We start from the raw sequence: 57671 nt of genomic DNA, 5'->3' as shown, positions 1-57671 counted from the left end.
AACCCAGCAGGTATTGGAAAAGGTGGGAGCTGATTTGGTTATCCTGCCTGAAGTGGAGGCTGGTATTTCATTGGCTAAGACCATTCTCTTTAACCATTCGATTGAGGTTTTCCAGCTGGATGACGATGTAGTGGTGGCTGAGTTTGAGCTGCCTGCTAGCTGGGTCGGGAAAACAGTTCGTGATGTAGACGCTCGTAGGCTTTATCATCTCAATATCATCGGCTATCGTCTGACAAAAAATCAGCCTTTGGAAAGCCAGTTTACTCCAGACTTTGTCTGGCCAGAAGGAGTCAGCATTATGGCTGTGACTGATAACCAGCATTTGGACGATTTACGTGAAATAGTGAAGTAGCAGCTGGGAGTCCAATCGGGACCAACTGTCGGTAGTTCTTAGGAACTCGGCACCTTACCATCATTTCATAAAAAATAGATACATAAGAGCTCTTTTAGGGCTCTTTTTTGAAACCAGTTGTAAAATTTGTTATACTATCACTAGAAAAGGAGTGATTTTATGAGCTTAACCAGCCAGATCATTACAGCAGATTTTCCAGATTTGGATAAGGTAGAAGCCTTGAATAACGAAGCTTTCCCAGAAGAGGAAAGGATACCGCTCAGTGAGTTTTTACGATATGAGGATCAGGAAGATGCTAATTTTTTCGCCTTTTATCATGAAAAAGAGTTTGTAGGTTTTGCCTTTGCCATCTCCAACGCGCAAGCCTTTTATGTTAGTTTCTTTGCGATTATGCCCCACCTGCGCAGCCATGGCTATGGTGGTGAAATTATTGAAAAGCTGGTCAATTTCTATCAGCGAACCATGCTTTTAGAAATCGAGCGCCTTGATGAGCCCTGTGACAATCTTGAGCAGCGTCAAGCTCGCTGGGATTTCTATCAAAGCAAGGGCTTCCGCTCAGCCAATGCCTTTCTGGAATATGAGGATCTTAGCTTTGAAATCCTTTATCGAGGGGAGTCTTTTGATGAAGAAGCCTATCGGGACATTTTCCACCGACTTCAGGAGGAGAATTATTTCGACTTTGAAATCAAATATAGACGTTTCAGCGATTATTAAAATGAAGTTTTATAGTGGTCAAAGGCTATTTGGAGCAACAAAAGATTGCTTTGTTTTTACTAAAAGGAGGTTAGAATGAGACTCTGGCATCAAGCATTGATTCCCAAGCTTCCCCGTCCGCAACTGTTTGGGCAGCATCGGGAATGCTGCGCCCTTCGTGGTAATGGCTGGGGCAAGAAACATGCGACCGTTGACTATGTTTTTACTCACTCTCCTTACTTGCTTTACCGCTACCATGAGCTGATTATGGAGGAGATGAGCAAGCGAGGTTATCGTGTGTCCCCAGAGTGGCTGGAGCGGGACTATCGTGGCAAGACTTGTCCAGCCTATGTGCATCTGGAAGAAATGGCTGTGTCAAGCCCTATTTACCCCGAGCATGACGCGGCTTACTATGAGGAATGCCTGCAAAATCTCAGAGAAAAAGGTATTGACTTATAGGCTATTCCGCGGTCTGATCCAGCTGCCTGCCTTGAGAAAAAGCCAGCAAAATGATACAATAAAACGAATAGTAAAAAGATTAACTGGAGTAAAAATGAATTATTTTAATGTTGGTAAAATCGTCAATACCCAAGGTCTGCAAGGTGAGATGCGAGTTTTATCGGTGACAGATTTTGCGGAAGAGCGTTTTAAAAAAGGCAATAAACTGGCACTTTTCGATAAGAAGGATCAGTTTGTTATGAATGTGGAGATAGCCAGCCATCGCAAGGCCAAGAACTTTGATATCATCAAGTTCAAGGGCATGTATCATATCAATGACATCGAGAAATTTCGTGACTTTAGTCTGAAAGTAGCCGAAGAAGACTTGGCTGATTTGGAAGATGGTGAATTTTACTACCATGAAATTATCGGCCTTGAAGTCTATGAAAATGATGTTCTGCTAGGTACGATTAAGGAGATTCTCCAGCCAGGCGCCAATGATGTTTGGGTGGTCAAACGTAAAGGTAAGCGTGATTTGCTACTGCCTTACATTCCGCCGGTGGTGCTGGGAATTGACATCGAGCAAGGTCGGGTTGATGTAGAGATACCGGAAGGACTGGACGATGAAGATTGATATTTTGACCCTCTTTCCGGAGATGTTTGCGCCCTTGGAGCACTCGATTGTGGGCAAGGCGCGAGAAAAAGGTCTCTTGGAAATCAATTATCACAATTTCCGAGAAAATGCGGAAAAATCTCGGCATGTGGATGACGAGCCTTATGGTGGCGGTCAGGGCATGCTGCTGCGGGCTCAGCCTATTTTTGATGCCTATGATGCTATTGAAAAGAAGCAGCCGCGCGTGATTTTGCTGGATCCTGCCGGACGTACCTTCGATCAAGCTTATGCTGAGGAATTGGCCAAGGAAGAGGAACTCACCTTCATCTGCGGTCACTACGAAGGTTATGATGAGCGGATCAAGACCTTGGTGACGGACGAGATTTCGCTGGGTGACTATGTCCTGACCGGAGGAGAATTGGCGGCTATGACCATGATTGATGCGACAGTTCGCCTGATTCCAGAGGTTATTGGCAAGGAAGTCAGTCACACGGATGACAGCTTTTCATCTGGACTCTTGGAGTATCCTCAGTACACTCGTCCTTATGACTATCGGGGCATGGTCGTTCCAGAAGTGCTCATGAGTGGGCACCACGAGAATATCCGCAAGTGGCGTCTTTATGAAAGTCTGAAAAAAACCTATGAGCGCCGTCCAGACTTGCTGGAAAACTATGAATGTACAGCCGAAGAAGCCAAAATGTTGGAAGAAATTCGAGCCAATAGTAGGGCTAGTGAGAACTAGTCCTTTCTATAAAGGAGCAAAATCTATATATCGATTTCTCAAAGCCACGTTTGTGGCTTTTTTTTATTTGGATAAAGAGCTGGAAAATTTTTGAAAAAATTCAAACTTCCTTCTTGACAGAAAAAATAAAAAGGAGTATTATCTTAACTAGTTAATAAACCAGTTAACAAAAGAAACTATTTTTGAAAGCAATTCTTGGGAAAGAATGTTTTGAAAATAGTTCTTTCTTTGAATGATTGCTAAACTGGTTAAGGAGTTGGAATGAAAATCAAAAAAGTTTTGATGGCCTTAAGTCTAGTCTTCCTGGGGCTTGGCCTTGCTGCTTGTAGTAAAAAGGAAGCAAGCGGTGCTGCTAGCAAACGCGGGCTCAATATTGTCACGAGTTTTTACCCGATTTATTCGATGGTCAAAGAAGTCTCGGGAGACTTAAATGATGTTCGGATGATTCAGTCGGGTGCAGGGATTCATGAATTTGAGCCGTCAGCCAGCGATGTAGCGGCTATTTATGAAGCAGATGTCTTTGTGTATCATTCTCGGACTTTGGAGTCTTGGGCTGGTAGTCTGGATCCTAGTTTACAAAAGTCCAAAGTAGCGGTCGTAGAAGCCAGCAATGGGATGCAGTTGGACAAGGTGGCCGGTCTAGAAGAAGTGTCCGCTGAGGAAGGAATAGATGAAAAGACTCTCTATGATCCACATACTTGGCTAGATCCTGAAAAAGTAGCAGAAGAGGCGCAGCTCATTGCTCAAGAATTGTCCAAGCTAGATAGTAAAAATGCGGAAACCTATCAAAAAAATGCTCAAAAATTTGCAGAGAAGGCAAAGGCCCTGAGCAAAAAATATCAAGGAGTCTTTAGCGAGCTAGATGAAAAAACTTTCGTGACCCAGCATACAGCCTTTTCTTATCTAGCCAAGCGTTTCGGTCTTAAGCAACTGGGGATTTCAGGCATTTCGCCAGACCAAGAGCCTAGTCCAAGGCAGTTGACGGAGATACAAGATTTTATCAAGACCTATAAAGTCAAGACGATTTTTGTCGAGAGCAATGCTTCTTCTAAGTTGGCTGAAACCTTGAAGAAGGCGACAGGAGTCAACCTAAAGGTGCTAAATCCTCTGGAAGCAGATCCTAAAAATGATAAGACCTATCTTGAAAATTTAGAAGATAATTTAGAAATTTTAGCCAAAGAATTAAAACATTGAGGTGATGTATGAAAAAGAAATATATTATTAGTTCAGTTGCGGCACTAGCTACACTTGGTGTGTGCGGGTATGCGATCATGCAGTATCAAGCAGATAAGCCACAAGAACAAGCAACAAATCGAGTGGCTTATGTAGAAAAGAAATCTACAAATAAGCAGGACAATAAATCTCAAAAAGCCGAGAAATTGATACCTGAGCAGATTCAGGCCAAAGAAGGCGTTACTGCTGAACAGATCGTTGTCAAGATTACGGATCAAGGCTATGTGACTTCACATGGTGATCACTATCATTACTATAATGGCAAGGTTCCCTTTGATGCAATTCTGAGTGAAGAATTGATCATGCGGGATCCAAATTATCAATTGCAGGAATCAGATATTATCAACCAAGTGAAAGATGGCTATATTATCAAGGTTGCAGGCAAATATTATCTATATCTGACCAATGCCAAAGAAACCAGTAATGTTCGTTCAGTTGATGAAATCGCACGGCAAAGACAGATTCATCCTAGCAAGGAAGAAGGCGAAGGCGGTTCAGAAGCTAAATCGAGTCAAACTGTTAGCAGAAAAACACAAGACTTCAGTCGTCCAAGTGCCGCTTATGCTGCAGGAAAGAGAACCTATCAAGCAGAAGGCACTGCATCGAGTCGGAGCAATGGCGCCTATACAACAGATGACGGCTATGTTTTCAGTCCATCTGATGTGATTTCGGATACAGGAGATGGCTTCCTTGTGCCACATGGCGGTCATATGCATTATATTCCTAAAAGTGATCTGTCGCCAGGTGAGTTAGCAGCTGCCCAAGCCTACTGGGATTCCTTGCAGCGAGGCAAGCAAGCAGCTACTCCAGCTGAAAATCCTAATACAGGAGGAGAAGCTTCTGCTCCTATAGCTAAAGCATCAGAAAATCAACATGCAGGAACCGCGACTAAGCCAGCACATCAAGCTGACAAGGGACAGACTGCTAAGCCAGCTCAACCGTCCAAACCTGCCCAAGCAGACGCTGGGCACGGAGCCAAACCAGCTGAAAAAGCAGAAGATGGACCATCAAGTTATCAAACCTTACTTGAGAAACTCTACCATACACCAAAAGAAAAACGCTATGTTGAAAAAGATGGTCTTGTCTTTGATCCAAGCAAAATCGTTAGACGGACCGCAGAAGGAGTGGCCATTCCACATGGAAATCACTACCACTTTATCCCTTACAGCAAACTGTCTGCCCTAGAAGAAGAAATAGCTCGGAACATTCCTGTTGCTGGTCAGAAGACTTATCCTAAGGCTGCTGCAAGTACACCAAGCCAGCCTAGCCAACCAGAAAATCCAAGTCAGCCAGCCAAACCAGCTGATAAAGATGAGCATGACCATGGTTTCCATGCTGAACATGTCATCTCAAAAGATGAGGAAGGTTACGTTGTCCAACACGGCGGCCATGCACATTATTTCTTCAAAAAGGATTTGACCAAAGATCAGATTGCAGCTGCAGAAGCCAACCTGGCTAAGCACAAAGATTCAAGCCAATCCAGTCAAGTCAGCACAGAATATGACCGTTTTTCTCGTGACGCCAGTGACGAAGAGAAAATCGCTTATATTTCCAAGACTTATGGCGTACCGCGTGAAGCAATTAAGATTTCAAAAGGCTTCTTTGTCTTTAATAATCCAGATCAAGACTACGATCCGACACATATCCATCCATACGCTGTTCGAAAAGAGCACGTTCGGATTCCTCTAGAAACTGGAAATCCAGAGCTGGACTTCCTAAACGAGCTTTATACAACAGCTCTGCGTTCAGGTCTGTCTCCATACAGCATTCAGGTGGAAAATGGTCAGTTTGTCATTCCGCATGGCGATCACAACCACTACATCCGTGTCCAATCCAAAGGATTGAATCTAGGTTTGAAGAACAAAATCCCAGCCTTACAATCAGCTTATCAAGAAGGAGGCTATGATGAAAAGGCTGTTCTTGAAAAGGTAGATGCCCTCTTGGCAGCTAGCCGAACCATTTATGCTAAAGACTTGCTCATGCAGCGTCGAATCGAGCTAGCTCTCGGTAATTTTGTAGAAACCATGAAGCAATTGCCAAGCAACTCAACAGAGGGCTATCTGGCAAGCCTGGATCAATTTGATAAGCACTACATTCGTGTTGATGAAAAAGCGAAAACGGAAGAGCTGACCGAAGTTGATAAAAAATATCAAGAATTGGTTGACAAGATCAAACGTTTGGAAACGGATAGCTACAATGTGAATAAAACCAGCTTGCTCGGTGAATTGCAGACAGCTAAGGTAGAAAAAAATGAAGCTAAGATGGCTGAGATTGAGCAACTATTGGAAAGTCTGCAAGATTATCAAGACCGAACAGGAGTGACCTCCGTTGAGTATCTCAAAGCTTTCTATCTTGCGGTTGATGATGCTCGTTTGCAGCCAGAACTTCGTAAGAAAGTTGCTGATTTGACGCTCAAGCTTTATAAATCTCAGGCCTTTATCGAAGCGGTCGATCTGAAAGCTCTTTTCTTGGAACTCTATCAAACCAAGCTAGAAGTTGATAAGGCTCTGGCAAGTGGTGAGGCTGCTTCAGCCAAGGATAAAACGGTTCTGGATACCGAAAAGCTGGACGATCACAGTTATAAGACGGCTATCTATGGTTTCTTGAAAGAATTGTACGGAGAATTTGCACCACAGCCTACAGAGGAAATCTCAGAAGAAACTCTCCAAGCTCTCTTCCAAAAAGGTCAAGAACTTTTGGAAAAAGTAACGGATTCGACTCTGCAAGAAAATTATCAAAAGCAACTCGCAGCACTTGGAACTGATTTGCAAGAAGCCCGCAAAGATAGAGAAACAATCTTAGCAGAAACGAAAACGCTCTTGACTCAAATCGTTGAAACATTAAAAGAACAGCAGACATCTGCAGCGCTCAAGGATAAAGAGACCTATCTGAAAATTTACAATTTGCTGATGTCCGCCCACAAGATGCTTGAGGAACAACAGGGGACAGATGAGCAATTTGCTAAGGTAGATGCTCTATTGGATAAATTATCCGATCCGAGTGTGGATAAAGCAGCCTTGCTAGCCGAAGCAGAAGCGTTCTTTAATCAGCTTCAAGCAAACAAGCCAGCTCCGACTAAAGCTAAAACTGAGACGGAGGCCAGTCCAGTTGAGGAGACTAAAGAAGAAAAACCTAGCGAGGCTTCTAAAGAGACTGTGGAGGATCCAAGCTCACCAGCCACTCCTGAAGTAGAAAAATCAAATTCAGCAGCTCCTTCAGAAAAAGAGGCCGAAAGTCAAGTGACATCAGAAGCAAATAAGCAGTAAAGAAATTTTTTCTAAATAAATGGAAATGAGGAGCGGAAGAGGCGAAAAATGCTTTAAATCCGCTCTATTTCTATATTCTCAGGATGGAGCGTTCGATTTTTGTCATAAAATTGTAATAGAATTTCTATTTAAATGATATGGTTTTGACTGGTTTAACCAGTCATTTTATGTTAGTATTATAGCATAGGACTGATTGTAAAATGATACATGTGCTATTAGAAGGAGATGTCTATGGACAAGAAAATTGGTAAATCCGTTGTAGCAACTGGCATTGCAGCGACAACGATTATTTCTGGTGCGCTTAGCCATCAGGTCAAAGCGGATGAACTCGTTGAGTCAACGGCTACTAAACCAAAGGCAACAGCAGTTACCGAGAAACCAATTACGACAGCGGATGTAGCAGAAGCGAAGGAAAAAGCAGATGCTGCCAAGAAAAATGTAAATCAGCAACAAGAGCAAACTAAGAAAGCTGAAGCAGACTTTGAAGGAGCCAAAACTGCAGTTTCAGAGGCTCAAGAGAAAGTGGCTACAGCTACTGAGAATGAAAAAGCAGCAACTGAAGAAAACATTTCTCAAGCAGAGACCAGTGTTAAAAAAGCTGAAGAAGAAGTAACAGCAAAATCAGAAACTGTCAAAGAAGCAGAAACTGCAGTTCAGGAAGCAAGTCAAGCAGTTAAAGACCAAGAAAATACAATTGCTGGTCAACAATCATTGGTGGATGTGGCAGAATCTGAGTTAAACAAAGCCAAAGAACCAGTTCACGCGGAAACTGCGGCTGTAGAAACTGCTAAAAGTCAAGAAAATCAAGCTCAGACAGCTGTGGAGCATGCTAAAAATGAACTAGTAAAAGCGGAACAGGCAACAAGTGTTGCACCACAAAATCAAGCAGAAATTCAAAACAAAATCAATCAAACTCAGGCTAACTTAGAGCAGACCAAGCAATTGATTACTGCAACAAACACAGAGTTGGTGCATGAACAGAAAAATGCAAGTACGGGGTCAGTTGATTTTCGGAATACGACCTATTCGCAATTTTTAGAGAATCTTCGAGATAATTCGAATAACGAAGCTGTAAGAAATGCTGCAGCTGATGCTTTAGCCCTTTACAAGCGTGGTCAGAATGAATTCAAGATCACTGTCGGTTCAGATCCATCTAGCCCAGCTAGCTTGGAAAATAACTTGCAGGCTTTGGAATTGGTTAAGGCTATCAATGCCTACCGTCGTAATGCAGGACTGCCAGAACTTTTGGTGGATCCATATGCCAATGTTGCCAGTCAGATTCAGACCTTGTACTTTGAAAAGGCTAACTGGCACATGGGCAAACTGATTGGCAATGAAAACGTAGCTATTAGCTTTGATCCTCAAGGTGCGGTTAATTTCTGGCATAGTGAAAAAGCCTTGTATCAGAAGATTGCTGCTCAATACGGTCTGCCAACTGATGAAAGACAACTGGATGCTAATGCCATTTATATGAAAGTGGGTGCGGAAGTCTTTGCGCAAATCGGTCACTATGTCCAAATGATGGATAACAAGGCCAATGCTATTTCTGCTGCCTATGATACTCATCCAAATCAATGGGGCACTCCACACGGAACTTCAGAAGTCGGATTCCACAATGTTCGTAATTTCAACCAAAGAGTCAATAATGGTACACTGCTAACAGTTGAAGCGATGGAGAAACTTCTCCGTGGCGGCGGCAGTCGTGGGGCTGCTTCAAGTGCCAATGTGACAGCGTTGAAGAATCGTTTGGCAGAGTTACAAGCGCAGAAAGTTAGTCAAGAGTCTAGCCTGAATCTTTTAAATAATCAGCTGACAGATTTGTCTAATGAGCAGAAAAATCGTGTGGCTACTGTTATCAAAGCTAAGCAGAATCTTGAAGCTGCTGAGAATGGTCTAGCCCTGACTCAACAAAACTTGTCAGATAAAAAGGCTGCTTTGAGATCAGCGACAGCGAGAATCGCTTCTGCCCTCTCTCCATACCAAGCTAAATTGCAGAAAGCCCAAGCAACCTTGGAAGAGGCTAAAAACCAGCTTGCAGCCTTGAAGACGGCTGAAGAAAACAAGAATGCAGCCTTGGAAGCAGCTAAAGCTGAATTGGTCGCTGCTCAAAATCGTGTGGTGGCAGCTAAGAAGAAAGTTGTAGATCTGAAAACAGCTCCGCAGCAATTGGAAAAAGCTAAGCAAGATTTGGCAAGAGCAGAGGCTGACCTGAAAGCTAAACAGGCCCTCGCTGAGACCGAAAATAAAAAATTAGCTGATTTGCAAACAGCCTATAATGAGTTGCTAGCAAATTATAATTACTTGCAAAGTCTTCTTCCAAAAGAAGAGCGTCAAGCTCTAGAGCCAGTTGTTTCAACGACTTATCAGGCAAGTGGTGTTCATAGTGTTGCAGCAACAAGTGCAGCAAATCCAAGAACTTTGACTCCGAATGAAAATCCAATTTCTCAAGATGAGAAGGATGCGCAGGTTGAACCGACAGCAAACGTAGCTGCTCAAGATCAGCCTAAGACTGATAATAATACTAGTGCTACACCAACGCCAGCAGCTCCTAAAGCTTCAGCTAACAAAGCAATCGTCCTTCCTAATACAGGAACGGAAGCTGATCAATTAGCTTTCCTTGGAATGACTCTCGGTGCAGCTCTGCTCACGGGTGCAATCAACCATCGCCGCAGAAAAACTTTATAGTATATAATAGTGAAGTGAGTGTTACAGCTCGCTTCATTTTTTATTGGTGAATTAGTTTGATTGAAAAAATTGTGGAAGAAAATTTTTTGAGACTCAAATAATTCTTAATTTAGCTAGAAAACATTCCTTTTATCTGCTTTTCAGGGGATATCATGTTATAATAGCAGAGGATTTTATACAAAGAGAGGAACTTATGACTAAAAAAGCTATTCTAATGATGACCTTTGGATCGCCAGAGGGTTATACTTTTGAGGATATTGCAGAATTTTTCACGAATATCCGTCGTGGTGTGCGACCTACTGATCAGGAGATTCAGCACCTTCATGATAATTATCAGCGTATTGGTGGCAGCCCCCTGCAACGCATCACGCGGACAGAGGTTGAGCTGGTGAAGGAAGCTTTAAAAGGAGAGTATGCTGTCTATTTTGCTAATAAATTTTCTCGCCCCTTTATTCCAGATGTTATTAAGCAGATGGAGGATGACGGGATTGAGGAATGTATCTGCTTGATTTTAGAACCGCATTATTCTTTTTACTCTGTCATGGGGTATGAAAAATTTATTACGAGCCAGACAATTAAATTCCATATTATCAAAGAATGGTATCAGGCTGAGGATTTGCTTCGCTTTTGGGAGGAAGAAATCAGGAAAATCTTGCAAACGCAAGTCAAAGATGAAAGTTTTAAGGTCATCTTTTCAGCTCATAGTGTACCAGTTTTGGCGCTTGATTTTGAAGATCCATATATTGATCAGATTATTGAAAACTCACAGTTGATTGCACATCGGCTGGGTTTGGCTCCATCTGAATATACCAATACCTGGCAGAGCGAAAGCGATATTGGCTTGCCGTGGATCAAGCCAGATGTCCTAGAATATCTCCGAGATCAGACGACTCATCCACAACATTATATCTTTGTCCCAATTAGTTTCATCAGCGAACATATCGAGGTACTGTTCGATAATGACGTGGAGTGTCAGGAATTGTGCCAAGAACTCGGTGTGGCTTATCATCGCCCACCAATGCCTAACACAGACTCCCGTCTGATTGCTGCATTATTAGCAACTATTCGTCAGCATGAAACAGAAGAGCTTCGATACATGCACCCAGAAGAAACAACCTTTGACGAATTGGCTCCTTCAGAAGAAAGTAATCAAATCTTAAGTGAAACGGAAGAACTTCAGATGCCTGAATTTGTCAAAAAGTTGATAGAGAAAAAGGGCAGAGAAAATGTCAAAATGCCTTATTTCATAAAGAAAATGTTAGAAAAAAGGGCGCAAGAATCAAAGTAAGCCTAAGATCTACCAACCTAGAAATAAACATTTGCAACGAGGAATGATCATGAATTGTTAGGGAAGTGCATGTTCTAGGAAAATGAGAAGTTTCTATTGAAAAGATAGGATTTTGGAGAAATATGTCTACAAACAAGCTAATCCAATCCAAGCTGGAACTGTTGCCGACCAGTCCCGGCTGTTACATTCACAAGGATAAAAACGGTACTATTATCTATGTCGGAAAAGCCAAAAATCTGCGTAATCGGGTTCGCTCTTATTTCCGTGGCAGCCACGATACCAAGACGGAGGCCCTGGTTTCCGAGATTGAGGATTTTGAGTTTATTGTAACCGAGTCCAACATTGAGGCTTTGCTCCTAGAAATCAATCTAATCAAGGAAAATAAGCCCAAGTACAATATCATGCTCAAGGACGATAAGTCCTATCCTTTTATTAAGATTACCAACGAAGTCTATCCGCGTCTGATTATCACGCGCCAAGTCAAAAAGGATGGTGGTCTTTATTTTGGGCCTTATCCAGACGTCGGTGCAGCCAATGAAATCAAGCGCCTGCTCGATCGAATTTTCACTTTCAAAAAATGTACCAATCCACCTGCAAAAGTCTGCTTTTATTATCATTTGGGGCAATGCGAAGCCCATACGATTTGCAAGCGGGATAGCCAGTATTTCAAGAATATGGCTCAGGAAGTGTCGGATTTTCTCAAGGGACAGGACGATAAGATTATCGATGAGCTCCGTGATAAGATGAATAAAACAGCTACAGCTATGGAATTTGAGCGGGCAGCCGAATACCGTGATCTGATTCAGGCTATTGGAACCTTGCGTACCAAGCAGCGGGTCATGGCTAAAGATTTGCAGAATCGGGATGTTTTTGGTTACTATGTGGACAAGGGCTGGATGTGCGTCCAAGTCTTCTTTGTCCGCCAGGGCAAACTTATCGAGCGTGATGTCAATCTTTTCCCTTATTACAATGATCCCGACGAAGATTTCCTGACCTATATTGGCCAGTTTTACCAAGAAAAGTCCCACCTCAAGCCCAATGAAATTTTAATTCCAGCAAACATTGACGAAGAAGCTGTTCGGGCCGTTGTGGATACCAAAGTAGTCAAGCCTCAGCGAGGCGAAAAGAAACAGTTGGTCAATCTGGCTATTAAGAATGCTCGGGTCAGTCTCCAGCAGAAATTTGACCTTTTGGAGAAATCCGTTGAGAAAACGCAGGGCGCTATCGAAAATCTAGGGAAGCTCCTTAACATTCCGACGCCCGTTCGGATTGAGTCTTTCGATAACTCAAACATCATGGGGACCAGTCCCGTATCGGCTATGGTGGTCTTTGTCAATGGCAAGCCTAGCAAGAAGGACTATCGCAAATACAAGATCAAGACCGTGGTAGGGCCGGACGACTACGCCAGTATGCGAGAGGTTATCAAGCGCCGCTATAGTCGGGTCATTCGTGACGGGCTGACGCCACCAGATCTGATTGTCATTGACGGTGGGCAGGGTCAGGTCAATATTGCTAAAGAAGTTATCCAGAACCAGTTGGGGCTGGATATTCCCATCGCGGGACTGCAAAAAAATGACAAGCACCAAACCCATGAATTGCTCTTTGGCGATCCTCTGCAAGTCGTAGAACTGTCCCGTAATTCTCAGGAATTTTTCCTCCTCCAACGCATCCAAGATGAGGTCCACCGTTTTGCCATTACCTTCCACCGTCAGCTTCGGTCTAAGAATTCCTTCTCATCGCAGCTAGATGGCATTGAAGGCTTGGGGCCAAAACGCAAGCAAAATCTCATGAAGCATTTCAAATCACTGACCAAGATTAAAGAAGCTAGTGTCGATGAAATCGTCGAAGTGGGCGTACCGCGAGCGGTGGCAGAAGCTGTGCAGGCAAAACTCAATCAAACAGAGCCATCCCGACCTTTGTTAGAAGTGGCGGAGCCTTTGGTAGGGTTGGATAGTTAATATATAAAGCAAGACCGTGTAAACGGTCTTTTGTGGCATAATTGGAAAGAAGTGAACCAAAATGGAGAGTCAATTATGATTTCTATAGAAAAGTCAAATCAGTCTGAAGTTGAAAAAATTTGCTTTCCTGCGTAAAGATTTTACAAATAAGAATGTAATGATGACACAATTTGAAGATAAATTTATGGATGTTCAGGCTAGTATGATTTCATTAGCATTGGAATAGAAAATAAGGATGCACAACTTCATGAAAAACCTCTGCAAGCTCTTTCAATTTGTGGTAAAATAAGAGTAACAGAAATTAGAAAAGGAAACCAATTATGAAATTTCTTGAATTAAACAAAAAGCGTCATGCGACGAAGCATTTCAATGACAAACCGGTGGATCCTAAGGATGTCCGTACAGCTATTGAAATTGCGACCTTGGCACCAAGTGCTCATAATAGTCAGCCTTGGAAGTTTGTAGTAGTGCGTGAGCGAAATGAAGCTTTAGCGGGTATTACCTTTGGCTCCAACCAAGAGCAAATCAAGGAAGCTCCAGTGACAATTGCCCTCTTTACAGATACGGATTTGGCTAAGCGGGCACGCAAGATCGCGCGTGTCGCTGGGGTAAAAAATTTTTCTGATGAGCAGCTGCAATTTTACATGCAAAATTTACCAGCTGAGTTTGCTCGTTATAATGACCAACAAAAGAGTGATTACTTGGCCCTTAATGCGGGTTTGGTCGCTATGAACCTCGTTTTGGCCTTGACTGACCAAGGTATTGGCTCAAATATCATCCTAGGATTTGACAAATCAAAAGTCAACCAAGTTTTGGAGATTGATGAGCGTTTCCGTCCAGAACTCTTAATTACTGTTGGTTATACAGACGACAAGCTAGAGCCTAGCTATCGTTTACCAGTTGACGAGATTATCGAAAAGCGTTAATAAAGTAAAAAATAGAAATCGCGATTTAATTTTTAAAACATACTTTAAATCGAAGTGTTTTATAGAGGTGAGAAAATGACAATTGATTTTAAAGCAGAAGTTGAAAAACGTAGAGAAGCTCTGTTGGCGGACTTGTTCAGCCTTTTAGAAATTAATTCAGAGCGGGATGATTCTAAGGCAGATAAGGAGCATCCTTTTGGACCTGGTCCTGTAAAGGCCTTGCATAAGTTCTTGGAAATTGCTGAACGTGATGGTTACCCGACTCAAAATGTGGACAATTATGCTGGTCACTTTACTTTTGGTCAAGGAGAAGAAGAACTGGGTATCTTTGCCCATATGGATGTGGTACCTGCTGGAAGTGGTTGGGATACAGACCCTTATACACCGACGATTAAGGATGGCCGTCTCTATGCCCGTGGTTCTAGTGATGACAAGGGACCGACTATGGCATGTTACTACGGTTTGAAAATCATCAAGGAATTGGGCTTGCCTGTATCTAAGCGCGTGCGCTTTGTGGTCGGGACAGATGAAGAGTCTGGCTGGAAAGACATGGAGTATTACTTTGCTCATGTAGGCCTGCCTGAGCCTGATTTCGGCTTCTCACCAGACGCTGAATTTCCGATTATCAATGGTGAAAAAGGAAATATCACAGAGTACTTGCATTTTGCTGGTGAAAATGCTGGCGCAGCACGCCTGCATAGCTTTACTGGCGGTTTGCGGGAAAACATGGTTCCTGAGTCTGGTACAGCTGTCTTGTCAGGTCATTTGCCAAATCTAGTTGATAAATTGGAGCAGTTTGCTAAGGAAAATGGGCTAGACTTTACTTATGAAGAACTAGCTGGTGGCCAAGTCACTGTGACCATTATCGGTAAGTCTGCGCACGGTGCCTCTCCTCAGTCTGGTATCAATGGTACAACCTATTTGGCCAAATTCCTAACGCAGTTTGACTTTGCTGGCCCAGCTAAGGATTATCTAGATGTAGCTGGAAATATTCTCCTAAATGACCATGAGGGTAAGAACTTGAAGATTGCTCATGTGGATGAGAAGATGGGAGCTCTGTCAATGAATGCGGGCGTTTTCCGCTTTGACGAAAATAAGGCCGATAATACAATTGCCCTCAATATTCGCTATCCTAAGGGAACCAGTCCAGAAGCTATTCAGAATGTGTTAGAGCAGTTGCCAGTTACCAAAGTGACCCTGTCTGAGCATGGACATACTCCTCACTATGTACCGATGGAAGATCCGTTGGTGCAGACCTTGCTGGCTGTTTATGAAAAACAAACGGGACTGAAAGGTCATGAGCAAGTTATCGGTGGTGGTACCTTTGGACGCCTCTTGAAACGTGGAGTTGCTTATGGTGCGATGTTCCCAGACTATATCGATACCATGCACCAGGCCAATGAATTTATCGATGTTGAAGATCTATTCCGTGCAGCTGCAATCTATGCGGAAGCCATCTACGAATTGATCAAATAAGATAAAAACTCATTTGGCTCTGCCAGATGAGTTTCTTTATAAGGAGCTGCCATGCAGACAGTAGAAAAGATTAGCAAGGCCATTATGGCCGATCCAGAAAATCAAGAATTTACAAAGCAGGGAATCAAACCACTCTTTGCAGCGCCTAAGAATGCTCGGATTAACATTGTCGGTCAAGCGCCGGGTCTGAAAACCCAGCAAGCGGGGCTTTACTGGAAGGACAAGAGTGGTGACCGGCTGAGAGAATGGCTGGGTGTTGATGAAGAGACTTTTTATCATTCTGGCTACTTTGCGGTTCTGCCCATGGATTTCTATTTCCCGGGGCATGGCAAGTCTGGGGACTTACCGCCTCGCAAGGGGTTTGCAGACAAATGGCACCAGCCGATTTTAGAGCTGTTGCCAAATATTGAGCTGACTATTTTGATTGGCCAGTATGCGCAGAAATATTATCTGCAGCAAAAAGGAAATGTCAAACTGACCGAGACGGTTCGGCATTATCAAGACTACCTGCCAGACTTTTTCCCACTGGTCCATCCATCGCCCCGCAACCAAATCTGGATGGCGAAAAATCCTTGGTTTGCAGAGGAGGTTGTGCCAGATTTGCAAGCATTGGTACAAAAGGTTATTCATCAATAAAGGAGGAAAACTATGGATGCTTATCAACAAGTAGCTAACAAGTTGCAAGAGTTGGGGATTACCTTTGATGTGGTGGAGCACCCACCTGCATTTACGACAGAGCAGGCTGACTCCTATATCGAAGGAATCGAAGGAGTCCGGACTAAGTCCATGTTTTTGACCAATAAGAAGAAAACTCAATATTATCTGCTGATTATGGATGACCAAAAGAGTCTAGATATGGACTTGTTTAAAGACTTGGTCTCAGCCAATCGTATTCGTATGGCTTCAGCTGATTCTCTCTTTGAAAAAATGGAATTGCCACCAGGAACGGTATCGCCCTTCGGGCTTCTGAATAATCCAGAGCGAGACATTCAGGTCTATTTTGACAAGGACATTGTAACAGAGGATATCATGACTTTCCATCCCAATACCAATGAAAAGACGATTTTTGTCGCCACCCAAGATCTTTTTAAGTTCTTGACTCATCTGGGCTATGATTATCAAATTTTGGAACTTTGATTTCTGGAAAAACTGTGAGGCTTCTTGCCTTGCAGTTTTTTTGGTTCCAAAAATCATAGAAAGGCCAAGAATTTTTTAAAATAGTAAGAGGAGGCTGGCAATGAAAAAAGCCTGAGTGATATTCAGGCTTTATTGGACAGATTGGATAAGGGGCACTCTTCCAAATGTTCCTAGTTGGATGATTGAGTGCTGGACTCTGTTGTTGTATGCTGGTCTTGGCTTGTCGAACTGCTATCAGTGGAAGGAGTTGTATGGCTCGTATTCGTTTCTGCGCTTGAAGAGCTTGAGGATGTTTCGGTCTCAGTAGCAGCAGAAGTTTCTGTTGGAGTCGAGCTAACAGATGTAGACTCTTTTTCTACCTCTTTGATGATGGTAGTAGTCGTAGTCGAGTTGCCTGTATCAGTTTTTGATTTTGAGTCATTGTTGTTCATAAGGTTCATGATGGTAAAGCAAGCAATGACGATTGAAAGAAGACTGGCAATTGTAGCAATAGTCTTTTGGAGGGCGGAAAAGCCAGTTTTAATATGCTGACTAGCTGGTTTTCGATTTGAAGTGCTGTTATTTTTTTCTTTGCGAGAATAGTTTTCCATGTAAAAGTCGCTCCTTTTCGTTCTTAATTTATTATACGTCTTTTATTTAGAAAAGTCTTCCAAAAATTTGAAAATTTCAAATGAAAACGTACACAAAAGATAAATAACAACAGCTCTAAAAGGCGGAGAGATAAGCCTCTTAGAGCTGTTGGTTTTATCAAAATGTTAGAGCTGTTTTGGTGTCGTTTCAGAGTCAAGGGCAGCTTGAGCCACGGCTAGCCGAGCAGCTGGGACTCGATAAGGGGAGCAAGAGACATAAGTGACTCCTATTTCTTGTAAGAAAGGAATGGAAGCCGGATCACCGCCAACTTCACCACAAACTCCGATGGATAGGTTTGGCTCTACTTGGCGAGCTTTTTCAATCGCCAATTTCATCAATTGGCCGACACCTTCTTGGTCAAGGCTTTGAAAGGGGTCCTGGGTGAGCAACTTTTTCTCTTTATAATCATTGAGGAATTTTCCGATATCATCCCTTGAAAAGCCAAAAGTCATCTGGGTCAAGTCATTGGTTCCAAAGCTGAAGAAGTCCGCTTCCTGAGCCAGCTGATCGGCAATGAAGCAGGCTCTCGGTAGTTCGATCATGGTACCAATGTCATATGGGAATGGCGGGCATTGATACTTTTTGAAAATCCATTCGATATGCTTGATGAGCAACTCTTTTAGATAGATAAGCTCTGATTTCGTAGCAATTAATGGAATCATAATTTCAGGACGGACTGGATGTCCTTCTTGCTGCAGTCGAATGGCGCTGCTAAAGATAGCTTCTATTTGCATCTTATAGATATCTGGCAAGGTAATTCCCAAGCGACAGCCACGATGGCCAAGCATAGGATTTGTTTCTTGCAATTGCGTGATTTTTCTTTCTAGTTGACTAGTTTTTTTATTGAGCTTTTCAGCCAGCAGGGCAATTTCTAGATGGTCTTTCGGGAGGAACTCGTGCATAGGGGGATCCAATAGACGGACAATCATGGGTTTTTTACCAACAGTTTGGAACATCTGATAGAAGTCTTCGGCTTGGTAATCGAGGAGATGGGCAAGTGCCTCCCGTCTTTCTATCTCATTTTCGGCCAGAATTAATTTCCTCATTTGCAGGATTCTTTCCTCACCGAAAAACATATGCTCGGTTCGTGCTAGTCCAATGCCTTGTGCTCCAAAGCTAATAGCGGTTTGCAAATCGTGGATTGTTTCAGCATTGGCGCGGACGGAGAGTTTCGCAACTTCATCAGCCCAAGTCAGCAAGAGCTGCAAATCCTGATCATTTTCTACTGAAACAGTCGGAATTTGCCCCAGATAAAGAAAACCAGTCCGACCATCTACGGATAGAATATCTCCTTCATTGAGCAAGATATCTCCGCACTGGATGGTCTTGCTGTCCTCTTGGACAAGCAGATCTCCACATCCTGCGACACAGCAGGTTCCCATCCCTCGAGCGACCACTGCCGCATGTGAGGTCATCCCACCTTGGCTGGTGACGATTGCTTGGCTAACAATCATTCCTTCTATGTCTTCGGGAGAAGTTTCTTGCCGGACCAGCACAACTTTTTCGCCAGCTTCATGTAGTTCTTTGGCTCGCTTGGCAGTAAAGACAATTTTTCCTGTTGCAGCACCGGGACTGGCTGGCAATCCCTGCGCTAAAATTGTCGCTTGCTGGAGCTTATTTTCATCAAAGACTGGGTGAATCAGCTGATTAATATGAGCAGGGCTAATCCGCCGAATGGCCTCGCACTTGTCTATCTTGCCTTCTTTCACTAATTGTAGAGCTATTTTCAAAGCAGCCTTGACCGTTCGCTTACCATTACGGGTTTGCAGGATATAGAGCTTGCCCTTTTCGATTGTAAATTCGATATCCTGCATATCTTTGTAGTGATCTTCAAGGATGTGGGCATATTCTTGAAAAGCAGCATAGGCTACTGGCATCTTTTCTTTCAGATTTTGAATGGGCTTGGGCGTGCGGATACCAGCCACGACATCTTCTCCTTGGGCATTTAAAAGAAATTCGCCAAAGAGGCTCTTTTGACCAGTTGCTGGATTTCGAGTGAAGACGACTCCAGTTCCGCTTTCTTGATCAAAGTTGCCAAAGACCATGACTTGAATATTAACGGCGGTTCCTAAATCTTCTGGAATCTGATTGAGCTTGCGATAGACCTGAGCCCGTGGATTATTCCAAGAGCGGAAAACGGCTTTGATAGCAGCGAAGAGTTGTTCCTTAGGATTTTGAGGAAAAGTCTGATAATGTTCACGGTAGAGTTGCTTGTACTGATCGATGAGAGCTTGGTGCTCTTCCAAACTAAAGTCGTTGGCAGTCTTACCAGCATTCTTCTCAAAATAGGATAGCAAGTGATCGAAGTCCTCTTTTGGAATTTGGAAAACGACATCTGCATACATCTGGAGAAGCCTGCGATAGCAATTATAGGCAAAAGCCATATTGGTTTTGGAAGCCAAGGTTTGGGTTCGCAGGTCATTTAATCCTAAGTTTAAAATCGTATCCATCATGCCAGGCATAGAAAACTTAGCACCACTACGCACAGAGACTAGCAGTTGCTCCTCTTCATTTCCTGAGAAGCATTGGCCGGTTTTTTGCTCCAGTTCAGAAATAGCCTGCAAAATATTCTCTCTTAATGTTTCTTCAAAAAAGGAGGGCTTATTTAAAAAATGCATACAGGCTTCCGTCGTAATGGTGAATCCCGGCGGAACTGGCAGTCCTAAATTGGTCATTTCAGCCAGATTGGCCCCTTTACCACCCAAAAGAGCATTTTGCTCGGCTCGTCCTTCCTCAAAGGAATAAATCCATTTCGTCATATCTTACCTCCAAATAGACAAAAATGTGTCACATATATCTGGTTTATATTCTAATATACATCATATATATTTGTCAATGGAAAAAATCGTTATATTTCATTGATATAAGATAAAAATATGATATAATATGACAGAAAAAGATGAAAAATAGAGTATTCTATTTCTAAAAAGGAGACATATTGCATTGGAATTATCAGCACGCCAAAAGCAGATTGTTGACATTGTCAAGAAAGAGCAGCCAGTCAGCGGAGAAAAGATTTCAGAACTGATGGAGATTTCTAGAGCAACTTTACGCTCAGACCTGTCCTTTTTGACGCTGGTTGGCATTTTAAAAGCGACGCCAAAGGTTGGCTATACTTATTCAGGAAATGATTTAGAGACCTTATTTTTCTTTGACACTTTTCGCAAGAAAGCGGAAGATATTATGGTTTCTCCCGTTTTGGTGTCTCAAGACACTTTCATCCAGGATGCGGTGATAAGGCTCTTTATGTATGACGCGGATGTTCTTTATGTCATTGATGAAAAGAAGCTACTCTTAGGAATTGTCTCGCGCAAGGATTTGCTACGAGCGGCTTTATCCAGTAGTATCGGAATAACGCCTATTGCAGTTTGTATGACGCGGATGCCTCATCTTAGAACCTGCAATAAGGATATGAATATACTAGAGGTGGCCGCTCTTTTGCAGGATTTTGCCATTGACTCCCTGCCTGTGGTAGAGAAAGATAATGAGCGCAAGATTTTAGGAACGGTGACTAAGACAGCTCTGCTGAACTATATCATTCAGGAAGCGCGCCAAGCGGAAGTAAAGAGACAGGAGTAGTGATAATGAAGAAAGAAATTATTGTATATAGCATTTCGGATTCTTTGGGAGGAACCTCGCAGCGACTCTTGTCAGCTGTAAGTGCGCAGTATCCAGATTTGACATTTAATAATAGCTACCGTTTTCCTTTTATAGACAAAGAGCAAGAATTGCTGGAAATTTTGCAAGATGCTTTAAAAGATGATGCCTTGGTCATCAGTACCTTGGTAAATGGAGAATTAGCTAGACTAGCTAGAGAATTTAGCCAAAACCACAAGCTGTCCTACATTGATCTCATGCACCCTTTCTTTGAAATCATAGGAGAAAAAACTGGGATTAGCCCGATTGAGATACCAGGAACCTTACACCGTTTGGATACGGAATATTTTAATAAAATATCAGCGATTGAGTTTGCAGTAAAGTATGATGATGGCAAATCTCCGCAGGGATTTTTGGAGTCGGATCTAGTTCTATTAGGAGTTTCACGGACTTCCAAAACTCCTCTCAGCATTTTTCTGGCCAATAAGGGCTATAAAGTTTCCAATTTACCTTTGATTCCAGAAGTTCCGCTTCCTCAAGTTTTAGACAAGGTGGACAAGCGTAGGATGATCGGTCTGGTCTGTGAGCCAGAAAAATTAGCCAAAATTCGTAGCAACCGCCTCAATTCGCTGGGGCTATCCCACTCGACCAGTTACACAGATTTGGAAAAGATTTATCAGGAATTAGACTATTCCAAAGAAGTCTTTAGAAAATATCAGACGGAGGTCATCAATATTACAGATAAATCAATTGAAGAAACAGCTTTCCTGATTGAAGATTATTTAAAAAAATTAGATATGATTGGCGAGGCGAAGTAATCGTCTTCAGGGCCGGTTCCTAAATTTATCAGGTAGGAACTGCGCCCTTTTCTTGTTCCTAGGCTCGTTTCGTGATACAATAGGAGTATTGATTTTTACTGATAAATACAGAGGAAAAAGATGATTTATTTAGATAATTCAGCGACAACCAAGCCTTATCCAGAGGCGCTGGCCACCTACACAGAAGTGGCTTCTAAAATCTGGGGCAATCCTTCTAGCCTGCATAGTTTGGGCAGCCAGGCTACCCGTCTCTTAGAAGCCTCTCGTCGGCAAATAGCAGAGCTTTTAGGCAAGTCTTCATCGGAGATTTTTTTTACGTCTGGAGGAACAGAAGGGGATAACTGGGTACTTAAAGGAGTTGCTTTTGAAAAAGTTCCCTTTGGAAAACACATCATCGTATCCAACATTGAACATCCCGCGGTTAAAGAATCAGCTCTCTGGTTGCAGAGTCAGGGATTTGAAGTTGATTTTGCGCCAGTAGATAAGGCGGGTTTTGTTGATGTAGACAAACTAGCGGAGTTGATTCGACCAGACACCACTCTGGTTTCGGTCATGGCTGTCAATAACGAAATCGGCAGTATTCAGCCTATCCAGAAAATATCCGAACTGCTAGCAGACAAGCCGACTATTTCCTTTCACGTGGACGCTGTGCAGGCTGTTACGAAGATTCCGACAGGTGCTTATCTGACGGATCGCGTGGATTTTGCAACATTCTCCAGTCATAAATTTCACGGCCTTCGGGGCGTAGGATTTGTCTATATCAAGTCTGGCAAGAAAATCAGTCCCCTCTTGACAGGTGGCGGTCAGGAGTCGGACAAGCGATCAACGACGGAAAATTTAGCTGGCATTGCAGCGACAGCCAAGGCTCTGCGATTGTCCATGGAAAAGCAAGAAGTATTTGCCCAGCGGACGGCTCAGATGAAGAAGATTATCCTTGAAGAGCTGCAGAAGTATCCAGATGTGGTGGTCTTCTCAGGCTTGGAAGATTTTGCTCCCCATATCCTGACCTTCGGTATCAAGGGAGTGCGGGGTGAAGTCGTCGTCCACGCATTTGAAGACTACGAGATCTACATCTCGACGACCAGTGCTTGCTCTTCCAAGGCCGGTAAGCCAGCGGGAACGCTAATCGCTATGGGAGTCGAAAAGTCTCTCGCTCAAACGGCTGTCCGTATCAGTTTGGATCTTGATAATGATATGAGCCAGATGGAGCAGTTTTTGACAACTTTTAAAATTATTTACGAAAAAACCAGAAAAGTAAGGTAAACAATGCAATATTCAGAAATTATGGTGCGCTATGGTGAGCTGTCTACCAAGGGCAAGAACCGCATGCGCTTTATCAATAAACTCAAACGCAATATACAGGCTGTCTTGTCAGTCTATCCGCAGGTCCATGTCAAGGCTGACCGTGACCGGACCCATGTCTATCTGCATGGAACAGACTATCAGCCGGTCGCTGAGTCGCTCAAGCAGATTTTTGGGATTCAGAATTTCTCCCCGTCTTACAAAATCGAAAAATCTGTACCAGCCCTAATCGAAGCTGTCCAAACCATCATGAAGGAAGTCTATCAAGAGGGCATGACCTTTAAGATTTCCAGCAAGCGCAGTGACCACAGCTTTGAATTGGATAGCCGCGAGCTTAACCAGACGCTGGGAGATGCTGTTTTTAAGACCATTCCAAATGTTCAGGTCAAGATGAAAGCGCCAGATATTGACCTGCGCGTTGAGATTCGTGAAGAAGCGGCCTATATCTCTTATGAGACGATTCGTGGTGCTGGAGGACTGCCAGTCGGTACTTCAGGAAAAGGCATGCTCATGCTGTCTGGTGGGATTGACTCACCGGTGGCTGGTTATCTGGCTCTCAAGCGTGGTGTAGACATCGAGGCGGTTCACTTTGCTAGTCCGCCTTATACTAGCCCAGGTGCGTTGAAAAAAGCTCAAGATTTGACGCGAAAATTGACCAAGTTTGGCGGCAATATCCAGTTTATCGAAGTGCCTTTTACAGAGATTCAGGAGGAGATCAAGGCCAAGGCTCCAGAAGCCTATCTCATGACACTGACACGTCGCTTTATGATGCGCATTACGGACCGGATTCGGGAGGAGAGGGGCGGTCAAGTCATTATCAATGGAGAAAGTCTTGGCCAGGTGGCAAGTCAAACCATCGAGAGTATGCAGGCTATTAACGCCGTGTCCAATACACCGGTTATCCGTCCTGTCGTGACGATGGACAAGCTGGAAATCATTGAGATTGCAGAAAAAATCGATACTTTCCAAATCTCTATCCAGCCATTTGAAGACTGCTGTACTATTTTTGCGCCAGACCGGCCTAAAACTAATCCAAAAATCAAGAATGCTGAGAAGTACGAAGCTCGTCTAGATGTTGAAGGCTTGGTAGAGCGCGCTGTTGCAGGCATCATGATTACAGAAATCAGACCACAAGCAGAGACTGATGAAGTTGATGAGCTGATTGAGGACTTGTTATAAGAGTTTACGGAGTATCTTTCTGCTAAAAGAATCTGGAAATTATATCCATCTATGCTGAAGATAAAAGGGGAAATTTATGAACGAGTGGGATTATTTCTTGAGTGGGCTCATGCGAGCATTGTCTTGGAAAGATGGACAAGATAATGCTTTGCTGTTTGGAATGCCCAGTTGGACTTATTTTATTGGTCTCTTGGTTCATTTCCAGATTTTCCTAAGCTTGTATGCTCTCTTATTTTGGGGATATCATAAAGATATTAAGGAAGCTGGCTCTGTCAAGAAGGCCATGAGAAATAAATGGAATACCATACGTCAAAGCCAAAAAAGTAAGGGCAGAGCTATTTTTGTCACAATAATTGGCGTTCTTCTTATGTTTTTTATCTTTCCTGCTTATGAAGGCTATCGAATGACCAATGGTATTTGGCGCTATCATTATTTTACTAATCAGATAACCGAGCTAAAATTGGCTTTAGTGACTGGTGTTGATACCGAGACCGGAGGAAGTAAGTCTACCTATTCTCGTATTACCTTTACTATTAACGTTGATGGAAAAGAGCGAGAGGTCAATGTTTCAGATAGTAATAAAAGTCTTGCCAGATCAGCTAAAAAACATTTGAAGCCTCCGATAGCTATTGAGGTTTATGTCAATCAAGAAGGGCAGATTGTATATTTTAAATAAATGGAAGTACAGAATGAGGATATTTAGTGGAAAATCCGTTTTCATTAAATGAAATTACTTGCAAAAGGTTAGTAGAAGTGCTATACTAAGAATGTTGACTATGCACGGCCTGTGCAACCGCTCGAACATCGTTGCCCACATAGTGAGTATAAAGTGGTTCGTCCCACGATGCTAGGCGAGTCTTCACAAAAATACGGGGAAACCCCAATAAATCATAGGAGGTGCATAATGAGCACATACGCAATCATTAAAACTGGCGGAAAACAAGTTAAAGTTGAAGTTGGTCAAGCTATCTACGTTGAAAAATTGGATGTTGAAGCTGGTCAAGAAGTGACTTTTAACGAAGTTGTTCTTGTTGGTGGTGATAAAACTGTTGTCGGAACTCCGCTTGTTTCTGGAGCTACTGTAGTTGGAACTGTTGAAAAACAAGGAAAACAAAAGAAAGTTGTTACTTTCAAGTACAAACCTAAAAAAGGTAGCCACCGCAAACAAGGTCACCGTCAACCTTACACTAAAGTTGTCATCAACGCAATCAACGCTTAATTTACAGGAGAACACATGATACAGGCAGTCTTTGAGAAAGCCGAAGATGGCGAGCTGAGGAGTGCGGAAATTACTGGACACGCCGGAAGTGGCGAATACGGCTTTGATGTCGTGTGTGCATCGGTTTCTACGCTTGCCATAAATTTCATCAATTCAATTGAAAAATTTGCAGGCTATGAACCAATCCTAGAATTAAACGAAGAAGAAGGCGGATATTTACGAGTAGAAATCCCTATGGATATTCCGCCACATCAGAGAGAAATGACTCAGCTTTTCTTTGAATCATTTTTCTTGGGAATGGCAAACTTATCGGAGAACTCTTCTGAGTTCGTCCAAACCAGAGTTATCACAGAAAACTAACACGGAGGAAAAACACTATGTTAAAAATGAATCTTGCAAGCTTGCAACTTTTCGCCCACAAAAAAGGTGGAGGTTCAACGTCAAACGGACGTGATTCACAAGCAAAACGTCTTGGAGCTAAAGCAGCTGACGGACAAACTGTAACTGGAGGATCTATCCTTTACCGTCAACGCGGTACACACATCTACCCAGGTGTTAACGTTGGCCGCGGTGGAGATGATACATTGTTCGCAAAAGTTGAAGGCGTAGTACGCTTTGAACGTAAAGGTCGCGATAAGAAACAAGTATCAGTTTACCCAATTGCGAAATAATTCATTATTGATAAAAATCCCTATCTCAAAATTGGGATTTTTATTTTTGGATAAAATGAAATCGTTTCCTTTTGTGAAATCATTTTAAAAGAAATTGTTGTTACATGCAATGTTTTTTTTGTATAATAGAGTTGTTATAAGGATATTCTAAGGAGGGCAATATGGGATTTCTAAGCGGACCTATTTCAGCTTTGTTAAATAATACGTTGATTCAATTAAAAGATGAATTGGTGGACTTTGGTGTAGATAATTGGGAAAAATTTGAAACTGGATTTAATAAAAGTTTTACCTCCTATTTTGAGGGTTCATTTAAGAGAGTGAAGAATATTCCATTTGTGCTAAGCGGTACAAATAATATCGATTTGCTTTCTATTTTCCAGCCCACTTATTTAAAATCAGAAATAAGTGATGTGAGATGTTATACTGCTGATTTAGATAATATTTTAAAAGAATCGGATAATGCTTGGATTTATGGATATGGTGGTATTGGTAAATCAACCATGCTGAAGTACTTTTTCCTTAAGGAGATTGAAAAAGCTACGAGTAATAATAATCAAAGAATCCCCATTTATATTGAATTGAGGAAATATAATTTTGATTCGAATAAAAGAAGGGAATTTTTAAATTTTATATATGAAGAAGCTAAAGTATTAGGGTTTGATTTAGAGTTTAAGTATTTTGAATATATGGCAAAAAAAGGGCGTTTTATTTTTCTTTTGGATGCTTTTGATGAAATATCTTCAAATAATATGGAGCAAGCAGCGACGGAGATAGAAGAATTAGCCACTAAATATTCTAATAATCCAATCCTTGTGACTAGCCGAAAATTACCTTTTAATCATATAAATAATGCCTCTTTATTTCATCCCTACCAAACGAATGGCTTAAGTAAAGACGAAGCGATAGCATTAATAAGTCGTATCAGTAAATTGCCTATAGCACAGCAAAAAAATGAGGTGTTTGAACGATTTATCAATAGTTTAGAAGTAGAGTTATATGATGAATATCTATCATTTGCAGAAAATCCAATATTGCTTTTTTTGATGCTACAAATGTTTGAAAGAAATGCAAGTTTTCCGACTGAAAAAGCTACATTTATCAAAGATTCTTATCGACTGCTCTATAAAGAACATGATCATTCAAAACTAGTTGCTCTAACTAGAGAGTTTAAAACCGACTTACCTGAGTCTACGATGATGCGGGTGATTTCTTATCTCTGTTTTCTCACTTATTTTGAAAATAATGGAGGGAAATCAGAGTTTACAGAAAGTGAGATTCTTTCTTTGCTAGATAGGGTATTAAATAACGAAGGCTTATCTTTGACAAGGGCAGAAGATTTGCTTGCTGATTTGATAACTTGTCTATGTATCATACATAAAGAGGGACAATCTTACTATTTTGTTCATAATATTTTCCAAGAATTTTACGCGGCAAACTACTTATATGAGTTGTATGATGAAACCCAAGAACAATTTTTTAAAACTGCTTTTCTTGCTGAAAATATGAATGAACGTTTGATTTTGACTACTTTAGAATATTATGCTGAATTGGATAAAGAATTTAATAAGAAAAAGTTAAACTACAATATCTTCCTGCCAATTTTAGAAGAATTAAAACGTAGAAATGAAGGAAGAGACTTTGTTGAATTGGATACAAATTTATACAGAGTGAGCTTATCTACTAAAGGTGAGGGAGATATTAGTTTCGATGATTTGGATTCTTATTTTTTATGTTATTTAATGGATTTTTTTGCTGAAATAGATTATTTTGAAGATCAAGATAATAAAAAACTGCCTTTGCCTGTAAAATTTCCCAAGATTAAAGAAAAAAAGATATTTTTTATATTTTCCAAATATCATGATAATTTAACGGATCAAGAGTATTTTCAACTGGATGTTAAAATTTATAATGAACTCCAAAACGTAAAACTAACAAGTGAAGCAATGGAACTTATGGAAAAGTATAAGCTAGACTTGATTAATTTCTCTATTGACTATAGTACGATTTGTAAAGACGCTGCATGGTATGAAGTCTTCAAAAAAAGTAGTGCTTATGAATGTTTAAATTTCACTGAAGACTGGCTAACAAAGACAAGAACCGAAAAAGAAGCGGACAAAAGAAAAATCCCAATTTTGAATTTTAAAAAATAAATCGGCAATATCTGCTGATTTATTTAGTTTTGAAATCGTTTCCTTGACATTTTCTCTTCTTAGTGTTTTAATATACCCTATAGGGGTATAAAGGAGAAAAAATATGTTTCATTTTTTTACAAAGATAGATAGTATTTCAACGGATGAGTTGGAGAAGCGATTGAAGTCCAATATCCAACTAATTGATGTACGGACACCATCCGAATTTCGTAGAGGACATATCAAAGAGGCCCAGAATATTCCTTTGAGCCAAATTGGTCAATTTGCTCCAGCTAAAAAGGAGACGATTTACGTTATTTGCCATTCAGGCGTGCGGAGCAAGATGGCAGCGAAAAAGCTGAAGAAAAAGGGCTATGATGTTGTCAATGTCCGCGGTGGTATGAGCGCTTGGACAGGGAAAACCATTAAGTAGAAGGGGTTAAACAATGAAAATTATTATCGTTGGTGGAGTTGCAGGCGGTATGTCTGCGGCAACACGTTTAAGACGGATGATGGAAGATGCTGAAATTGTGATTTTTGAAAAAGGTCCTTTTGTATCTTTTGCGAACTGCGGTCTGCCTTATTATATTTCTGGTGAAATTGCTGAGCGAGATGCTCTCTTGGTTCAAACACCTGAAAGTCTCAAGGCGCGTTTTAACTTGGATGTGCGACCTTTTCATGAGGTGGTGAAAATTTCGCCTGAAGATCATACGGTGACGGTATCTCATGACGGTTCAGAGTTCACAGAGCAGTATGACAAGCTGATTCTTTCACCGGGGGCGAAGCCTTTTATTCCTGAGATTGAAGGACTTTCAGAAGCAACTAATGTATTCACTTTGCGCAATGTTCCAGACTTGGATCAGATCATGTTAGCCTTGGATAAAGAGCCACAAGAGGCTGTTGTCGTAGGTGCTGGATTTATCGGTCTGGAAACGGCTGAAAATCTACGCAAGCGTGGCTTGAATGTAACAATCGTAGAAAAAGCGCCGCATGTTTTGCCACCGCTGGATGAGGAAATGGCAGCTTTTGTCCAAGCTGAATTAGCGGACAAGGGAGTGAAGGTCATTACTTCCCAGTCAGCGACTCGCTTCGAAGAAAATGGCAAAGTAATCGTCTTGGAAGATGGTCAAAAATTGGCTTCAGATGTGACCATTCTCTCTGTCGGGGTCCAGCCTGAAAATAGCTTGGCCAAGGCAGCAGGTATTGAGACAGGTCTTCGTGGGGGCATCTTAGTTGATGAACATTATGAGACGAGCCAGAAAGATATTTTTGCAGTCGGAGACGCCATCCTTGTCAAGCAGGAAATTACTGGTGATGATGCTTTGATTGCTCTAGCTTCGCCTGCTAATCGACAAGGACGTCAGGTGGCAGATGTGCTTGCTGGCTTGGAGCGGAAGAATAAGGGAAGCATTGGCACGGCTATTGTGCGTGTCTTTGACATGACAGCCGCTTCAACAGGCTTGAACGAGCGCTTCCTTCAGCAAAATCATTTGCCTTATCAAGCGATTCATGTTAGCGGTAAGGATCATGCGGGTTACTATCCAGGTGCGACTGACTTGACCTTGAAATTGCTCTTTGAGCCAAAAACTGGAAAAATCTATGGTGCTCAAGGTGTAGGGAAAAAAGGCGTTGATAAGCGGATTGATATCCTGGCGACGGCTATCAAGGGCAATCTAACGATTTTTGATTTGCCAGAGCTGGAGTTTACCTATGCACCACCTTTTGGTTCAGCCAAGGATCCAGTCAATATGCTGGGCTATGCGGCGATGAATCTAGCAGAAGGCTTGAGTGAAAATATCCAATGGCACCAGCTGGAATACGAGTTAGCAAGCGGGAAAGTCTTTTTAGATGTCCGGACACTTAATGAGTTTAAGCAAGGACGCCTGAAGGCGGACAAGACAGTCCATATTCCTCTAAATGAACTCAGAGAACGCTTGACTGAGCTGGATAAGGAAGTAGAATATATCGTAAGCTGTCACAGCGGTCTGCGCAGCTATATTGCCGAGCGAATCTTAAAACAAGCAGGATTTGCAGTGAAAAATCTAGACGGAGCTTATGCTTTGTACAAAATGGTAAAACCAGAAGGAGTAGAAAAATGAAAACTATATCAGCAGCTGACTTAGAAAAGCAGTATCAATCTGAAAAATTGGCCATCGTAGATGTGCGTGAAAGGCATGAATTTCAGGCGGGTCATATCCCAAATGCTGGAAATCTTCCGCTCAGTGAGTTGGAAACTGGCTATAAAAAGCTGGATCCTGACTACAAATACTATGTCATTTGCCAAGGAGGTGCACGTTCAGCGACTGCTTGCCAATTTCTTGCCATGCAGGGCTTCGATGTGACCAACGTATCAGGTGGCATGAACGCTTGGTCTGGAGAGATGGAATAAAAGATAAAAAGAGAGTGGGACAGAAATCGGTAATTCGTTAGAATTCGATTTCGTCGTCCCACCTCCGCACAGTTGAGTAGGGCTGTAAAAGCTGATGAAATCAGCGTAGTAGAGCCCACTCAACCACTGCGTCTTGCTCGACAATCCAAAGACAATTGAGAGGCTAGGACTTTTGTCCCAGCCTCTTTTTTTCTGTTCTTCTTATTTTCGATTTACCAGAAAATGAATAGCTTTCTCTATTCTTTCCCTTTGTTTTTTCGGATCATCAGATGGATTTTCTAGGCAATCCGTTAAATTCTCAGTAATAACCATCTCAATAACACGGTCAACACTGGAGCGAACGGCTAATAACTGTGTGAGAATATCTGAACATTCCCTGTCCTCTTCAATCATTTTTTGAATGCCTCTTAACTGACCTTCAGAGCGCTTGAGGCGGGTAATATAATTAGAATTCACGGTGATTTCCTCGTTTGTTTACATTGAGTTTATTATATGCTTAATCTGTATATTTGTCAATTGGATTGGTTGGAGGTAGTTTTCAGAAATTTTCCATAATCACTCTCTGATTCCTCTATTTACTTTTTATCAGAATTCTGGTATAATAGCTTATGTTATAAAATATAACATAGAAATTGAACTAAGAGAATACTAAATAAAATAAGGGTCTATCTTTGTTTCCAATCCTCTTGTTCTTAGACTTCTCTCGATTTTTGGAGGTGTATTTATGAAAGTATCAAAAATGCTTTTAACTACTGGAGTGGTACTTAGTGCAGGAGTATTCTTGTCAGCATGTGGCAAATCCTCATCCAGCACAACCACATATTCTTATGTTTATGCCAGCGATCCAGATAGCTTGAACTACCTGACCACTAACCGTGCAACTACATCAGACGTTATTACAAACCTTGTAGATGGTCTTTTGGAAAATGATGAATATGGAAATCTAGTTCCTTCTCTTGCAGAATCATGGACAGTTTCTCAAGACGGCTTGACTTACACATATAAGCTTCGTAAGGATGCTAAGTGGTTCAATGTTGATGGTGAAGAAGTTACAAGTGTGAAAGCTCAAGACTTTGTGACTGGACTTAAATATGTGGCTGACCAGAAGTCTGAAGCCCTTTACCTGATTCAGGACTCGATTAGCGGCTTGGATGCCTATGTCAAAGGTGATGAAAAAGACTTCTCCAAAGTCGGAGTAAAGGCAGTGGATGATTATACGGTTCAATACACGCTGACACGCCCAGAGCCTTATTGGAACTCTAAAACGACGAATAATATCTTGTTCCCTGTCAATGAAGAATTTTTGAAATCTAAAGGAAAAGATTTTGGTTCTGTTGATCCATCAAGTATTCTTTACAACGGTCCTTTCCTTTTGAAATCCTTGACCTCTAAGTCTTCTATGGAATTTGTTAAAAATCCAAATTATTACGATAAAGACAAGGTCAGTCTAGAACATGTTAAATTAACCTACTATGATGGATCAGACCAAGAATCTTTAATTCGCAACTTCAGTGATGGTGCTTATAGTGGTGCTCGCCTCTATCCGAATACTTCAGGATTTGCGGCAGTTAAAAAGAAATATGCAGATAATATCCTTTATAGCCCACAGGATGCGACCTCATATTACTTTAATTTCAACTTCAACCGTCAGTCTTACAATCACACTTCCAAAACAAGTGATGATCAAAAGAATGCAACAAAAGAAGCAGTTTTAAATAAGGACTTCCGTCAGGCCGTCAATTTTGCCCTTGACCGGACTTCTTATGGTGCGCAAAGTAATGGTAAAGATGGAGCTACCAAGCTGTTGAGAAATACGCTTGTTCCTCCAACATTTGTTCAAATTGGCGATCAAACCTTTGGCCAAGTTGTTGCTTCTAAATTAGTGAATTATGGTGCAGAATGGGCGAATATCGACCTGACAGATGCTCAAGATGCTTATTATAATCCAGAAAAAGCCAAGGCAAGATTTGCTAAAGCTAAGGAAGCTTTAGAGCCTAAGGGAGTTCAATTCCCAATCCATTTAGACCTTCCTGTAGACCAGGCTGACAAGGTGAGTATCCAATGGGCAAGTTCAGTAAAACAATCAATTGAATCAACCTTGGGTGCAGAAAATGTAGTGATTGACCTGCAGAAGATTAGTGTGGATGATTTGAACAACATCACCTATTTTGCAAATACTGCAGCTCAAAAGGACTATGACTTCTATACAGGAGGCTGGTCAGCTGACTATCAAGACCCATCTACCTACTTAGATACTCTAAATGTAAATAATGGTGCTAGCTTGCAAAACTTTGGTTTTGAGCCAGGCCAAGATATGGACAAGATGAAAGAGCTGGGCTTGGACACTTATAATAAGATGTTGGAAGAGGCAAATGCTGAAACGACAGATGTGAAAGTTCGCTATGAAAAATATGCGGATGCACAAGCTTGGTTGCTTGATAGTGGGATTATCATGCCGACTATTTCAGGAGGCGGTAGTCCTTCTGTAAGTAAGTCCAAACCTTTCAGTCGTGCCTATTCACTCGTTGGAATCAAGGGATCTGGCTTCAACTTTAAATATACGAAGCTCAGAAGTGAGATTGTAACGACCAAAGAATATGAAGAAGCTAAGAAGAAATGGCAAGAAAAAACCTTAGAATCTAACAAAAAAGCCCAAGAAGAACTAGCGGATCATATTGAAAAGAAATAAGGGATTAAAAAGATTAACTTTCTTTGAGGGTTAATCTTTTTGATTTGATCTACATTAAGAATTTTATAAAAGGAGACATTTAGACTTGTTTTTTTGTGAAAAATTGGTTATAATAAATAAGTTGCCACCCTTAGTGTAATGGATATCACGTAAGATTCCGGTTCTTGAGATGGGAGTTCGATTCTCTCAGGGTGGATGACTGAAGCTTGGACTCGAGAGAGTCCTTTTTTGTTTTCTAAGAGAGGAGACAACTATGGTGGTGAAGTTAATCGCCCATACCTTGATTGAGAAGAATGGGCAGTATTTACTTATCAAACGCTCAAAAATAAAGCGCGGCCTTCCTAATGTTTATCCATGCTATTGGGATATTCCTGGCGGAAGCGTAGAAGAGAACGAACTACCCAGAGAAGCAGCTCTACGCGAGGCTATGGAAGAGGTTAATCAAAAGATTCGAATTGATAAGATTATTCATGAAGATAGTCAGTTTGACACAAGTAAAAATACTGTTTTTACACGCTTGGTTTATGGGGCTAGGATTATAGATCAGCGCGATATCCTATTGGATCCGGAAGAGCATACAGACTTTATTTGGCTTTCTTCTTTGGAGGACTTAGAGGGGGAGCTGATTGTTCCTTATTTGATTGATATTTTTGCCGACAGATCCACATAAAACAAAAAAACATCCCCTTTTATCAGGAGATGTTTTTTCTGATTAGTTTTTAGATGCTTCTTGGAATTCTGGATTCTTCCATGCTTCGTCAATAATTGCTTGCAATTCTTTAGCAGATGCTTGCATTTTTTGAGTTTCTGCATCGTTCAATGGGATATTCACTGGACGAACGATACCGTGTGCACCAACAACTGCTGGTTGACCGATGAAGACATCTTTCACACCGTATTGGCCCTCTTGGAAGACTGAAAGTGGAAGTACGGCATTTTCATCGTCAAGGATAGCTTTTGTGATACGAGCAAGGGCTACAGCGATACCGTAGTATGTAGCGCCTTTCTTGTTGATGATTGTGTAAGCAGCATCACGAACACCTTCGAACAATTCGATCAATTCAGACTCTTGAACATTTTGAGTATCTTTAAGGAATTCTTCAAGGTTTACACCTGCGATGTTTGCATGTGACCAAACAGCGAATTCTGAATCACCGTGCTCACCCATGATGTAGGCGTGGACTGAACGAGCATCAACATCCAATTTTTCAGCAAGTGCTTGACGGAAACGAGCTGAGTCAAGTGAAGTACCTGAACCGATAACGCGTTCTTTAGGGAAGCCTGAGAATTTCCAAGTTGAATAAGTCAAAACGTCAACTGGGTTAGCAGCAACAAGGAAGATACCATCGAAACCTGATTCAACAACTTGTGTTACGATTGATTTGTTGATGGCAAGGTTTTTACCAACGAGGTCAAGACGAGTTTCACCTGGTTTTTGAGGCGCACCCGCAGTGATAACAACAAGGTCAGCGTCTGCACAGTCAGAGTATTGAGCTGCGTAGATCTTTTTAGGTGAAGTGAAGGCAAGGGCGTGGCTAAGGTCAAGCGCATCACCTACAGCTTTTTCGTGTAATTGTGGAATTTCGATAATTCCAAGCTCTTGTGCAATTCCTTGGTTAACAAGCGCGAAAGCGTAAGATGAACCTACGGCACCGTCACCGACAAGGATGACTTTTTTATGTTGTTTAGTAGCAGTCATTTCTAAACATCTCCTTATTATTTTTGGGGTTTTCCCCATACAATTACATTCTACCACTTTTGATACAGTTTGTCACGGCTCACCGTGGGATTTTGACCCCTAAAAGGCTATGTAAACGTTTTTATATTCGGTTTTAAATACTGAATATATAGCTAAAATGTGGTATAATGAGATAGTGATTTAATATTGAAATGAGGCATTTTTTAATGCAAGATAGAAACTTAGTAGATGTCAATTTGACCAGCGAAATGAAGACCAGTTTCATCGATTATGCAATGAGTGTTATCGTGGCTCGGGCTCTTCCAGATGTTCGCGATGGTCTTAAGCCGGTTCATCGCCGGATTCTTTATGGCATGAATGAGCTAGGCGTTACGCCTGATAAGCCTCACAAGAAATCAGCTCGTATCACAGGGGATGTCATGGGTAAGTATCACCCGCATGGTGACTCCTCTATTTATGAAGCGATGGTGCGGATGGCTCAATGGTGGAGCTATCGCTACATGCTGGTAGACGGCCATGGAAACTTCGGTTCGATGGACGGAGACGGGGCTGCTGCCCAGCGTTATACAGAAGCACGTATGAGTAAGATTGCTCTGGAGATGCTTCGTGATATTAACAAAAATACTGTTGATTATATTGACAACTATGATGCCAGCGAGAGAGAGCCGATGGTTCTTCCTGCTCGCTTCCCTAACTTGCTCGTAAATGGAGCGACAGGGATTGCAGTTGGGATGGCGACTAATATTCCTCCACATAATCTTGGTGAGTCTATTGATGCCGTTAAGCTTGTCATGGATAATCCAGAAGTAACGACTCGGGACATCATGGAAGTCCTGCCTGGTCCAGATTTCCCGACAGGAGCACTGGTGATGGGCAAGTCTGGTATTCACCGGGCTTATGAAACGGGGAAGGGTTCGATTGTTCTTCGTTCTCGCACTGAAATTGAAGAGATGAAAAATGGCCGTGAGCGAATTGTCGTAACCGAGTTTCCTTATATGGTGAATAAGACTAAGGTCCATGAGCATATTGTTCGCCTGGTGCAGGAAAAACGCATTGACGGTATCACAGCTGTTCGTGATGAGTCCAACCGTGAAGGAGTTCGTTTTGTCATTGAGGTTCGTCGTGATGCCTCTGCTCATGTCATTCTAAACAATCTTTTCAAGCTGACTCAGATGCAGACCAATTTCAGCTTCAATATGCTGGCCATTCAAAATGGTGTGCCGAAGATTCTGTCTCTACGTGAGATTTTGTTGGCCTACATTGAACACCAAAAAGAAGTAGTGACTCGACGGACTGCCTTTGATAAAGAAAAGGCGGAAGCTCGAGCACACATCTTAGCTGGTTTGCTGATTGCGTTGGATCATATCGATGAAGTGATTCGCATTATCCGTAATAGCGAAACGGACGCAGAAGCCCAGGCTGAATTAATGGCTAAGTTTGAGCTGTCTGAGCGCCAGAGTCAGGCTATCCTTGATATGCGTCTGCGTCGTCTGACTGGTTTGGAACGTGATAAGATTCAGTCAGAATACGACGAACTGATTGCTTTGATTGCGGACTTGGCTGATATTTTGGCTAAGCCAGAGCGCGTTGTCGCTATTATCAAGGAAGAGTTAGACGAGGTCAAGCGTAAATTTGCGGATGATCGCCGAACTGAACTAATGGTGGGAGAAGTTCTTTCTCTTGAAGATGAAGATTTGATTGAGGAAGCGGATGTTTTGATTACCCTGTCTAATAAAGGCTATATCAAACGTCTGAATCAGACTGAATTTACCGCTCAGAAACGTGGTGGTCGCGGTGTTCAAGGAACAGGTGTCAAAGATGATGACTTCGTCAAAGAGCTGGTTTCAACAAGTACCCACGATAGACTGCTCTTCTTTACTAACAAAGGCCGAGTTTATCGTCTCAAAGGATATGAAATCCCTGAGTATGGCCGGACAGCTAAGGGCTTGCCAGTGGTCAATCTCTTAAAGCTGGATGAAGGAGAGACCATTCAGACCATTATTAACGTCCAGCAGGACAGTAGCGATCATTCCTATCTCTTCTTTACGACCCGTCTAGGTGTGGTTAAACGAACCAGCGTGACAGAATTTGCTAATATCCGTCAGAACGGTCTCAAGGCCCTGAATTTGAAAGATGAAGACGAGCTTATCAATGTCTTTCTGACGGACGGTGCTGCGGATGTTATCATTGGTACTAAGTTTGGTTATTCGGTCCGTTTCAATGAGACAGCTGTCCGGAGCATGAGCCGTAGTGCGACTGGTGTTCGTGGGGTTAATCTGCGTGACGGCGACCAGGTCGTTGGAGCTGGTGTGATTTCTGAGGGTGACGAAGTGCTTGTCATTACCGAAAAAGGCTATGGTAAGCGAACTCTTGCCAGTGAGTATCCAACCAAGGGCCGTGGTGGTAAAGGGATAAAAACAGCCAATATCACTGATAAGAACGGACCTCTCGCTGGTCTGATGACCGTCACTGGCGAAGAAGATTTGATGATTATTACCAATACAGGTGTCATTATCCGAACAAGCGTGGCCAATATTTCTCAGACAGGCCGCTCAACTATGGGAGTGAAGGTTATGCGTCTGGACCAAAATGCTCAGATTGTTACCTTTACAACGGTTGCGCCTGACGCGAAAGACGATGAGGAAGAAGTAGAATAAGAGGAGGATGAAAGTGAAGAAATCTAAGAAGAAATTCAAGCTCAGAAATTTTATCATTAACTGTGCAGTTTTCCTTTTATTTCTAGTTGCCCTAGCTCTGATTTTCAACTCCTCAATTCGTAATATGATCATGGTTTGGCATACGAATCAATACCAGGTTAGCAAGGTCTCTAAGGAAGAAATCAAGCAAAATAAGGCAGTCGAGTCAAGTTTTGAGTTTAGCGATGTCCAATCTCTTTCTACAGAGGCGGTGATCAATGCTCAGTGGCAGGCTCAAAAATTACCAGTTATCGGTGGCATTTCGATTCCTGAAGTGTCGATGAATCTGCCAATTTTCAAAGGTTTGGATAATGTTGGACTTTACTATGGTGCTGGAACTATGAAAGAAGATCAACAGATGGGACAAGGAAATTATGCCTTGGCCAGCCACCATGTCTTTGGAATTACTGGAGCTAGTGATATGCTCTTTTCGCCTCTAGATCGTGCCAAAATAGGGATGAAAATCTATATCACGGATAAGGATAAGATCTATACCTATACGATTTCTAGTATAGAAAGTGTTGCACCAGAGCGTGTTGATGTCATCAATGATACAGAAGGTGTTGCTGAAATCACTTTAGTCACATGTGAGGATGCAGCAGCAACCAGTCGAACTATTGTCAAAGGTACGCTTGAAAGTACGATTGACTATGACAAGGCACCAAAAGATATTTTAGATGCTTTCAGTCGATCTTATAATCAAATGCAGCTATAATAAGAAATATTGTAAAACGAAGTAACTTTTGTTACTTCTTTTTTTGATTGATAAAACTAAAATGATATACGAACAGATACTAGAACGCTTTCAAAGAATATGCCTTCTTTATTAGATTGTGCTATACTTATGTTAGTATGGTACTCTTTTAGTCAGGAAAGGAAATTATCATGAAAATATATAAATCATTTTTAATATTTTTTATAGCATTTATATGTTTAGGAAGTATCACTGCCTGTAGCCAGTCCAAAACAGCAGAAAAGAAGTTTAATTTCATAATGACAGCAGAAGATAAAAAGAGACTTCATAAAGAAGAAGAGCAAATTGCTTTGTATTTGGTGAATCATTATGAAGATGTGAAAAAAATAGAATTTGTAAATTTTTATAAAGGTAGTTTTGGGACGGGGGATTCTATATCTGTTAAAGTAAATTCAAATAATTATATAAAACCAATTACTTTAAGAGATCCAAGTGGCGAGTATATTATTAGCTATAATCCTGAGAACTTTCATTTGAATGAAAAGAATCCGCCAACTCAATTAGATAATCTAAAAAATATTGAGATTAAATATTATGAGGAGATAGAAAGGTGATCTCCATTTCAGATAAAAATCATAATAAATTAGCAAAAGAGGCTTACAACTTGAACCAAAGAACGAACAAATTTGCTTGATATATGATTGTTTTTATTAAAATATGCTATAGGTAGTATAGTTGAAGATTTTGAGTTTTATAAAGAAAAGGAGTATTTATGAAAATATCTAAGTTACTTTTGATAGTATTTATTGGGTTTGTAGGGATAGGAACACTCAGTGCCTGTAGTCAGCAGAAAAAAACAGGACAGAAAGAGAAAGTTACTATGACAAAAGAAGAAAAAAAGGAACTTCGTAAAGAGGAAGAGAAAATAGCTTTGTATTTGGTGAATCATTACGAGGATGTGAAAAAGATTAAGTTTGATAAATTTCACAGGGGAGGATTAGGGATAGCAGATTCAATAAGTGTTATTGTCAATGATGATAGTTATATAAAACCAATTATATTTAACGATGATAGTGAAAGATATTCTGTTGATTATGATCCGAGTGATTTTCATTTAATAAAAAAGAAAAATTCTACGGAATTAACCAGTCTTGATGGGATTGAAGTGATATATTATGAGGAAAAGTAAATTGATTATAGAAAGATAATATAATTGAGTTATGAAATCGTCAATTTCAAGTTATTGATGACGCTGCATAAAGGAAGGAGTATTTATGAAAATATCTAAGTTACCTTTGATAGTATTTATTGGGTTTCTAGGGATAGGAACACTCAGTGCATGTAGTCAGCAGAAAAAAAACGGACAGAAGGAGATAGTTACATTGACAGAAGAAGAGAAAAAAGAAGTTCAAAAACAAGAAAAAAATCTAGCTTTGTTTTTAGTGAATAACTATGAAGGGATTAATAAAATTGAGTTCACAGATGTCTCTAGAAAAGAATTTGCCCAGTCTAGAAGTGTTTTTCTAAAAGTGAATGATAATATTAGTATTAGTTCGTTTTTAGATGACAATTATGATAATGGTTATAGTTTAGCCTATAGAAAAGGTGAGAAGACATTAATGAAAAAGGAAAAACCGACTGATTTTGAGACACTTGAAGGAATTGAAGTAATATATAATTTAGGTACATAATATGTCGAAAATTACTGAAAAAGATTATAAAGAATTAGCACGTAATGTGTATAAATTTTATCCAGAAGAATATAAAAGTGAACAGTAGATACAAATTGGAGATCCAACTGATATAAACTATCGAAATCCCGAGTCATTCTATGATAGTATGTAAGATTTAGTTCGATCTATCTTGAAAAGTTTTGCAAATTATATAAATACTCGCTTTATTTATGATTTTTTGGCTACATTATAGCCAGATTAGTATGGTTGAGAATTTTGAACTCTATAAAGGAAAGGAGTATTTATGAAAATATCTAAGTTACTTTTGATAGTCTTTATTGGGTTTCTAGGGATAGGAATACTCAGCGCCTGTAGTCAACAGAAAAACGGTCAGAAGGAGGAAGTAACATTGACAGCAGAAGAGAAAAAAATAATCAGAAAACAAGAAGAGGCTCTTGCTTTATTTTTGGTCAATAATTTTGAGGATGTTCATAAAATAGAGTTTGTAAGTATTTCAAAAGGCGGACTTGGTAGACCTAGATTCATTTATTTCTCGGTAAACGATAAAATAGAAGTTTCAACAGACTTAAAAGATAGTTACGATATACAGCATTATGTCTTGGTCTATCATAATAGCTCAGAGGAACTAAAACGGAAGGAAGTTCCTTCTAAATTTACAAAATTATCAGAGGCTCAATTATATGTTGTATATTATGGAGAAAATAAATGAATATAACGGATGCAGATTATGATACAATTACGACCTATGTTTATGAGCTCGATACACTAGATCATTCAGAGAAACAATAATCAGTTGGAGAATTGATTGATGGTCACGGTCGAAAATTTTGAGTTATTCTATGATGGTAGATAAGATTTAGTTTTATTGATATTAGAGGGATTGCAAATGATGTAAACGCCTGCTTGTTTTATAATCATTTTGCTATAATATAACTATGTTAGTATAGTTGAAGATTGTATGTTTTATAAAAGAAGGGAATATTATATGAAAATATCTAAGTTACTTTTGATAGTATTTATCGGATTTCTAGGGTTGGGAATACTCAGTGCCTGTAGTCAACAGAAAAACGGACAGAAGGAGAAAATTACTATGACAAAAGAGGAAAAAAAGAAACTTCGTAAAGAAGAAGAGAAAATTGCTTTGTACCTGGTAAATCATTATCAAGATGTGAAAAAAATAGAATTTGTAAATTTTCATAAAGGTGGTTTTGGGACGGGGGATACAATCACTATAAAGGTCAATGATAATAGTTATATTTTACCAACAGAGTTAGAAAGTAAAGATGGATATTATTCAATAGGATATGATCCAAAAGACTTTCATTTGATAGAGAAGAAACCTCCAACACAGTTAACTAGTTTAGACGGAGTAGATGTTAGTTATTACGAGGATTATTAAATGGCGCGTTGACTGATAAAGATTACAACATAATATCTAAAAAAGCCTATAGTTTGGATCCGAAAGAATATAAAGCAGAAGAACAATATAGTGTGGGAAAGGAATTCGACGTTAACGGTCGAAATTCCGAGTCATTGATGCTTCTGTTGAGTCAGTAAAAGTACATAAGATTTAGTTTTATTATATTAAAAGGGATTACGAAAGATGTAAACGCTTGCTTATTTTATAATTGTTTTGCTATAATATAACTATGTCAGCATAGTTGAAGGTTTTGAACTCTATAGAGGAAAGGAGTATTTATGAAATTATATAAGTTGCTTTTGATAGTATTTATTGGATTTCTATGTATGGGAACACTTAGTGCTTGTAGTCAGCAGAAAAAAAACGGACAGAAGGAGGAGTTAACATTGACAGCAGAAGAGAAAAAGATAATCAGAAAACAAGAGGAGGCTCTTGCTTTATTTTTGATTAATAATTTTGAGGATATTGAAAAAATAGAATTTATAAGTATAGTAAAGGGTGGTTTTGGAACTTCTGATGTGGCATATATGAAAATTAACGATGAACTCCTTGTGGATTCTAGTCTGCAGGACACATATGATATTAATCATTATTCTTTGGGTTATCATCAAAGTTCAAAATTTTTAGTAAGAAAAGGAGTTCCTTCTTCATTTTCAAATATAGATGAGCTGAAAGTGAAAGTAATTTATTACGAGGGAAGAAAATGAATAGTATAACCGATGAAGATTATAAATGGATAGCAAAAGAATCTTATAAATTAGATCCTAATAATAATGAAGATTTACAAAGAAAAACAGGTCAAACTTTTGACGTTAACGGTCGAAAATTCCGAGTCATTGATGCTATTGGGAACTCTGCTGAACCAACGGAAAACAGTATGCAAGCAATGGCTGTTGCTCCTGTTGATGATCAAGGGAACGTAGACTACAGTCAGGTAGTGGTTTCTTATGTTGGAACCAATTTTGGAGATAAAAAAGATGTCCTGAATGACATTGAAAATCTAGGTATGGGTTTTACGGATAAAATGATAACAGGTCTCCCCTCGATTTCAGGGATGGGCAAAGGCATTCTAGAAGGACATTTTAACGATAGCGTTAAAAAGGAAGTTGTCGAAAACATTGTAGATGTTCAGTCAAAAACAGCATTAGAGTTTGCTCAGCGAGTAGAGAAAAAGGTTCGTAAAGAAAATCCCAATGCCATTATAACAACGAATGGTCATTCTTTGGGAGAGTCTATGGCCCTTTACACTGCCTTAAAAATGGGATGGAATAATGTTGGATTTAATGGTCCAGATATTCATAATATTGTTTCGGAAGAAGAAATAGCCTATATGCAGGCGCATCCAGAGCAATTTCGTAACTTTAGAAATCCAAATGATATGTTTTTGGGGAACATTTTGGGGAATAAAACAGGCGTTGCCATTTATGTCAATATGACAGATGCTAGTTTTATTGATGAATCTTTACGAATTTTACAGGATGATAAACTTTCTTGGAAAGAAAAGGCAGATAAGATCTATAGTCTGGGGGATAAATATCATAGTTATAATACTTGGAGATTTAATAATAAAGGTCAACTCATTGATGAAAATGGCAATGTTGTGACCAATACTGCAAAAGGAAATGCGAATGCCCTCATCCTAGAAACAAAAACGAGAATGTTGCGATATTATGGCATGAAAAGCTTACTTACAGAAAGCGGAGGTGGCCTAAGTAGCAACGAACGAATTTTTCTAGACAGCGAGCAAGCTACTATTGGTGCAAATGCTCTTGTTAATGCTGCTCAGCAAGTTTTGGATCAGATTAAGATTGAGAAACAAAGAGGAGTAGAAGAAGTTGAGTCTTTATTTGAAACGACCAAGTCTCCGTTTATGGTCAGTAGTCTTAGTCCTGATGAGATTAAATCGGCTTTTGTAGCTGGTGGTGTCACACATGATAGTGTGGTCGGAAATGTAGAAATCTCTCTACAGAATAAGCTCAACAAAGCGAGTCAAATATTAGATGAAATGACTAAATTGAAAGATAAAATTGCAGCTGGTATAAACAAAAAACTCGAAGAAGACATATCTTTAGCAGGGGAATTCAATCAATGGAGAAATTTGAATTAGCACAACGTGAAGTCGAAAAGAAAACTAAAGAATTAGAAGAATTGGAAGATCGGCATCGAGAAAAGTTGCAAGAATTTGAGGAAAGAAATGATTATTTTCAAACTGCGCGTCGTGCCATACAAAATATTCTTGATGAAAAGTACGAAGAAACTTTGCATTATTTGAAATCTACTGATGCGGATCAAGATTTTTATAGGATTCTTAATAGAGAGATGGAATCTTACCAAATGTTATCGGAAGATGCCTTGATGCAGGCGCAAAAAATATTGGAATTAGAATCTTTAAAAGAGAGTGATGATTTCCGACGAGAAAGACGATATCTAGATGATAAGTTAGAGGAGGCTTATCTACGTAGGAGAATAGCCGCAGATGACAATAATAAAACTAGAGAGTAAAAGGAAGTGATACTAAAATGGCAACAACATTAACTGAGGATATTACAGGTGTATTTACTGTAGGAAATTTCGATGATTTAGGAACTCGTCTGCTTGCTATTCAAAAACAGATTGAAAAATCTTTGATAACAAACGTTTATGCTCCACATATTCTTAGTAAAAGTGATGGTATTAAGACCAAATCTAAGGAAGCGATTAGTAAAGTTGCAAAGGAAGGAAAGTTGGCTATCAAGGGGATTAATGATACTTTAGATAGTGCCATCAAGGGACAATGGTCTACATCCGTTAGAGAAGCTGTTACAACAGCAAGCAACAAATATGATAAGATTTAGCAATTAATAATAAATAGCCTAAATAAATAAACTCGCCTAATCGATAGATTTTTTGTCTAACCTTTGGGGTGTAGTTCATTTATTTAAGTTCTTTTTTTTATTTAATCTCGAATTAATAAGTAAGGAGGTTGATATGTATCGTATTTCATTGCAGGATGACATAAGCATGATGCCACGTGAACGGCTAATAAGAGAAGGAGCGGATAAACTTAGTAATCAGGAATTGCTATCTATATTTTTGCGAACAGGCAGCAAAAAAGAAACTGTTTTTCAAGTTTCTCAAAGGATTTTATCATCGATTTCTAGTTTGAATGATTTGAAATATTTGACTTTGCAAGAATTGCAGACAATTTCAGGAATTGGGCCTGTGAAGGCTGTTGAGTTGCAAGCCATTATTGAGCTCGGCTGTCGTATCAACAAAGCTGAAGTGCTGGAGAGGGAGCAAATTCTTGGAAGTCAAAAACTAGCTCGCAAAATGCAGGTCGAATTGGGCGATAAAAAGCAGGAATGTTTGGTTGCTATTTATCTCAACAGTCAGAACCAGATCATCCATCAGCAGACAATCTTTGTAGGAACGGTAACTAGAAGTATTGCTGAACCGCGCGAGATTTTGCATTATGCGCTCAAACACTTGGCGACATCTATTATACTAGTGCACAATCATCCTTCTGGAGTGACTTTACCAAGTAAGAATGACGACGAGGTCACCAAACACATGAAAGAAGCCTGTGAACTAATGGGTTTGGTTCTTTTAGATCATTTAATAGTTTCAAAAAATAATTATTATAGTTATCGTGAAAAAACGGATTTGATCTAAAGTTTGTGGACCACATAATCAAACAAGGCTAAATCACCTGTTCTTGTGGGAAATAGAAATTCTGGATGCCACTGCACACCAAGAAATGGTCTTCCATCAGTTGAGGTAACAGCCTCAATGACCTTATCCCGAGGATCGTAGGCTATGACTTCTAGATTTTTCGCTAGGTCCTTGATACTTTGGTGATGGAATGAGTTGATTTGGCAAGTAGGTCCGTATAATTCATGGAGGATGGAGCCATTTTTAGTGACCATAGTCTGTGTAGTGTATTGAGCAGTGCTGTCTTGCCAGTGATTCTCGATGTCTTGATGAAGTGTGCCACCCATAGCAACATTGTAAAGCTGAGTACCACGACAGACGCCAAAAATAGGCTTGTTTTGTTTTCGTGCTTCTCGGATGAGAGCTAGTTCAAATAGATCCCTTTGAAGCAGATAATCATCACTTTCGATAGTCTGTTCTTCTCCGTAGAAATGAGGCTGGACATTTTGTCCACCGGTAAGAATCAGTTTATCAATCATAGTAATATAGGTGTGAGCTAAGGCTTCATCACCAATTGGCAAGATAATTGGGATTCCTCCAACTTTATTGACTCCCTCGATAAAGCCAGTTGAAGTATAACTTATATGGATAAATTGATCGTTGGGAATATCCCTTTGGTTTCCTGTTATACCGATAATCGGTTTTTTCATAAAGTGTCTGTTTCCTTTCTTACCTTACTCATCATCTTTTCTCATAAAGTAGAGTAAGGTTTGGAGTTCGCTGGTTAGGTCTACATATTGTACAACCACATCTTTTGGGACAGATAAGTGCACTGGGGAGAAGCAAAGAATTCCCTTGATACCAGCATCAACCAAGACGGATGCGACTTCTTGTGCCTTAACGCTCGGCACTGTTAGAATGGCAGTCTTTACGTTTCCTTCTTGGACCTTTTCTTTAATTTGAGAAATTCCATAAATAGGAATTCCATCATTTGTGGTGGTCCCGACGTCAGAATAATCATCTGTATCAAAGGCCATTACAATCTTCATTTTATTCCGTTCATGAAAGCGGTAATGTAAAAGAGCACGGCCCATATTTCCGACACCAACAATCATGACATTTGTAATCGAGTTGTCGTTGAGAAGATTGGCAAAGAAATTCATTAGTTTCTTGACATCGTAGCCAAAACCTCTACGACCTAACTCGCCGAAGTAAGAAAAGTCACGCCGAACAGTCGCAGAGTCGATTCCAATCGCCTCTGCGATTTGTTTTGAATTGGCTTTTTCAATATTTTCCGCGTTAAATCGCTTGAAAATCCGGTAGTAGAGGGAGAGCCGTTTAGCAGTAGCACGTGGAATAGGATTGCTTTTTTCAGTTTTCACAAAATCACGACCTTTCTATCTTCTATTCTATAGAAAGTTTGTGAAAAAATCAACTAATTTGATGAACAAAATATTATTATACTAATAAAGATAGATAAAATAATAGAAATAAGCAAAATTCTTAGAATTTCGCTTATTGGGGTGTTTTTTCAAAAATATCTCTTTCAACTAAACTATCCATCAGGAAATAGAATTTTTGCTGAATAATATGGTGTTTTTCTGATTTGAAGATATTAACCAATCTTAAACCAGACTTGTCCGTAATATTGATTTTTACTCCGCTTAGATCTTTATTGACGATAATCTTAAGCAAGAATCCATCGCCACTATTAGGAACAGCTTCGAGTAAGCGAGAAAGCTCGTAATTACCAACTTTTGTTTCAGCAAATGTATTATCTCGCAAGGTAAATTTCTTGACATTTGGATGGAGTGAATAGGTGAAGTCGCAGTTTGCTAAGCTAACAGATGTTTGAAAAGCCATCTTATCCTCCTAGTATTTCTTTTAGTTTTTGGCTGAATAGTTTGATTTCTTGTATGCTAGTTTGATCTGATACACTGATACGAATGGATTCTTTTAAGCGCTCAGAGTTTGGGCCATATAAGGCTTGAAGGACATGGCTGGGCTGAACAGCACCAGCTGTACAAGCAGAGCCAGTCGAGATTGAAAAGCCATTAAGGTCCATTTGAAGCAAGATAAGGTCATTCTTTTGGTTTGGAAATCCAATATTGACAACATAAGGCAGGCTAGGCTGACTTTCGTTTAGGTAGTAGTCTATATCCGCTAGGTTGTTCAGTAAAGTATCTTTTAACTGCTGGGCATGCTCAAGATTTTCCTCTAAGTGGGCAACATTTTCAGAAAGGGCAGTTGCCATTCCGACAATGGAAACGAGGTTTTCTGTACCCGCTCGATGCTTGTTTTCTTGATCGCCGCCATGCATGAAATTATCAAAATCCATCTGGTCAGCGTAGAGAAATCCCACCCCTTTTGGACCATGGAATTTATGAGCTGATGCACTCAGGAAATTGATTCCCCATTCTTCAGGATAGATAGGGAGCTTGCCGACGGCTTGGACCGCATCAACGTGGAAGGCAGCAGGATGATCTTTTAGCAATTTACCGATTTCTTGAATCGGCAAAATATAGCCTGTTTCATTGTTGACAGCCATTACTGAGACAAGGATAGTATCTGGTCTGAGGGCATTCTTGATATCTTCAGTTCGGATTTGCCCATCCACTGGCTGAATAATAGTCGCTTCAAAGCCAAAATGCTCCACTAAGTATTCAACAGGCTCCAAAACAGCATGGTGCTCAATGGCTGTAGTGATAATATGCTTGCCTTGATTCTGATGGCGCAGGGCATATCCCTTGATAGCAGTGTTATTACTTTCAGTAGCACCTGAGGTGAAGAGGATATTTTTGCTCTGTGTGTGTAGAACTTTAGCAATATCTTCGCGAGCTTGTCGGAGCAGTTTTTTAGCTTCTCGACCGTGGCTGTGGGTACTGGATGGATTGCCGAAGACTGTCATTGCCTGAGTCATGGACTTAATCGCAGCAGGTGACAAGGCAGTCGTAGCAGCATTATCTAAATAAATCACAAATTTATCCCTTATTTCTTTTGAAAAGCAAAAAGTGGGCTGACTGGTTTTCTCTCTTGAATACGCACGATAGCATCGCCAATCAACTCGCTGGCTGTGATATAGTGAACATTCTTCGGAGTCTTTTCTTTGGTATCAACAGAGTCAGTCACCAAGATTTCTCGGATAGGAACACTGTCTAGTAAGTCTGCAGCTTCATCTGCAAATAAACCATGACTTGAGACAGCATAGATTTCGACAGCTCCTTCACGTTCAACGATTTTAGCAGCTTCTGAGAAGGTACGACCGGTATTCAAGATATCGTCAATCAAAATCGCTTTTTTACCTTCAACTTCACCGATGATATAGCCTTCAGAGCGTCCTGCTTCATCTTCACCATAGTCGATGATGGCGATTGGAGCGTCGAGATATTCTGCCAAGCTACGAGCGCGTTTCACGCCAGAATTTTTCGGGCTAACGACGACAACATCCTCGCCAGTTAATCCCATATTGCAATAATGCTCAGCAAACAATGGAATGGTGAAGAGATTGTCAACAGGAATATCAAAGAAGCCTTGTACTTGGACAGCGTGAAGGTCAAGTGAAATAACTCTGTCTACGCCAGCTCCAACAAGCATATTGGCCACGAGTTTTGCAGTAATTGGCTCGCGAGGAGCAGCTGTCCGATCTTGGCGAGCATAACCAAAATAGGGCATAACCACAGTTACGGTATTGGCACTTGCTCGTTTACAAGCGTCAACCATTATCAATAGCTCCATCAAGTGATTATTGACTGGGAAGCTGGTAGACTGGATGATATAGATATCATAGCCACGAACACTCTCCTCAATGTTAATCTGAATCTCGCCATCAGAAAATTGGCGGGAAGAAAGCTTGCCTAAAGGTACTCCGGCAGCTTCAGCAATCTTCTCAGCAATTGAGTGATTGGAATTGAGGGAGAAAAGCTTCATATTTTTTTTGTCTGACATTAGAATGACCATCCTCTTTTTGTCTCTTTAGATTTATAAATATTATTTTACCAAAAAAATGAGATTATTTCAGCATTTTTACAAGTTTTCGGCAAATCTGGCAATCTTACTTTTACCAGGCTTGTATTGGATTTGATTTTCGTTTAAAAAGTCTTTGAACTTTTGCTCCCCCTTTTCAATATCATTGATCTCTAATTCTAATTCGAAATCTTTTTTACCAAAGTAACGACTTTCGTCTAAGGCAAAAAGGCCAATTGCATCTTGTTTTTCATAGCGAATATTTTCAAGGGTTCCGAGTATTGTTAGTTTGTCAACTGGGATTCCTTTTTCTTGGAGTTTGTCTAGGATTTCTCCCTGAGGAAATTGCAAATTTTCTGTAATTTCCTTGAATTCATCTTCGGACAAGGCTTGGTTGTATTCGAAATTTCCAAGTTTTTGAGGAATTTTTAGAGTAAACTCAGCAGCGTCAGGAGTGGTTCGGACTCGCAGAGCCATACGAGCTTCACGGAGAGCAAAGTCAGCCGAATCAATATAATAGTTGACTTGGAAAATTGGCTGGACATAATCAAAGAAGGTCAGAAGTCGTTTATGTTCGTCTTCTGTTAGCATTGTTTTGTATTCAATTTCTAAATGGTTCATTTTTAAATCCTTTTCTTTATCTGAAAGCGATTTTATGTTATAATAACAACTGTGTTTATTTTATACAAAAAACGAATAGATGACAAGGTATGTATATGACAATAGATTGGGAAGATTTTCTGGATCCATATATTCAGGCGGTTGGTGAGTTGAAAATAAAGCTTCGTGGCATTCGCAAACAGTATCGCAAACAGCAACGCCATTCACCGATCGAGTTTGTAACCGGTCGCGTAAAACATATTGAAAGCATCAAGGAAAAAATGGAACTTCGCGGGATAACTGAGGAAAACTTAGCCCAAGAGATGCAGGATATTGCTGGTTTGCGTGTTATGGTTCAATTTGTAGACGATGTGGATGAAGTTTTAGAAGTTTTACGAAATCGGACAGATATGCGTATCGTCCAGGAACGTGATTACATCAAAAACAAAAAAGACAGTGGTTATCGTAGCTACCATGCCATTGTTGAATATCCAGTAGATACGATTAATGGAAATAAAGTTATCTTGGCAGAAATTCAGATTCGTACCTTGTCCATGAACTTTTGGGCAACGATTGAGCACTCTTTAAACTATAAGTATAAAGGAGAATTTCCAGAGGAAATCAAACGGCGCTTGGAGACAACAGCTAATCTCGCCTATCAGCTAGATGAAGAGATGGGAGCCATTCGCGATGCCATCCAAGAAGCACAAGCGCTCTTTGATCCTCTGCACCGCAAGCTAAATGACGGTGTTGGAAATAGTGACGATACAGATGAAGAATACAGGTAAAAAAATAGCGATAATCCGCAATCGCAAAAGGCAGAGTGAGGAAGTATTTCAAACTCTGATGCAAAAATTGCGGAAAGCAGGCTTTATTCTGACACCCAAAAATCCAGATATCGTGATTTCTGTCGGTGGTGATGGGATGCTGCTATCAGCCTTTCACAAGTATGAAGAGCAGCTGGATAAGGTGCGCTTTGTCGGTGTCCATACCGGACATTTGGGTTTTTATACAGATTACCGAGACTTTGAAATCGATAAATTAGTGGAAAATCTGAAATTAGACACAGGTGCCAAGGTCTCTTATCCGATTTTAAATGTCAAGCTGACCTTTGAAAATGGGGAAACTCGGACGATTCGTGCGCTCAATGAAGCAACGATTAAACGTTCCGACAGAACCATGGTAGTTGATGTGGTCATCAATAATGTCCATTTTGAGCGTTTTAGAGGTGATGGGATTTCTGTCTCAACGCCTACTGGAAGCACAGCCTACAATAAATCGTTAGGAGGAGCTGTTCTACATCCAACGATTGAAGCCTTGCAAGTGACAGAGATTGCTAGCCTCAACAATCGTGTGTATCGTACTTTAGGTTCCTCAGTTATTGTTCCTAAAAAAGATAAGATTGAGCTCCTACCGACTCGTAATGACTACTATACCATAGCGGTTGATAATCAAACATTTTCTTATAAAAATATTGTCCGTATTGAGTACCAAATCGATAATCATAAGATTAACTTTGTAGCTTCACCTAGCCATACCAGCTTTTGGAATCGCGTGAGAGACTCCTTTATCGAGGAGTGCCAAGAATGAGATTTGAATTTATTGCGGATGAGCATGTCAAAGTCAAAACTTTTTTGAAAAAGCATGAAATTTCAAAAGCCCTTTTGGCCAAAGTGAAGTTTGCAGGTGGCAATATTCTTGTCAATGGTCAAACTCAAAATGCCATTTATTTGCTGGATATTGACGATAAGGTGACAGTAGATATCCCTTCTGAGAAAGGCTTTGAAAGCCTAGAAGCCGTGGATCGTGATTTGTCGATCGTGTATGAAGATGAGCACTTTCTAGTTTTAGATAAGCCTGCCGGAGTAGCTAGTATCCCTAGTGTCAACCATTCGAATACGATGGCAAACTTTGTTAAGGCTTACTATATTCGGCAAGATTATGAAAACCAGCAGGTTCACATTGTGACGAGATTGGATCGCGATACCAGTGGACTCATGCTCTTTGCAAAACATGGCTATGCCCATGCAAGACTGGATAAGCAACTGCAGAAAAAAATGATTGAGAAGCGCTATTATGCGCTCGTTCAGGGGAGCGGTGAGCTTAAACTGGAGGGAGATATAATTGCGCCAATCGGGCGCGACCCTGACAGCATCATCACCAGATGTGTGACAAAGGATGGTAAGTATGCTCATACCAGCTACAAGGTTGTAGAGCAGTTTGGCGATATCTATTTGGTAGATATTCGCTTGCTCACTGGACGAACCCATCAAATTCGTGTGCACTTTGCCCATCTTGGCTTTCCTCTTCTTGGGGATGATCTCTATGGTGGGACTTTGGAAGCGGGAATTACACGTCAGGCTTTGCATTGTCACTCTTTATCTTTTTATAATCCATTTTTGGAAAAGCAGCTCCAATTGGAATCCCAGTTGCCGATTGATTTCCAAAACACCATTACATCGTTAACAAAAAATAATTAAAATTTTAAAGGAGAAACTCATGGAAGTTTTTGAAAATCTAAGAGACTCAGTTGTTGGTAAAAATGTTCGTATTGTATTGCCAGAAGGGCAAGAACCGCGTATTCTTCAAGCGGTTAAACGCATAGTCAAAGAATCAGAAGTTACACCAGTTCTTTTGGGGAATCCAGATAAGATCCGTATTTACTTGGAAATCGAAAATATTATGGACGGATATGAAGTCATAGATCCTAAAAACTATGACAGAATGGAAGAAATGGTAGCTGCTCTTGTGGAACGTCGCAAGGGCAAAATCAGTGAAGAAGAAGCTCTTGAGCTTTTAAGAACAGACGTTAATTATTTTGGGGTGATGCTAGTCTATCTCGGTATCGTAGATGGTATGGTTTCTGGCTCTATCCACTCTACAGCTGCTACAGTGCGTCCAGCCTTGCAAATCATTAAAACACGTCCAAATGTAACAAGAACTTCAGGTGCCTTCCTCATGGTGCGTGGTTCAGAACGTTATCTTTTCAGCGACTGTGCCATTAATATCAATCCTGACTCAGAAGCCTTGGCAGAAATTGCGATTAACTCAGCCGTGACAGCTAAAATGTTTGGCATTGATCCTAAGATTGCCATGCTGAGCTATTCAACGAAAGGTTCTGGCTTTGGAGAAAGCGTTGATAAAGTGGTTCAAGCGACTAAGTTGGTCCATGACTTGCGCCCAGACTTAGAAGTTGACGGGGAATTACAATTTGACGCTGCCTTTGTACCAAGCACAGCAGCCTTGAAAGCTCCAGGAAGCAAGGTTGCAGGTAAAGCGACTGTCTTTGTCTTCCCAAGCATTGAAGCAGGAAATATCGGTTATAAAATGGCAGAGCGTTTAGGTGGATTCTCAGCAGTCGGTCCAGTTCTTCAAGGATTGAACAAGCCAGTAAATGACCTTTCACGCGGATGTAATTCAGATGACGTTTATAACTTAACACTGATTACAGCTGCACAAAGTGTTGACCAATAAAATAACTAAAAAAGATGAGTAATTCATCTTTTTTAGTCTGTTTAAGTATGAGAGAAATGTTAGATTTAAAAAAATTTGGAATTGAAATGTGGGAAGAGGAGAAAATTGCCTCTTTTCGCAAGAAATTATTGACGTGGTATGATAAAAACAAACGTGACCTGCCTTGGCGCAGAACAAATAATCCTTATCATATCTGGGTTTCTGAGATTATGTTGCAGCAAACACGTGTGGATACGGTGATTCCTTACTATGAGCGTTTTCTTGACTGGTTTCCAACTGTGGCCGACTTAGCGCAGGCACCAGAAGATAGACTGCTCAAGGCTTGGGAAGGGTTGGGCTATTATTCGCGGGTGCGAAATATGCAAAAAGCAGCCCAGCAGATAATGACGGATTTCGCTGGAAAATTTCCTGATAGCTATGAAGGAATTGCTAGCCTCAAAGGGATTGGACCTTATACGGCTGGTGCCATTGCTAGTATTGCCTTTGGCCTAGCTGAGCCTGCGGTGGATGGCAATGTCATGCGGGTGCTGAGTCGCTTGTTTGAAGTTGATTTAGATATTGGGCAACCAAGCAATCGTAAGGTCTTTCAGGCCATGATGGAGATTCTGATTGATCTAGACAGACCTGGGGATTTCAATCAAGCACTGATGGATCTGGGGTCAGATATTGAATCTCCTGTTAATCCCCATCCAGAAGACAGTCCTGTAAAAGAGTTCAGCGCCGCTTATTTACATGGAACAATGGATAAATACCCAATCAAAGCACCTAAAAAGAAGCCGGTTCCAGTCTATCTGCAAGGCTTGATTATCGAAAACGAACAAGGCCAATTCTTGCTTGAAAAGAATGAGGCTGCTGGCTTGTTATCCGGTTTTTGGCATTTTCCCTTGATTGAAGTTGAGGAATTTCAATCAGAGAATCAGATGTCTCTCTTTGAGGTGGCTGAAAACCAGCTAAATCTGGATTTATCTCCTCAAGAAAGCTTTGAGCAGGATTATGATTTAATTGTCAATTGGCAGCAGCAGTCCTTTCCAAAGGTGCAACATATCTTCAGCCATCGCAAGTGGCATATTCAGCTGGCTTACGGTCGAGTTAAGGATAGCCAGCACGCAGCTGAGGGAGAAGTTTTGTGGCTACATCCAGAAGAATTTGCCAAGTACCCTTTTGCCAAGCCCCAGCAGAAGATGTGGGAGGCTTTTAGGAACCTAAAAGATGGAAACTAAAGTCAATAGTCTATTGTACTTGATTAAATTTACGAAGAATAGGAAATCATTAAAATATGTCCCACACCCCTAGTCCTCCAGATAAAACTTTTATTGGACGTCGTAGCAAACTTGCTGGTGTCATTTATTTTATATTAGGCGCTTTGAATTTCTTACATTGCCTTCTTTATTTTCAGTGGGTATTTTCTCCAACGGTGAAACCTGACTTCGTCATTATTCCAATTTTTATAGGCTTAAATATTTATTTTTTGACTCGCGAGTTCATCTATAAATGCTTCCATTGGTGTGGCTATCATGCCTTACCTGAGTTAGTTGAGTTCGGGAGCGGACGCTATTCCTTTCACTTGCCTGTCTTCGAAAGACATACCGAAAACTATAAAGTCTATTACAGTAAAAGATCAAAGAAACATCAAATTCTCTTCTTTGTAAGCTATATTTTATATGTGAATTTGATTTCAGGAGTTCTTTTGCTCTTCTCATGTGTATACTGGGCTATGTTTATTGAAAGTTCCTCGAGATTTCAAGATTGGCACGCTTTTCTATTTATTTTTTCACTAATCATCCTGTATCTCTGTATTGAAGCTTTATTTAAAAAATATAAACATTGGTTTAAAAATTATTTTAAACTAGATGATAGAATAGTAGAACACGGCTTTCCGATATATACTTTGAAAGAAAAATAAAAGACAAACAATATTGTTTGTCTTTTTCATTTTTAAAATAACTTATAGTCCTTCTCGCTCTGTAAAGAGGGAGGCAAATAAACTACCCTTTAAATGGAAACTTATACTTAAATCCCAGCAAAAGCTTTAATTTCATCTGCAGTCATAGAAGAATCACAACGAACAGCCACTTGACCGTCTTGAACATGAACGAAACCAGGAACCGTCGGAATGCTGTATTCAGAGCGGAAGGCTTGCAGTTTCTCTAATTCGCTGGCTTCTTCGCTGTTAATGAAGTAGATGTGGGCTTTAGTTTCAGCCACAACACCAGCCAATGTTCCAGCAAATTTACGGCAGTAAGGGCAAGTTTTGCGACCAACAAAGAAAGTTGCTGTCTCTTTGTCAGCAATCGCTTGACGAGCTCGGTCAACAGTTGAGACTTCTAGGTCTTTAATATGTTGAGCAAATTGTTCCATAAATAATCCTCATTTCTTTTGATAAAACTAGTATGCCATAAAAAGTAGAAAAATGCATGATTTGGAAACGAAAAACCAGAGAATCTGAACTTTATTCTCTGGTTGATAAGATTATTTTATTTGATAAAGGCATTAATTTCTGCTTCAATAGCAGCAATTTTTGCTTGAGAATCCTCATTGCTATCACCGACAACGGCAATGTAGAACTTGATTTTTGGTTCAGTACCAGAAGGACGAACAGCGATCCATGAACCATCCGCAAGTGTGTATTTCAAGACGTCGCTTGGAGGAGTTGTCAAGTTTGTAACAGTACCATCTGTAGCAGTAGCAGTTTGAGCCTTAAAGTCTTCTACGACAGTAATAGCTGTTTGGTTCCATTCTTTCGGACCATTGTCACGGAATTTAGCCATGATAGCCTTGATTTGCTCAGCTCCATCAACACCAGACAAGGTCACAGAGATAGTCTTTTCTGCGTAGTAGCCGTATTCTTTATAGATTTCTTCGATACCGTCAGCCAGAGTTAAGCCACGTGAACGGTAGTAGGCAGCAAGCTCAGCCACGACCAAAACAGCTTGGATAGCGTCTTTATCGCGTACAAACGGTTTAATCAGATAGCCGAAGCTTTCTTCAAATCCCATCATGTAGGTGTGGTTGTGTTTTTCTTCGAATTCTTGAATCTTTTCAGCGATAAATTTGAAACCAGTCAAGACATTGAACATGGTTGCGCCATAGCTTTCGGCAATCTTAGTCACTAAGTCAGTAGAAACGATAGACTTACAGAGAGCTGCGTTAGCTGGCAGAGTTCCTGCACTCTTATGAGCTTCTAGGATGTACTTAGCCATGATAGCACCGATTTGGTTACCTGAAAGGTTGAGGTAGCTACCATCTTTTTGAAGAACCTCCACACCAACACGGTCAGCGTCTGGGTCAGTTGCAACCAAGACATCTGCACCAACTTTGCGACCCAATTCCTCAGCTAAAGCAAAGGCTGCTTGGCTTTCAGGGTTTGGAGACTTAACAGTAGAGAAGTCTGGATCAGCTACAGCCTGAGCTTCAACAACTTGCACAGAGTCAAATCCAGCTTGGGCAAGAGCACTACGAGCCAGCATTTCACCAGTACCGTGCAGTGGAGTATAGACAATCTTCATGTCCTTGCCGTATTCATCAATCAGTTTTTGGTTGATATTGACATCTTTAACTTCTTTGAGGTATTCTACATCGACAGCTTCGCCGATCACTTCAATCAAGCCAGAAGCTTTTTCAGCTTCAACATCAGCGACCTCAATCGCAAAAGGATTTTCAATCGCACGGATGTAGTCAGTCAATGCATCTGCATCATGCGGAGGCATTTGACCGCCGTCTTCACCATATACCTTGTAGCCGTTAAATGGAGCAGGGTTGTGGCTGGCTGTAATCATGATACCAGCGAAAGTTCCTAGATGGCGCACTGCAAATGAAAGTTCTGGAGTTGGGCGCAGGCTTTCAAAGACATAAGACTTGATACCGTGCTTAGCTAAAACAGCAGCAGATTCAAAGGCAAATTCTGGTGAAAAATGACGAGAGTCGTAAGCAATCGCAACACCGCGTTTTTTGAACTCATCACCTTTTTCTTCAATCAAGCGAGCCAAACCTTCGGTTGCCTGACGGACAACATAGATATTGATACGGTTGGTACCAGCGCCGATCAAACCACGCATACCAGCAGTACCAAACTCAAGGTTTGTATAAAAGGCATCTTCCTTAGTTTTTTCGTCCATACCTTCTAACTCTTTCCGAAGATAGTCAGGAAGTTCAGCGAAGTCAAGCCATTTTTTGAAGTTTTCTTGATAGGTCATAGATGGAGTCTCCTTTATATTTAAGATAGAAAATCATCGTGTCTTTAAGATAGGCCGCAAGATTTTCTTGTTTGTTTAATCGCTTTCATTGTAACATATTTTCATAGTTTTTGAAAGTGCTGACCTAAAAAATAATGAAATCCTTTGAAAAAGTGAACAAAAATAGAGTAAAAAAATA

At 40.6% G+C, this 57671-nt stretch carries 57 protein-coding genes, 1 tRNA gene and 1 other annotated feature (1 of these 59 running past the window's edge); of the genes, 46 read left to right on the top strand and 12 right to left on the bottom strand.

Going from position 1 to position 57671, the window contains the following annotated elements:
- The 14 genes from O3651_RS01200 to O3651_RS01135 all read left to right on the top strand — a co-directional run.
- Positions 1–352 carry the 3' portion of a TrkA family potassium uptake protein gene (locus tag O3651_RS01200; protein WP_371609287.1) on the top strand. Its footprint begins 314 nt before the window's first position, so only the last 352 of its 666 coding nucleotides appear in the window; its start codon lies beyond the left edge, outside the window; the stop codon is at positions 350–352.
- Between the two features lie 159 nt (positions 353–511).
- Positions 512–1066: a GNAT family N-acetyltransferase gene (locus O3651_RS01195; RefSeq protein WP_371609286.1), complete on the top strand. Its 555-nt coding sequence runs from the start codon at positions 512–514 to the stop codon at positions 1064–1066.
- 75 nt (positions 1067–1141) lie between these two features.
- A complete protein-coding gene (locus tag O3651_RS01190; protein ID WP_371609285.1) occupies positions 1142–1504 on the top strand; it encodes a TIGR02328 family protein in 363 nt (120 codons plus the stop codon).
- Positions 1505–1598: 94 nt separating this feature from the next.
- Complete coding sequence (rimM, locus tag O3651_RS01185) at positions 1599–2117, top strand: ribosome maturation factor RimM (RefSeq protein ID WP_371609284.1); 519 nt, start codon at positions 1599–1601, stop codon at positions 2115–2117.
- The gene (gene trmD / locus O3651_RS01180; protein ID WP_371609283.1) at positions 2107–2838 is read left to right on the top strand and encodes a tRNA (guanosine(37)-N1)-methyltransferase TrmD; all 732 of its coding nucleotides are present in this window, start codon (positions 2107–2109) and stop codon (positions 2836–2838) included. Before rimM ends, trmD begins: the two co-directional genes overlap by 11 nt.
- Positions 2839–3099: 261 nt before the next feature.
- Positions 3100–4032 carry a metal ABC transporter solute-binding protein, Zn/Mn family gene (locus tag O3651_RS01175; protein WP_371609282.1) on the top strand — a complete coding sequence of 311 codons (933 nt, stop codon included), beginning with the start codon at positions 3100–3102 and terminating at the stop codon, positions 4030–4032.
- An 8-nt stretch (positions 4033–4040) separates the two neighbouring features.
- Positions 4041–7337 (top strand): pneumococcal-type histidine triad protein, encoded by a 3297-nt coding sequence (locus tag O3651_RS01170; protein WP_371609281.1) that lies wholly within the window; start codon positions 4041–4043, stop codon positions 7335–7337.
- Positions 7338–7568: 231 nt separating this feature from the next.
- The gene (locus O3651_RS01165) at positions 7569–10022 is read left to right on the top strand and encodes a CAP domain-containing protein (protein ID WP_371609280.1); all 2454 of its coding nucleotides are present in this window, start codon (positions 7569–7571) and stop codon (positions 10020–10022) included.
- Positions 10023–10215: 193 nt separating this feature from the next.
- Positions 10216–11310 carry a ferrochelatase gene (gene hemH, locus O3651_RS01160; protein WP_371609279.1) on the top strand — a complete coding sequence of 365 codons (1095 nt, stop codon included), beginning with the start codon at positions 10216–10218 and terminating at the stop codon, positions 11308–11310.
- A 122-nt stretch (positions 11311–11432) separates the two neighbouring features.
- Positions 11433–13268 (top strand): excinuclease ABC subunit UvrC, encoded by a 1836-nt coding sequence (gene uvrC / locus O3651_RS01155; RefSeq protein ID WP_371609278.1) that lies wholly within the window; start codon positions 11433–11435, stop codon positions 13266–13268.
- Positions 13269–13588: 320 nt separating this feature from the next.
- Positions 13589–14194, top strand: a complete 606-nt coding sequence (locus O3651_RS01150; protein ID WP_125379433.1) for a nitroreductase family protein — start codon at positions 13589–13591, stop codon at positions 14192–14194.
- Positions 14195–14269: 75 nt separating this feature from the next.
- Positions 14270–15670 carry a dipeptidase PepV gene (gene pepV / locus O3651_RS01145; RefSeq protein WP_371609277.1) on the top strand — a complete coding sequence of 467 codons (1401 nt, stop codon included), beginning with the start codon at positions 14270–14272 and terminating at the stop codon, positions 15668–15670.
- Between the two features lie 51 nt (positions 15671–15721).
- The gene (locus O3651_RS01140; protein ID WP_371609276.1) at positions 15722–16306 is read left to right on the top strand and encodes a uracil-DNA glycosylase family protein; all 585 of its coding nucleotides are present in this window, start codon (positions 15722–15724) and stop codon (positions 16304–16306) included.
- A gap of 12 nt (positions 16307–16318) precedes the next feature.
- Entirely contained in the window at positions 16319–16807 is a 489-nt protein-coding gene (locus O3651_RS01135) for a prolyl-tRNA synthetase associated domain-containing protein (RefSeq protein ID WP_371609275.1), read from the top strand.
- A 170-nt stretch (positions 16808–16977) separates the two neighbouring features.
- Here the strand turns inward: O3651_RS01135 and O3651_RS01130 are convergent, their stop codons facing one another.
- Both O3651_RS01130 and ppdK read right to left on the bottom strand, forming a co-directional pair.
- A complete protein-coding gene (locus O3651_RS01130) occupies positions 16978–17397 on the bottom strand; it encodes a DUF6556 family protein (protein WP_371609274.1) in 420 nt (139 codons plus the stop codon).
- A 165-nt stretch (positions 17398–17562) separates the two neighbouring features.
- Entirely contained in the window at positions 17563–20196 is a 2634-nt protein-coding gene (gene ppdK / locus O3651_RS01125; protein WP_371609273.1) for a pyruvate, phosphate dikinase, read from the bottom strand.
- A gap of 184 nt (positions 20197–20380) precedes the next feature.
- On the opposite strand from ppdK, the gene O3651_RS01120 reads away from it, so the two are divergent.
- The 12 genes from O3651_RS01120 (at position 20381) to O3651_RS01065 (ending at position 30741) form a co-directional block, all read left to right on the top strand.
- A complete protein-coding gene (locus tag O3651_RS01120) occupies positions 20381–21016 on the top strand; it encodes a CBS domain-containing protein (RefSeq protein WP_371609272.1) in 636 nt (211 codons plus the stop codon).
- 5 nt (positions 21017–21021) lie between these two features.
- Complete coding sequence (locus O3651_RS01115) at positions 21022–21852, top strand: pyruvate, water dikinase regulatory protein (protein WP_371609271.1); 831 nt, start codon at positions 21022–21024, stop codon at positions 21850–21852.
- 120 nt (positions 21853–21972) lie between these two features.
- Entirely contained in the window at positions 21973–23115 is a 1143-nt protein-coding gene (locus O3651_RS01110) for a cysteine desulfurase family protein (RefSeq protein ID WP_371609270.1), read from the top strand.
- A gap of 3 nt (positions 23116–23118) precedes the next feature.
- A complete protein-coding gene (thiI, locus tag O3651_RS01105) occupies positions 23119–24333 on the top strand; it encodes a tRNA uracil 4-sulfurtransferase ThiI (protein WP_371609269.1) in 1215 nt (404 codons plus the stop codon).
- Between the two features lie 76 nt (positions 24334–24409).
- Entirely contained in the window at positions 24410–25009 is a 600-nt protein-coding gene (locus O3651_RS01100) for a hypothetical protein (RefSeq protein WP_371609268.1), read from the top strand.
- Between the two features lie 105 nt (positions 25010–25114).
- Positions 25115–25202 (top strand) — a sequence feature (ribosomal protein L21 leader region).
- Positions 25203–25237: 35 nt separating this feature from the next.
- Positions 25238–25552 (top strand): 50S ribosomal protein L21, encoded by a 315-nt coding sequence (rplU, locus tag O3651_RS01095; protein ID WP_005591928.1) that lies wholly within the window; start codon positions 25238–25240, stop codon positions 25550–25552.
- Between the two features lie 15 nt (positions 25553–25567).
- Positions 25568–25912, top strand: a complete 345-nt coding sequence (locus O3651_RS01090; protein WP_005590407.1) for a ribosomal-processing cysteine protease Prp — start codon at positions 25568–25570, stop codon at positions 25910–25912.
- 17 nt (positions 25913–25929) lie between these two features.
- Positions 25930–26223: a 50S ribosomal protein L27 gene (rpmA, locus tag O3651_RS01085; RefSeq protein ID WP_005590406.1), complete on the top strand. Its 294-nt coding sequence runs from the start codon at positions 25930–25932 to the stop codon at positions 26221–26223.
- A 161-nt stretch (positions 26224–26384) separates the two neighbouring features.
- A complete protein-coding gene (locus tag O3651_RS01080) occupies positions 26385–28373 on the top strand; it encodes an NACHT domain-containing NTPase (RefSeq protein WP_371609267.1) in 1989 nt (662 codons plus the stop codon).
- A 103-nt stretch (positions 28374–28476) separates the two neighbouring features.
- Entirely contained in the window at positions 28477–28785 is a 309-nt protein-coding gene (locus O3651_RS01075; RefSeq protein ID WP_045497485.1) for a rhodanese-like domain-containing protein, read from the top strand.
- A 13-nt stretch (positions 28786–28798) separates the two neighbouring features.
- Positions 28799–30451 carry an FAD-dependent oxidoreductase gene (locus O3651_RS01070; RefSeq protein WP_371609266.1) on the top strand — a complete coding sequence of 551 codons (1653 nt, stop codon included), beginning with the start codon at positions 28799–28801 and terminating at the stop codon, positions 30449–30451.
- Positions 30448–30741: a rhodanese-like domain-containing protein gene (locus O3651_RS01065; protein WP_125372222.1), complete on the top strand. Its 294-nt coding sequence runs from the start codon at positions 30448–30450 to the stop codon at positions 30739–30741. Before O3651_RS01070 ends, O3651_RS01065 begins: the two co-directional genes overlap by 4 nt.
- A gap of 201 nt (positions 30742–30942) precedes the next feature.
- On the opposite strand, the gene O3651_RS01060 is transcribed toward O3651_RS01065, so the two are convergent.
- The gene (locus O3651_RS01060) at positions 30943–31197 is read right to left on the bottom strand and encodes a metal-sensitive transcriptional regulator (RefSeq protein ID WP_015605027.1); all 255 of its coding nucleotides are present in this window, start codon (positions 31195–31197) and stop codon (positions 30943–30945) included.
- 268 nt (positions 31198–31465) lie between these two features.
- Here O3651_RS01060 and O3651_RS01055 point away from each other — a divergent pair, with 268 nt between their 5' ends.
- The 3 genes from O3651_RS01055 to O3651_RS01045 all read left to right on the top strand — a co-directional run bounded on the left by O3651_RS01055 (position 31466) and on the right by O3651_RS01045 (position 34100).
- Positions 31466–33430 (top strand): peptide ABC transporter substrate-binding protein, encoded by a 1965-nt coding sequence (locus tag O3651_RS01055; RefSeq protein WP_371609265.1) that lies wholly within the window; start codon positions 31466–31468, stop codon positions 33428–33430.
- Between the two features lie 124 nt (positions 33431–33554).
- Positions 33555–33626, top strand: a tRNA-Arg gene (locus tag O3651_RS01050).
- A 57-nt stretch (positions 33627–33683) separates the two neighbouring features.
- Positions 33684–34100, top strand: a complete 417-nt coding sequence (locus O3651_RS01045; protein WP_371609264.1) for an NUDIX hydrolase — start codon at positions 33684–33686, stop codon at positions 34098–34100.
- Between the two features lie 42 nt (positions 34101–34142).
- On the opposite strand, the gene O3651_RS01040 is transcribed toward O3651_RS01045, so the two are convergent.
- A complete protein-coding gene (locus tag O3651_RS01040) occupies positions 34143–35129 on the bottom strand; it encodes an L-lactate dehydrogenase (RefSeq protein ID WP_005591942.1) in 987 nt (328 codons plus the stop codon).
- Between the two features lie 206 nt (positions 35130–35335).
- Between O3651_RS01040 and gyrA the strand changes: the two genes are divergently transcribed.
- From gyrA to radC, 12 genes are all read left to right on the top strand, one after another.
- On the top strand, positions 35336–37786 hold the full coding sequence (gyrA, locus tag O3651_RS01035) for a DNA gyrase subunit A (protein WP_371609263.1): 2451 nt from the start codon (positions 35336–35338) through the stop codon (positions 37784–37786).
- A 7-nt stretch (positions 37787–37793) separates the two neighbouring features.
- Positions 37794–38540, top strand: coding sequence for a class A sortase (locus tag O3651_RS01030; protein WP_371609262.1), 747 nt, complete (start codon positions 37794–37796; stop codon positions 38538–38540).
- A 170-nt stretch (positions 38541–38710) separates the two neighbouring features.
- A complete protein-coding gene (locus tag O3651_RS01025) occupies positions 38711–39133 on the top strand; it encodes a ubiquitin carboxyl-hydrolase (RefSeq protein ID WP_371609261.1) in 423 nt (140 codons plus the stop codon).
- Positions 39134–39291: 158 nt separating this feature from the next.
- Positions 39292–39708, top strand: coding sequence for a ubiquitin carboxyl-hydrolase (locus O3651_RS01020; RefSeq protein ID WP_371609260.1), 417 nt, complete (start codon positions 39292–39294; stop codon positions 39706–39708).
- Between the two features lie 85 nt (positions 39709–39793).
- A complete protein-coding gene (locus O3651_RS01015; RefSeq protein ID WP_371609259.1) occupies positions 39794–40210 on the top strand; it encodes a ubiquitin carboxyl-hydrolase in 417 nt (138 codons plus the stop codon).
- A 286-nt stretch (positions 40211–40496) separates the two neighbouring features.
- A complete protein-coding gene (locus O3651_RS01010; protein WP_371609258.1) occupies positions 40497–40922 on the top strand; it encodes a ubiquitin carboxyl-hydrolase in 426 nt (141 codons plus the stop codon).
- A 381-nt stretch (positions 40923–41303) separates the two neighbouring features.
- A complete protein-coding gene (locus O3651_RS01005) occupies positions 41304–41612 on the top strand; it encodes a ubiquitin carboxyl-hydrolase (protein ID WP_371609257.1) in 309 nt (102 codons plus the stop codon).
- A 299-nt stretch (positions 41613–41911) separates the two neighbouring features.
- Positions 41912–42340, top strand: coding sequence for a ubiquitin carboxyl-hydrolase (locus tag O3651_RS01000; protein ID WP_371609256.1), 429 nt, complete (start codon positions 41912–41914; stop codon positions 42338–42340).
- Positions 42337–43740 (top strand): lipase, encoded by a 1404-nt coding sequence (locus O3651_RS00995; RefSeq protein WP_371609255.1) that lies wholly within the window; start codon positions 42337–42339, stop codon positions 43738–43740. Before O3651_RS01000 ends, O3651_RS00995 begins: the two co-directional genes overlap by 4 nt.
- Positions 43722–44135 carry a hypothetical protein gene (locus tag O3651_RS00990; protein WP_371609254.1) on the top strand — a complete coding sequence of 138 codons (414 nt, stop codon included), beginning with the start codon at positions 43722–43724 and terminating at the stop codon, positions 44133–44135. Before O3651_RS00995 ends, O3651_RS00990 begins: the two co-directional genes overlap by 19 nt.
- A gap of 17 nt (positions 44136–44152) precedes the next feature.
- Complete coding sequence (locus tag O3651_RS00985) at positions 44153–44467, top strand: hypothetical protein (protein WP_015605011.1); 315 nt, start codon at positions 44153–44155, stop codon at positions 44465–44467.
- Between the two features lie 133 nt (positions 44468–44600).
- A complete protein-coding gene (gene radC, locus O3651_RS00980) occupies positions 44601–45284 on the top strand; it encodes a DNA repair protein RadC (RefSeq protein WP_061422797.1) in 684 nt (227 codons plus the stop codon).
- Here the strand turns inward: radC and O3651_RS00975 are convergent.
- The 6 genes from O3651_RS00975 to O3651_RS00950 all read right to left on the bottom strand — a co-directional run bounded on the left by O3651_RS00975 (position 45281) and on the right by O3651_RS00950 (position 49847).
- Positions 45281–45973: a gamma-glutamyl-gamma-aminobutyrate hydrolase family protein gene (locus tag O3651_RS00975; protein WP_371609253.1), complete on the bottom strand. Its 693-nt coding sequence runs from the start codon at positions 45971–45973 to the stop codon at positions 45281–45283. The two genes, radC and O3651_RS00975, sit on opposite strands and share 4 nt — an antisense overlap.
- Before the next feature lie 24 nt (positions 45974–45997).
- Positions 45998–46645 (bottom strand): redox-sensing transcriptional repressor Rex, encoded by a 648-nt coding sequence (locus O3651_RS00970; protein ID WP_371609252.1) that lies wholly within the window; start codon positions 46643–46645, stop codon positions 45998–46000.
- A 133-nt stretch (positions 46646–46778) separates the two neighbouring features.
- Complete coding sequence (locus tag O3651_RS00965; protein ID WP_005590386.1) at positions 46779–47126, bottom strand: DUF1831 domain-containing protein; 348 nt, start codon at positions 47124–47126, stop codon at positions 46779–46781.
- A gap of 1 nt (position 47127) precedes the next feature.
- The gene (locus O3651_RS00960; RefSeq protein ID WP_371609251.1) at positions 47128–48240 is read right to left on the bottom strand and encodes a cysteine desulfurase family protein; all 1113 of its coding nucleotides are present in this window, start codon (positions 48238–48240) and stop codon (positions 47128–47130) included.
- Positions 48241–48251: 11 nt separating this feature from the next.
- Positions 48252–49208, bottom strand: a complete 957-nt coding sequence (locus tag O3651_RS00955) for a ribose-phosphate diphosphokinase (RefSeq protein WP_081105361.1) — start codon at positions 49206–49208, stop codon at positions 48252–48254.
- A gap of 78 nt (positions 49209–49286) precedes the next feature.
- Complete coding sequence (locus tag O3651_RS00950; protein WP_371609250.1) at positions 49287–49847, bottom strand: CYTH domain-containing protein; 561 nt, start codon at positions 49845–49847, stop codon at positions 49287–49289.
- A gap of 95 nt (positions 49848–49942) precedes the next feature.
- On the opposite strand from O3651_RS00950, the gene O3651_RS00945 reads away from it, so the two are divergent.
- Genes O3651_RS00945 through mutY form a run of 5 tightly spaced genes read left to right on the top strand, consistent with a single transcriptional unit; the run spans position 49943 to position 54520 of the window.
- A complete protein-coding gene (locus O3651_RS00945) occupies positions 49943–50614 on the top strand; it encodes a GTP pyrophosphokinase family protein (protein ID WP_037585978.1) in 672 nt (223 codons plus the stop codon).
- Positions 50598–51416, top strand: a complete 819-nt coding sequence (locus O3651_RS00940) for an NAD kinase (RefSeq protein ID WP_005590379.1) — start codon at positions 50598–50600, stop codon at positions 51414–51416. The genes O3651_RS00945 and O3651_RS00940 overlap by 17 nt, the downstream gene beginning before the upstream one ends.
- Positions 51413–52306 (top strand): RluA family pseudouridine synthase, encoded by an 894-nt coding sequence (locus O3651_RS00935; RefSeq protein ID WP_371609249.1) that lies wholly within the window; start codon positions 51413–51415, stop codon positions 52304–52306. Before O3651_RS00940 ends, O3651_RS00935 begins: the two co-directional genes overlap by 4 nt.
- 19 nt (positions 52307–52325) lie before the next feature.
- On the top strand, positions 52326–53300 hold the full coding sequence (gene pta / locus O3651_RS00930; RefSeq protein ID WP_371609248.1) for a phosphate acetyltransferase: 975 nt from the start codon (positions 52326–52328) through the stop codon (positions 53298–53300).
- A gap of 56 nt (positions 53301–53356) precedes the next feature.
- Entirely contained in the window at positions 53357–54520 is a 1164-nt protein-coding gene (mutY, locus tag O3651_RS00925; RefSeq protein WP_371609247.1) for an A/G-specific adenine glycosylase, read from the top strand.
- A gap of 790 nt (positions 54521–55310) precedes the next feature.
- Here mutY and O3651_RS00920 read toward each other — a convergent pair.
- Entirely contained in the window at positions 55311–55658 is a 348-nt protein-coding gene (locus O3651_RS00920; protein ID WP_371609246.1) for a thioredoxin, read from the bottom strand.
- A 116-nt stretch (positions 55659–55774) separates the two neighbouring features.
- Positions 55775–57493, bottom strand: a complete 1719-nt coding sequence (locus tag O3651_RS00915) for a phospho-sugar mutase (RefSeq protein ID WP_371609245.1) — start codon at positions 57491–57493, stop codon at positions 55775–55777.
- Between the last annotated feature and the right edge of the window lie 178 nt (positions 57494–57671).

Source organism: Streptococcus sp. 27098_8_73, from assembly GCF_041432495.1.
GTDB lineage: Bacteria > Bacillota > Bacilli > Lactobacillales > Streptococcaceae > Streptococcus.
This window is presented reverse-complemented; position numbering and strand designations above follow the sequence as displayed.

What these genes read in the sequence shown, in the direction of transcription:
- O3651_RS01195 (WP_371609286.1), top strand. Translation starts at nt 512, where the DNA reads ATGAGCTTAACCAGCCAGATCATTACAGCAGATTTTCCAGATTTGGAT.
- O3651_RS01190 (WP_371609285.1), top strand. Translation starts at nt 1,142, where the DNA reads ATGAGACTCTGGCATCAAGCATTGATTCCCAAGCTTCCCCGTCCGCAA.
- rimM (WP_371609284.1), top strand. Translation starts at nt 1,599, where the DNA reads ATGAATTATTTTAATGTTGGTAAAATCGTCAATACCCAAGGTCTGCAA.
- trmD (WP_371609283.1), top strand. Translation starts at nt 2,107, where the DNA reads ATGAAGATTGATATTTTGACCCTCTTTCCGGAGATGTTTGCGCCCTTG.
- O3651_RS01175 (WP_371609282.1), top strand. Translation starts at nt 3,100, where the DNA reads ATGAAAATCAAAAAAGTTTTGATGGCCTTAAGTCTAGTCTTCCTGGGG.
- O3651_RS01170 (WP_371609281.1), top strand. Translation starts at nt 4,041, where the DNA reads ATGAAAAAGAAATATATTATTAGTTCAGTTGCGGCACTAGCTACACTT.
- O3651_RS01165 (WP_371609280.1), top strand. Translation starts at nt 7,569, where the DNA reads ATGGACAAGAAAATTGGTAAATCCGTTGTAGCAACTGGCATTGCAGCG.
- hemH (WP_371609279.1), top strand. Translation starts at nt 10,216, where the DNA reads ATGACTAAAAAAGCTATTCTAATGATGACCTTTGGATCGCCAGAGGGT.
- uvrC (WP_371609278.1), top strand. Translation starts at nt 11,433, where the DNA reads ATGTCTACAAACAAGCTAATCCAATCCAAGCTGGAACTGTTGCCGACC.
- O3651_RS01150 (WP_125379433.1), top strand. Translation starts at nt 13,589, where the DNA reads ATGAAATTTCTTGAATTAAACAAAAAGCGTCATGCGACGAAGCATTTC.
- pepV (WP_371609277.1), top strand. Translation starts at nt 14,270, where the DNA reads ATGACAATTGATTTTAAAGCAGAAGTTGAAAAACGTAGAGAAGCTCTG.
- O3651_RS01140 (WP_371609276.1), top strand. Translation starts at nt 15,722, where the DNA reads ATGCAGACAGTAGAAAAGATTAGCAAGGCCATTATGGCCGATCCAGAA.
- O3651_RS01135 (WP_371609275.1), top strand. Translation starts at nt 16,319, where the DNA reads ATGGATGCTTATCAACAAGTAGCTAACAAGTTGCAAGAGTTGGGGATT.
- O3651_RS01130 (WP_371609274.1), bottom strand. Translation starts at nt 17,397, where the DNA reads ATGGAAAACTATTCTCGCAAAGAAAAAAATAACAGCACTTCAAATCGA.
- ppdK (WP_371609273.1), bottom strand. Translation starts at nt 20,196, where the DNA reads ATGACGAAATGGATTTATTCCTTTGAGGAAGGACGAGCCGAGCAAAAT.
- O3651_RS01115 (WP_371609271.1), top strand. Translation starts at nt 21,022, where the DNA reads ATGAAGAAAGAAATTATTGTATATAGCATTTCGGATTCTTTGGGAGGA.
- O3651_RS01110 (WP_371609270.1), top strand. Translation starts at nt 21,973, where the DNA reads ATGATTTATTTAGATAATTCAGCGACAACCAAGCCTTATCCAGAGGCG.
- thiI (WP_371609269.1), top strand. Translation starts at nt 23,119, where the DNA reads ATGCAATATTCAGAAATTATGGTGCGCTATGGTGAGCTGTCTACCAAG.
- O3651_RS01100 (WP_371609268.1), top strand. Translation starts at nt 24,410, where the DNA reads ATGAACGAGTGGGATTATTTCTTGAGTGGGCTCATGCGAGCATTGTCT.
- rplU (WP_005591928.1), top strand. Translation starts at nt 25,238, where the DNA reads ATGAGCACATACGCAATCATTAAAACTGGCGGAAAACAAGTTAAAGTT.
- O3651_RS01090 (WP_005590407.1), top strand. Translation starts at nt 25,568, where the DNA reads ATGATACAGGCAGTCTTTGAGAAAGCCGAAGATGGCGAGCTGAGGAGT.
- rpmA (WP_005590406.1), top strand. Translation starts at nt 25,930, where the DNA reads ATGTTAAAAATGAATCTTGCAAGCTTGCAACTTTTCGCCCACAAAAAA.
- O3651_RS01080 (WP_371609267.1), top strand. Translation starts at nt 26,385, where the DNA reads ATGGGATTTCTAAGCGGACCTATTTCAGCTTTGTTAAATAATACGTTG.
- O3651_RS01075 (WP_045497485.1), top strand. Translation starts at nt 28,477, where the DNA reads ATGTTTCATTTTTTTACAAAGATAGATAGTATTTCAACGGATGAGTTG.
- O3651_RS01070 (WP_371609266.1), top strand. Translation starts at nt 28,799, where the DNA reads ATGAAAATTATTATCGTTGGTGGAGTTGCAGGCGGTATGTCTGCGGCA.
- O3651_RS01065 (WP_125372222.1), top strand. Translation starts at nt 30,448, where the DNA reads ATGAAAACTATATCAGCAGCTGACTTAGAAAAGCAGTATCAATCTGAA.
- O3651_RS01055 (WP_371609265.1), top strand. Translation starts at nt 31,466, where the DNA reads ATGAAAGTATCAAAAATGCTTTTAACTACTGGAGTGGTACTTAGTGCA.
- O3651_RS01045 (WP_371609264.1), top strand. Translation starts at nt 33,684, where the DNA reads ATGGTGGTGAAGTTAATCGCCCATACCTTGATTGAGAAGAATGGGCAG.
- O3651_RS01040 (WP_005591942.1), bottom strand. Translation starts at nt 35,129, where the DNA reads ATGACTGCTACTAAACAACATAAAAAAGTCATCCTTGTCGGTGACGGT.
- gyrA (WP_371609263.1), top strand. Translation starts at nt 35,336, where the DNA reads ATGCAAGATAGAAACTTAGTAGATGTCAATTTGACCAGCGAAATGAAG.
- O3651_RS01030 (WP_371609262.1), top strand. Translation starts at nt 37,794, where the DNA reads ATGAAAGTGAAGAAATCTAAGAAGAAATTCAAGCTCAGAAATTTTATC.
- O3651_RS01025 (WP_371609261.1), top strand. Translation starts at nt 38,711, where the DNA reads ATGAAAATATATAAATCATTTTTAATATTTTTTATAGCATTTATATGT.
- O3651_RS01020 (WP_371609260.1), top strand. Translation starts at nt 39,292, where the DNA reads ATGAAAATATCTAAGTTACTTTTGATAGTATTTATTGGGTTTGTAGGG.
- O3651_RS01015 (WP_371609259.1), top strand. Translation starts at nt 39,794, where the DNA reads ATGAAAATATCTAAGTTACCTTTGATAGTATTTATTGGGTTTCTAGGG.
- O3651_RS01010 (WP_371609258.1), top strand. Translation starts at nt 40,497, where the DNA reads ATGAAAATATCTAAGTTACTTTTGATAGTCTTTATTGGGTTTCTAGGG.
- O3651_RS01005 (WP_371609257.1), top strand. Translation starts at nt 41,304, where the DNA reads ATGACAAAAGAGGAAAAAAAGAAACTTCGTAAAGAAGAAGAGAAAATT.
- O3651_RS01000 (WP_371609256.1), top strand. Translation starts at nt 41,912, where the DNA reads ATGAAATTATATAAGTTGCTTTTGATAGTATTTATTGGATTTCTATGT.
- O3651_RS00995 (WP_371609255.1), top strand. Translation starts at nt 42,337, where the DNA reads ATGAATAGTATAACCGATGAAGATTATAAATGGATAGCAAAAGAATCT.
- O3651_RS00990 (WP_371609254.1), top strand. Translation starts at nt 43,722, where the DNA reads ATGGAGAAATTTGAATTAGCACAACGTGAAGTCGAAAAGAAAACTAAA.
- O3651_RS00985 (WP_015605011.1), top strand. Translation starts at nt 44,153, where the DNA reads ATGGCAACAACATTAACTGAGGATATTACAGGTGTATTTACTGTAGGA.
- radC (WP_061422797.1), top strand. Translation starts at nt 44,601, where the DNA reads ATGTATCGTATTTCATTGCAGGATGACATAAGCATGATGCCACGTGAA.
- O3651_RS00975 (WP_371609253.1), bottom strand. Translation starts at nt 45,973, where the DNA reads ATGAAAAAACCGATTATCGGTATAACAGGAAACCAAAGGGATATTCCC.
- O3651_RS00965 (WP_005590386.1), bottom strand. Translation starts at nt 47,126, where the DNA reads ATGGCTTTTCAAACATCTGTTAGCTTAGCAAACTGCGACTTCACCTAT.
- O3651_RS00955 (WP_081105361.1), bottom strand. Translation starts at nt 49,208, where the DNA reads ATGTCAGACAAAAAAAATATGAAGCTTTTCTCCCTCAATTCCAATCAC.
- O3651_RS00950 (WP_371609250.1), bottom strand. Translation starts at nt 49,847, where the DNA reads ATGAACCATTTAGAAATTGAATACAAAACAATGCTAACAGAAGACGAA.
- O3651_RS00945 (WP_037585978.1), top strand. Translation starts at nt 49,943, where the DNA reads ATGACAATAGATTGGGAAGATTTTCTGGATCCATATATTCAGGCGGTT.
- O3651_RS00940 (WP_005590379.1), top strand. Translation starts at nt 50,598, where the DNA reads ATGAAGAATACAGGTAAAAAAATAGCGATAATCCGCAATCGCAAAAGG.
- O3651_RS00935 (WP_371609249.1), top strand. Translation starts at nt 51,413, where the DNA reads ATGAGATTTGAATTTATTGCGGATGAGCATGTCAAAGTCAAAACTTTT.
- pta (WP_371609248.1), top strand. Translation starts at nt 52,326, where the DNA reads ATGGAAGTTTTTGAAAATCTAAGAGACTCAGTTGTTGGTAAAAATGTT.
- mutY (WP_371609247.1), top strand. Translation starts at nt 53,357, where the DNA reads ATGTTAGATTTAAAAAAATTTGGAATTGAAATGTGGGAAGAGGAGAAA.
- O3651_RS00920 (WP_371609246.1), bottom strand. Translation starts at nt 55,658, where the DNA reads ATGGAACAATTTGCTCAACATATTAAAGACCTAGAAGTCTCAACTGTT.
- O3651_RS00915 (WP_371609245.1), bottom strand. Translation starts at nt 57,493, where the DNA reads ATGACCTATCAAGAAAACTTCAAAAAATGGCTTGACTTCGCTGAACTT.